This is a genomic window from Acinetobacter gerneri DSM 14967 = CIP 107464 = MTCC 9824 (assembly GCF_000368565.1).
Lineage (GTDB): Bacteria > Pseudomonadota > Gammaproteobacteria > Pseudomonadales > Moraxellaceae > Acinetobacter > Acinetobacter gerneri.
Window position 1 is genome coordinate 60,052 of sequence record NZ_KB849539.1, and the last position, 55,310, is coordinate 115,361.

At 37.2% G+C, this 55,310-nt stretch carries 71 protein-coding genes and 1 tRNA gene (2 of these 72 only partly in view); 24 read left to right on the plus strand and 48 right to left on the minus strand.

Annotated elements, in window-relative coordinates:
* The 4 genes from F960_RS04575 to F960_RS04590 form a co-directional block, all read left to right on the plus strand.
* Positions 1–331, plus strand: the 3' portion of a protein-coding gene (locus F960_RS04575; protein WP_004859018.1) for a DUF3465 domain-containing protein. The gene continues 170 nt to the left of window position 1, outside the view; 331 of the gene's 501 nt are visible here — the last part of the coding sequence; the start codon falls outside the window, past its left edge; it ends in the stop codon at positions 329–331.
* 78 nt (positions 332–409) lie between these two features.
* On the plus strand, positions 410–1,240 hold the full coding sequence (locus tag F960_RS04580; protein ID WP_004859022.1) for an AraC family transcriptional regulator: 831 nt from the start codon (positions 410–412) through the stop codon (positions 1,238–1,240).
* Between the two features lie 97 nt (positions 1,241–1,337).
* Complete coding sequence (locus tag F960_RS04585) at positions 1,338–2,057, plus strand: AzlC family ABC transporter permease (protein ID WP_004859025.1); 720 nt, start codon at positions 1,338–1,340, stop codon at positions 2,055–2,057.
* Positions 2,054–2,365 carry an AzlD domain-containing protein gene (locus tag F960_RS04590; protein WP_004859027.1) on the plus strand — a complete coding sequence of 104 codons (312 nt, stop codon included), beginning with the start codon at positions 2,054–2,056 and terminating at the stop codon, positions 2,363–2,365. The genes F960_RS04585 and F960_RS04590 overlap by 4 nt, the downstream gene beginning before the upstream one ends.
* A gap of 66 nt (positions 2,366–2,431) precedes the next feature.
* Here F960_RS04590 and F960_RS04595 read toward each other — a convergent pair whose 3' ends face one another.
* The 11 genes from F960_RS04595 to F960_RS04645 all read right to left on the minus strand — a co-directional run bounded on the left by F960_RS04595 (position 2,432) and on the right by F960_RS04645 (position 14,118).
* The gene (locus tag F960_RS04595; RefSeq protein ID WP_004859028.1) at positions 2,432–2,884 is read right to left on the minus strand and encodes an Mpo1 family 2-hydroxy fatty acid dioxygenase; all 453 of its coding nucleotides are present in this window, start codon (positions 2,882–2,884) and stop codon (positions 2,432–2,434) included.
* 154 nt (positions 2,885–3,038) lie between these two features.
* Positions 3,039–3,824 carry a DUF4850 domain-containing protein gene (locus F960_RS04600; RefSeq protein WP_004859033.1) on the minus strand — a complete coding sequence of 262 codons (786 nt, stop codon included), beginning with the start codon at positions 3,822–3,824 and terminating at the stop codon, positions 3,039–3,041.
* 25 nt (positions 3,825–3,849) lie between these two features.
* Entirely contained in the window at positions 3,850–5,634 is a 1,785-nt protein-coding gene (locus F960_RS04605; RefSeq protein ID WP_004859036.1) for an amidohydrolase, read from the minus strand.
* An 86-nt stretch (positions 5,635–5,720) separates the two neighbouring features.
* Positions 5,721–6,905, minus strand: coding sequence for an MFS transporter (locus tag F960_RS04610; protein ID WP_004859038.1), 1,185 nt, complete (start codon positions 6,903–6,905; stop codon positions 5,721–5,723).
* Positions 6,906–7,092: 187 nt separating this feature from the next.
* Positions 7,093–7,704, minus strand: a complete 612-nt coding sequence (locus tag F960_RS04615; protein WP_004859042.1) for a septal ring lytic transglycosylase RlpA family protein — start codon at positions 7,702–7,704, stop codon at positions 7,093–7,095.
* 298 nt (positions 7,705–8,002) lie between these two features.
* Positions 8,003–9,004 (minus strand): lytic murein transglycosylase B, encoded by a 1,002-nt coding sequence (mltB, locus tag F960_RS04620; RefSeq protein WP_004859045.1) that lies wholly within the window; start codon positions 9,002–9,004, stop codon positions 8,003–8,005.
* A gap of 21 nt (positions 9,005–9,025) precedes the next feature.
* Positions 9,026–10,168 (minus strand): rod shape-determining protein RodA, encoded by a 1,143-nt coding sequence (rodA, locus tag F960_RS04625; RefSeq protein WP_004859046.1) that lies wholly within the window; start codon positions 10,166–10,168, stop codon positions 9,026–9,028.
* Positions 10,169–10,925: 757 nt separating this feature from the next.
* On the minus strand, positions 10,926–11,576 hold the full coding sequence (locus F960_RS04630; RefSeq protein WP_004859050.1) for a hypothetical protein: 651 nt from the start codon (positions 11,574–11,576) through the stop codon (positions 10,926–10,928).
* 24 nt (positions 11,577–11,600) lie between these two features.
* Positions 11,601–12,413, minus strand: a complete 813-nt coding sequence (gene queF / locus F960_RS04635) for an NADPH-dependent 7-cyano-7-deazaguanine reductase QueF (protein ID WP_004859051.1) — start codon at positions 12,411–12,413, stop codon at positions 11,601–11,603.
* Positions 12,413–13,186 carry an ABC transporter permease gene (locus F960_RS04640; RefSeq protein ID WP_004859052.1) on the minus strand — a complete coding sequence of 258 codons (774 nt, stop codon included), beginning with the start codon at positions 13,184–13,186 and terminating at the stop codon, positions 12,413–12,415. The genes queF and F960_RS04640 overlap by 1 nt, the downstream gene beginning before the upstream one ends.
* Positions 13,183–14,118 carry an ABC transporter ATP-binding protein gene (locus tag F960_RS04645; RefSeq protein WP_004859058.1) on the minus strand — a complete coding sequence of 312 codons (936 nt, stop codon included), beginning with the start codon at positions 14,116–14,118 and terminating at the stop codon, positions 13,183–13,185. The genes F960_RS04640 and F960_RS04645 overlap by 4 nt, the downstream gene beginning before the upstream one ends.
* Positions 14,119–14,301: 183 nt before the next feature.
* Between F960_RS04645 and F960_RS04650 the strand changes: the two genes are divergently transcribed.
* A tRNA-Arg gene (locus F960_RS04650) sits at positions 14,302–14,377 on the plus strand.
* A 545-nt stretch (positions 14,378–14,922) separates the two neighbouring features.
* On the opposite strand, the gene F960_RS22230 is transcribed toward F960_RS04650, so the two are convergent.
* A complete protein-coding gene (locus F960_RS22230) occupies positions 14,923–15,060 on the minus strand; it encodes a hypothetical protein (protein WP_020846982.1) in 138 nt (45 codons plus the stop codon).
* An 824-nt stretch (positions 15,061–15,884) separates the two neighbouring features.
* Here F960_RS22230 and F960_RS04655 point away from each other — a divergent pair.
* From F960_RS04655 to F960_RS04670, 4 genes are all read left to right on the plus strand, one after another.
* Positions 15,885–16,538, plus strand: a complete 654-nt coding sequence (locus F960_RS04655) for a TonB family protein (RefSeq protein WP_004859060.1) — start codon at positions 15,885–15,887, stop codon at positions 16,536–16,538.
* Positions 16,532–17,035 (plus strand): hypothetical protein, encoded by a 504-nt coding sequence (locus F960_RS04660; protein ID WP_004859061.1) that lies wholly within the window; start codon positions 16,532–16,534, stop codon positions 17,033–17,035. The genes F960_RS04655 and F960_RS04660 overlap by 7 nt, the downstream gene beginning before the upstream one ends.
* Before the next feature lie 169 nt (positions 17,036–17,204).
* Positions 17,205–17,903 carry a hypothetical protein gene (locus F960_RS04665; protein WP_004859063.1) on the plus strand — a complete coding sequence of 233 codons (699 nt, stop codon included), beginning with the start codon at positions 17,205–17,207 and terminating at the stop codon, positions 17,901–17,903.
* 198 nt (positions 17,904–18,101) lie between these two features.
* The gene (locus F960_RS04670) at positions 18,102–19,142 is read left to right on the plus strand and encodes an IS481 family transposase (RefSeq protein ID WP_004857494.1); all 1,041 of its coding nucleotides are present in this window, start codon (positions 18,102–18,104) and stop codon (positions 19,140–19,142) included.
* Between the two features lie 102 nt (positions 19,143–19,244).
* Here F960_RS04670 and F960_RS04675 read toward each other — a convergent pair whose 3' ends face one another.
* A complete protein-coding gene (locus F960_RS04675; protein ID WP_169333004.1) occupies positions 19,245–20,354 on the minus strand; it encodes an SEL1-like repeat protein in 1,110 nt (369 codons plus the stop codon).
* A 327-nt stretch (positions 20,355–20,681) separates the two neighbouring features.
* Positions 20,682–21,734, minus strand: a complete 1,053-nt coding sequence (locus tag F960_RS04680) for an aromatic ring-hydroxylating dioxygenase subunit alpha (protein ID WP_004859068.1) — start codon at positions 21,732–21,734, stop codon at positions 20,682–20,684.
* A 177-nt stretch (positions 21,735–21,911) separates the two neighbouring features.
* On the opposite strand from F960_RS04680, the gene F960_RS04685 reads away from it, so the two are divergent.
* The 4 genes from F960_RS04685 to F960_RS04700 all read left to right on the plus strand — a co-directional run bounded on the left by F960_RS04685 (position 21,912) and on the right by F960_RS04700 (position 24,438).
* Complete coding sequence (locus tag F960_RS04685) at positions 21,912–22,427, plus strand: MarR family winged helix-turn-helix transcriptional regulator (protein WP_004859071.1); 516 nt, start codon at positions 21,912–21,914, stop codon at positions 22,425–22,427.
* Positions 22,428–22,683: 256 nt separating this feature from the next.
* The gene (locus tag F960_RS04690) at positions 22,684–22,908 is read left to right on the plus strand and encodes a hypothetical protein (RefSeq protein WP_004859073.1); all 225 of its coding nucleotides are present in this window, start codon (positions 22,684–22,686) and stop codon (positions 22,906–22,908) included.
* 573 nt (positions 22,909–23,481) lie between these two features.
* Complete coding sequence (locus tag F960_RS04695; RefSeq protein ID WP_004859076.1) at positions 23,482–23,718, plus strand: hypothetical protein; 237 nt, start codon at positions 23,482–23,484, stop codon at positions 23,716–23,718.
* Between the two features lie 537 nt (positions 23,719–24,255).
* Positions 24,256–24,438, plus strand: coding sequence for a hypothetical protein (locus F960_RS04700; RefSeq protein ID WP_020846454.1), 183 nt, complete (start codon positions 24,256–24,258; stop codon positions 24,436–24,438).
* 9 nt (positions 24,439–24,447) lie between these two features.
* On the opposite strand, the gene F960_RS21430 is transcribed toward F960_RS04700, so the two are convergent.
* On the minus strand, positions 24,448–24,804 hold the full coding sequence (locus tag F960_RS21430) for a hypothetical protein (RefSeq protein ID WP_004859078.1): 357 nt from the start codon (positions 24,802–24,804) through the stop codon (positions 24,448–24,450).
* A gap of 494 nt (positions 24,805–25,298) precedes the next feature.
* On the minus strand, positions 25,299–26,000 hold the full coding sequence (locus tag F960_RS04710; protein WP_004859080.1) for an exonuclease domain-containing protein: 702 nt from the start codon (positions 25,998–26,000) through the stop codon (positions 25,299–25,301).
* A 376-nt stretch (positions 26,001–26,376) separates the two neighbouring features.
* Between F960_RS04710 and F960_RS21435 the strand changes: the two genes are divergently transcribed.
* The 4 genes from F960_RS21435 to rnk all read left to right on the plus strand — a co-directional run bounded on the left by F960_RS21435 (position 26,377) and on the right by rnk (position 30,144).
* A complete protein-coding gene (locus tag F960_RS21435; RefSeq protein ID WP_004859084.1) occupies positions 26,377–26,718 on the plus strand; it encodes an EF-hand domain-containing protein in 342 nt (113 codons plus the stop codon).
* Positions 26,719–26,879: 161 nt separating this feature from the next.
* A complete protein-coding gene (locus tag F960_RS04720) occupies positions 26,880–28,109 on the plus strand; it encodes an alpha/beta hydrolase (RefSeq protein WP_004859087.1) in 1,230 nt (409 codons plus the stop codon).
* 161 nt (positions 28,110–28,270) lie between these two features.
* A complete protein-coding gene (glyA, locus tag F960_RS04725; protein ID WP_004859090.1) occupies positions 28,271–29,524 on the plus strand; it encodes a serine hydroxymethyltransferase in 1,254 nt (417 codons plus the stop codon).
* A 215-nt stretch (positions 29,525–29,739) separates the two neighbouring features.
* Complete coding sequence (gene rnk / locus F960_RS04730; protein ID WP_004859092.1) at positions 29,740–30,144, plus strand: nucleoside diphosphate kinase regulator; 405 nt, start codon at positions 29,740–29,742, stop codon at positions 30,142–30,144.
* A gap of 69 nt (positions 30,145–30,213) precedes the next feature.
* Here rnk and F960_RS04735 read toward each other — a convergent pair whose 3' ends face one another.
* The 6 genes from F960_RS04735 to F960_RS04760 all read right to left on the minus strand — a co-directional run bounded on the left by F960_RS04735 (position 30,214) and on the right by F960_RS04760 (position 35,203).
* The gene (locus F960_RS04735) at positions 30,214–31,758 is read right to left on the minus strand and encodes a DUF4139 domain-containing protein (protein WP_004859095.1); all 1,545 of its coding nucleotides are present in this window, start codon (positions 31,756–31,758) and stop codon (positions 30,214–30,216) included.
* Positions 31,759–31,873: 115 nt separating this feature from the next.
* Positions 31,874–32,287 (minus strand): DUF3106 domain-containing protein, encoded by a 414-nt coding sequence (locus tag F960_RS04740; RefSeq protein WP_004859099.1) that lies wholly within the window; start codon positions 32,285–32,287, stop codon positions 31,874–31,876.
* Positions 32,277–32,600, minus strand: coding sequence for a hypothetical protein (locus tag F960_RS04745; RefSeq protein WP_085945813.1), 324 nt, complete (start codon positions 32,598–32,600; stop codon positions 32,277–32,279). The genes F960_RS04740 and F960_RS04745 overlap by 11 nt, the downstream gene beginning before the upstream one ends.
* On the minus strand, positions 32,590–33,207 hold the full coding sequence (locus tag F960_RS04750) for an RNA polymerase sigma factor (RefSeq protein ID WP_020846457.1): 618 nt from the start codon (positions 33,205–33,207) through the stop codon (positions 32,590–32,592). Before F960_RS04750 ends, F960_RS04745 begins: the two co-directional genes overlap by 11 nt.
* 188 nt (positions 33,208–33,395) lie before the next feature.
* Positions 33,396–34,172, minus strand: a complete 777-nt coding sequence (locus tag F960_RS04755; RefSeq protein WP_004859107.1) for a TrmH family RNA methyltransferase — start codon at positions 34,170–34,172, stop codon at positions 33,396–33,398.
* A gap of 56 nt (positions 34,173–34,228) precedes the next feature.
* Positions 34,229–35,203, minus strand: a complete 975-nt coding sequence (locus F960_RS04760; protein ID WP_004859110.1) for a class 1 fructose-bisphosphatase — start codon at positions 35,201–35,203, stop codon at positions 34,229–34,231.
* A 178-nt stretch (positions 35,204–35,381) separates the two neighbouring features.
* Here F960_RS04760 and F960_RS04765 point away from each other — a divergent pair, with 178 nt between their 5' ends.
* Positions 35,382–35,576, plus strand: a complete 195-nt coding sequence (locus F960_RS04765; RefSeq protein WP_004859115.1) for an NF038105 family protein — start codon at positions 35,382–35,384, stop codon at positions 35,574–35,576.
* Between the two features lie 430 nt (positions 35,577–36,006).
* Here the strand turns inward: F960_RS04765 and pal are convergent, their stop codons facing one another.
* From pal to F960_RS04880, 22 genes are all read right to left on the minus strand, one after another.
* Positions 36,007–36,570 carry a peptidoglycan-associated lipoprotein Pal gene (gene pal / locus F960_RS04770; protein WP_004859117.1) on the minus strand — a complete coding sequence of 188 codons (564 nt, stop codon included), beginning with the start codon at positions 36,568–36,570 and terminating at the stop codon, positions 36,007–36,009.
* Between the two features lie 34 nt (positions 36,571–36,604).
* Positions 36,605–37,888, minus strand: coding sequence for a Tol-Pal system beta propeller repeat protein TolB (tolB, locus tag F960_RS04775; protein WP_004859119.1), 1,284 nt, complete (start codon positions 37,886–37,888; stop codon positions 36,605–36,607).
* Between the two features lie 141 nt (positions 37,889–38,029).
* Complete coding sequence (locus F960_RS04780) at positions 38,030–38,560, minus strand: cell envelope integrity TolA family protein (RefSeq protein WP_004859122.1); 531 nt, start codon at positions 38,558–38,560, stop codon at positions 38,030–38,032.
* Positions 38,561–38,684: 124 nt separating this feature from the next.
* Positions 38,685–39,149: a TonB C-terminal domain-containing protein gene (locus tag F960_RS04785; RefSeq protein ID WP_004859125.1), complete on the minus strand. Its 465-nt coding sequence runs from the start codon at positions 39,147–39,149 to the stop codon at positions 38,685–38,687.
* A gap of 95 nt (positions 39,150–39,244) precedes the next feature.
* Positions 39,245–40,648 (minus strand): cell envelope integrity protein TolA, encoded by a 1,404-nt coding sequence (tolA, locus tag F960_RS04790; RefSeq protein WP_004859127.1) that lies wholly within the window; start codon positions 40,646–40,648, stop codon positions 39,245–39,247.
* A 3-nt stretch (positions 40,649–40,651) separates the two neighbouring features.
* A complete protein-coding gene (gene tolR, locus F960_RS04795) occupies positions 40,652–41,101 on the minus strand; it encodes a protein TolR (RefSeq protein WP_004859130.1) in 450 nt (149 codons plus the stop codon).
* Positions 41,101–41,799 carry a protein TolQ gene (gene tolQ, locus F960_RS04800; protein ID WP_004859133.1) on the minus strand — a complete coding sequence of 233 codons (699 nt, stop codon included), beginning with the start codon at positions 41,797–41,799 and terminating at the stop codon, positions 41,101–41,103. Before tolQ ends, tolR begins: the two co-directional genes overlap by 1 nt.
* A 21-nt stretch (positions 41,800–41,820) precedes the next feature.
* Complete coding sequence (ybgC, locus tag F960_RS04805; RefSeq protein ID WP_004859135.1) at positions 41,821–42,228, minus strand: tol-pal system-associated acyl-CoA thioesterase; 408 nt, start codon at positions 42,226–42,228, stop codon at positions 41,821–41,823.
* Positions 42,229–42,506: 278 nt separating this feature from the next.
* Positions 42,507–43,055 carry a GTP cyclohydrolase I FolE gene (folE, locus tag F960_RS04810; RefSeq protein ID WP_004859139.1) on the minus strand — a complete coding sequence of 183 codons (549 nt, stop codon included), beginning with the start codon at positions 43,053–43,055 and terminating at the stop codon, positions 42,507–42,509.
* Positions 43,056–43,158: 103 nt separating this feature from the next.
* Entirely contained in the window at positions 43,159–43,848 is a 690-nt protein-coding gene (locus F960_RS04815; RefSeq protein WP_004859142.1) for a Smr/MutS family protein, read from the minus strand.
* A gap of 145 nt (positions 43,849–43,993) precedes the next feature.
* Positions 43,994–44,800 carry an indole-3-glycerol phosphate synthase TrpC gene (gene trpC, locus F960_RS04820; RefSeq protein WP_004859145.1) on the minus strand — a complete coding sequence of 269 codons (807 nt, stop codon included), beginning with the start codon at positions 44,798–44,800 and terminating at the stop codon, positions 43,994–43,996.
* Between the two features lie 21 nt (positions 44,801–44,821).
* On the minus strand, positions 44,822–45,871 hold the full coding sequence (gene trpD, locus F960_RS04825; protein ID WP_004859147.1) for an anthranilate phosphoribosyltransferase: 1,050 nt from the start codon (positions 45,869–45,871) through the stop codon (positions 44,822–44,824).
* A gap of 18 nt (positions 45,872–45,889) precedes the next feature.
* On the minus strand, positions 45,890–46,474 hold the full coding sequence (locus F960_RS04830) for an anthranilate synthase component II (protein WP_004859149.1): 585 nt from the start codon (positions 46,472–46,474) through the stop codon (positions 45,890–45,892).
* A 113-nt stretch (positions 46,475–46,587) separates the two neighbouring features.
* On the minus strand, positions 46,588–46,854 hold the full coding sequence (locus F960_RS04835; protein WP_004859151.1) for a hypothetical protein: 267 nt from the start codon (positions 46,852–46,854) through the stop codon (positions 46,588–46,590).
* Positions 46,854–47,408, minus strand: coding sequence for a DUF262 domain-containing protein (locus tag F960_RS04840; protein WP_004859155.1), 555 nt, complete (start codon positions 47,406–47,408; stop codon positions 46,854–46,856). The genes F960_RS04835 and F960_RS04840 overlap by 1 nt, the downstream gene beginning before the upstream one ends.
* The gene (locus F960_RS04845) at positions 47,395–47,580 is read right to left on the minus strand and encodes a hypothetical protein (protein WP_004859157.1); all 186 of its coding nucleotides are present in this window, start codon (positions 47,578–47,580) and stop codon (positions 47,395–47,397) included. The genes F960_RS04840 and F960_RS04845 overlap by 14 nt, the downstream gene beginning before the upstream one ends.
* Complete coding sequence (locus F960_RS22890) at positions 47,573–47,929, minus strand: hypothetical protein (protein ID WP_004859159.1); 357 nt, start codon at positions 47,927–47,929, stop codon at positions 47,573–47,575. The genes F960_RS04845 and F960_RS22890 overlap by 8 nt, the downstream gene beginning before the upstream one ends.
* Entirely contained in the window at positions 47,929–48,246 is a 318-nt protein-coding gene (locus tag F960_RS04860) for a hypothetical protein (protein ID WP_004859161.1), read from the minus strand. Before F960_RS04860 ends, F960_RS22890 begins: the two co-directional genes overlap by 1 nt.
* Positions 48,246–49,160 carry a hypothetical protein gene (locus F960_RS04865; RefSeq protein WP_004859166.1) on the minus strand — a complete coding sequence of 305 codons (915 nt, stop codon included), beginning with the start codon at positions 49,158–49,160 and terminating at the stop codon, positions 48,246–48,248. The genes F960_RS04860 and F960_RS04865 overlap by 1 nt, the downstream gene beginning before the upstream one ends.
* Before the next feature lie 4 nt (positions 49,161–49,164).
* Positions 49,165–49,842, minus strand: a complete 678-nt coding sequence (locus F960_RS04870) for a putative quorum-sensing-regulated virulence factor (RefSeq protein WP_004859169.1) — start codon at positions 49,840–49,842, stop codon at positions 49,165–49,167.
* A complete protein-coding gene (locus F960_RS04875) occupies positions 49,839–51,002 on the minus strand; it encodes an ATP-binding protein (RefSeq protein ID WP_004859172.1) in 1,164 nt (387 codons plus the stop codon). The genes F960_RS04870 and F960_RS04875 overlap by 4 nt, the downstream gene beginning before the upstream one ends.
* The gene (locus tag F960_RS04880) at positions 51,002–51,445 is read right to left on the minus strand and encodes a hypothetical protein (protein ID WP_004859176.1); all 444 of its coding nucleotides are present in this window, start codon (positions 51,443–51,445) and stop codon (positions 51,002–51,004) included. Before F960_RS04880 ends, F960_RS04875 begins: the two co-directional genes overlap by 1 nt.
* Positions 51,446–51,653: 208 nt before the next feature.
* On the opposite strand from F960_RS04880, the gene F960_RS04885 reads away from it, so the two are divergent.
* Positions 51,654–51,863 (plus strand): hypothetical protein, encoded by a 210-nt coding sequence (locus F960_RS04885; RefSeq protein WP_020846863.1) that lies wholly within the window; start codon positions 51,654–51,656, stop codon positions 51,861–51,863.
* On the opposite strand, the gene F960_RS04890 is transcribed toward F960_RS04885, so the two are convergent.
* The 4 genes from F960_RS04890 to F960_RS04910 all read right to left on the minus strand — a co-directional run bounded on the left by F960_RS04890 (position 51,860) and on the right by F960_RS04910 (position 53,724).
* Positions 51,860–52,063 carry a hypothetical protein gene (locus F960_RS04890; protein ID WP_004859181.1) on the minus strand — a complete coding sequence of 68 codons (204 nt, stop codon included), beginning with the start codon at positions 52,061–52,063 and terminating at the stop codon, positions 51,860–51,862. The two genes, F960_RS04885 and F960_RS04890, sit on opposite strands and share 4 nt — an antisense overlap.
* A gap of 226 nt (positions 52,064–52,289) precedes the next feature.
* On the minus strand, positions 52,290–52,589 hold the full coding sequence (locus F960_RS04900; RefSeq protein WP_020846862.1) for a hypothetical protein: 300 nt from the start codon (positions 52,587–52,589) through the stop codon (positions 52,290–52,292).
* 79 nt (positions 52,590–52,668) lie between these two features.
* Positions 52,669–52,968: a hypothetical protein gene (locus tag F960_RS04905; RefSeq protein ID WP_004859187.1), complete on the minus strand. Its 300-nt coding sequence runs from the start codon at positions 52,966–52,968 to the stop codon at positions 52,669–52,671.
* A 54-nt stretch (positions 52,969–53,022) separates the two neighbouring features.
* The gene (locus tag F960_RS04910) at positions 53,023–53,724 is read right to left on the minus strand and encodes an XRE family transcriptional regulator (protein ID WP_154650726.1); all 702 of its coding nucleotides are present in this window, start codon (positions 53,722–53,724) and stop codon (positions 53,023–53,025) included.
* Positions 53,725–53,856: 132 nt separating this feature from the next.
* On the opposite strand from F960_RS04910, the gene F960_RS04915 reads away from it, so the two are divergent.
* The 5 genes in view from F960_RS04915 to F960_RS04935 are tightly spaced (at most 41 nt apart) and all read left to right on the plus strand, a layout consistent with a single transcriptional unit that may run on beyond the window.
* The gene (locus F960_RS04915; protein WP_004859194.1) at positions 53,857–54,099 is read left to right on the plus strand and encodes a hypothetical protein; all 243 of its coding nucleotides are present in this window, start codon (positions 53,857–53,859) and stop codon (positions 54,097–54,099) included.
* On the plus strand, positions 54,096–54,359 hold the full coding sequence (locus F960_RS04920; RefSeq protein WP_004859197.1) for a hypothetical protein: 264 nt from the start codon (positions 54,096–54,098) through the stop codon (positions 54,357–54,359). Before F960_RS04915 ends, F960_RS04920 begins: the two co-directional genes overlap by 4 nt.
* A 41-nt stretch (positions 54,360–54,400) precedes the next feature.
* Entirely contained in the window at positions 54,401–54,739 is a 339-nt protein-coding gene (locus F960_RS04925; RefSeq protein WP_004859200.1) for a hypothetical protein, read from the plus strand.
* Positions 54,736–55,047: a hypothetical protein gene (locus tag F960_RS04930; protein WP_004859203.1), complete on the plus strand. Its 312-nt coding sequence runs from the start codon at positions 54,736–54,738 to the stop codon at positions 55,045–55,047. Before F960_RS04925 ends, F960_RS04930 begins: the two co-directional genes overlap by 4 nt.
* On the plus strand, positions 55,040–55,310 hold the start of the coding sequence (locus tag F960_RS04935; protein ID WP_004859206.1) for a replication protein. The gene runs 863 nt beyond the window's last position; 271 of the gene's 1,134 nt are visible here — the first part of the coding sequence; the start codon lies at positions 55,040–55,042; the stop codon falls past the right edge of the window. Before F960_RS04930 ends, F960_RS04935 begins: the two co-directional genes overlap by 8 nt.

Below are 55,310 nucleotides of genomic sequence, written 5' to 3' on the forward strand. Positions count from 1 at the left end.
GCTGGAACGTATCCAGCAAGCCTATGAAAAGCAGCAAAGAGATGTTCCTGTTCAGGCTGAGGGTATCGTAAAAGCAGTATTGAAAGATGATAATGAAGGTTCGAGACATCAAAAATTTATTTTAAAACTAGAGAGTGGCTTGACGGTCTTGGTTGCGCATAATATCGATCTTGCGCCAAAAATCGAAAATTTACATAAAGGTGATCAAGTTCAATTTAAAGGGGATTATGAATATAGCAATCAAGGTGGGGTGATACACTGGACACATCGTGATCCTAGAGGACATCATGCTGATGGTTGGTTAAAACATGATGGTAAAACTTATCAATAAATTTTACACAAGCGCAATTTTATTCTATAAAAATCGCTGAGTTTTGCTATGGTAATTGATTGTATTGAGAGTTAAGTCATGCAAAATAGCAATGAACAGGTAGATTTTTTACATTTAAAGGAATTTGGTGGTTTAGAACTGCTTAAAGCGAAATATTTGCAAACCCAATTTTCCAAACATGTGCATGAGGGTTATTGCATAGGTGTGATCGAAGAGGGCGCACAGTGCTTTTATCGCACTGATCGTCTGCATGTTGCGCCTAAAGGTGAGATCATTTTGGTCAATGCCGATGAGATTCATACAGGTTCATCGGCAGTAGAAACAGGGTGGGGCTATCGTGCGATTTATCCTACTCCTGAAATGTTGGCTGATATAAGCTTAGATTTTTTTAAACAAAAAAATGCCGCACCGTGGTTTCCAGATGCAGTGGTTAATGATCAAGGATTGGCGGCTCAGCTTTGCTTACTCTTTGATTTATTAGCACAAAAAAATAACTCTTTATTGAAAGAGAGTATGTATATTTCGACGCTTGCACATTTGATGCATCGGCATGCCAAGGCTAAATATACACCGCTAGAACTGAGTGATGCACAAAAAAAAGTGCAAATGATTCATGATTTGATTCTGAACTGCCCTGAAAATGATTATTCCTTGACTGAACTTGCAGAAATGGCAGGTCTCAGTTCTTGGCATTTGTTAAGACAATTTAAAAAGACTTTCGGTTTGCCACCACATGCATGGCTGATACAAACACGTTTGATTAAAGCAAAAAAATTGATGAAAAATGGTGAGTCTATTGCCAGTACCGCTTTGGGGCTTGGTTTTTCTGATCAAAGTCATTTCAATCGACATTTCAAAAAAGCAATGGGATTGACACCAGCACAGTACATTTCAGCTTTAAAAAGTTAATCGATATAAAACAGAATAAAGCGCAATTTCATTCTATTTCTCGTTTACGATTCACGTTAAAAATATATCATTAAAAGCCAAATTAGGTTTATTGATTGTGAATCTCAGTTCTTTCACTCGGCAGTCCGATGCAAGCCGTTCCTTTTATCAAGGTGCTCTTGATATTTTACCTTTGTCTATTGCAGTTTTGCCATGGGGGATTTTGGCAGGCTCGATGGCAGTCAATGCGGGTTTATCCATTTGGCAATCTATCGCAATGTCTGCTGTGGTTTTTGCAGGAGCAGCACAGTTGGTCAGTTTGGGACTGGTCATGGCGGGTGCTTCAATATTCACGATTATTATCACGGTATTTTTCATTACCAGTCAGCATTTTATTTATGCACTAAAATTTCGACCAGAAGTGATGCATTATCCATTTTTCAAACGCTTGCTAATCGGTTTTTTACTTACAGATGAGCTTTTTGCCGTTGCTGTGACACGTCAAAACAAACTGACTTTTGCCTATATATTTGGTGCAGGGCTGTGCTTTTATCTTGCATGGTGTATTTTTAGTTTGCTTGGGATTGTATTGGCGCATTCCATCAGCGACCTGCAAAAGCTACACCTCGATTTCTCTATCGTCGCAGTTTTTATTTTGTTGATTATTCCCATGATAAAAAACCGAGCATGTTTGTTTGGTGCATTGGTTTCCATGTGTTCAGCATTGATTTTTAAATATTTTCATATCGAAGCAGGTACAGTGCTTTCAGGTGTTTTAGGCATGTTTTGTGCTGTTTTATTTGCTACTCAAACTTCAAGACAGGAGCAAAAAGCATGACTTGGTTGCTATTATTGAGTTTAGCTCTGATCGTCTTTTGTAACCGTTATTTGTTTCTTGAGCCAAATATCAAATTGCGTTTACCTGTTTTGATTGAAAAAATGTTGAATTATTCAGCACCATGTTTGTTAACAGCTATTTGCGCACCGATTGTCTTTTTTGATGGTTCGAGTTTACGTTCAATTCCACTTGATCCGTATTTCATTGCAGCGATATTTTGCGTGATATTTGCATTAATTTTTAAGAATTTATTGTTGAATTTAGCATTGAGCTTAGCGGTATTTTACATCTTGATTTTTATGTTTTAAACCAAAAATGGGATGAAGATTTACTCATCCCATTTAAATCTGAATGATTTTAAGTTTTTTAAACTTTTAAGCCAAATATGCTGTATTTTGGCGGCTTTTCCAGTTAGGCAAAACTTTTGCTAGATAAGCATCCATACACCAGACAGGTCCTATGAGTAAAAACTGTAGATCTTTAAAGAATGAAGGTTTTTTCCCTTCAACTTTATGTCCATAAAATTGTCCAATCCAAGCGACCACAAATATTCCGATATACAGTCCTTTGCTTGCAGGCAAGATATAGATGAGCCAGCCCATCACAAAAATCAACGCTGCCATAGCTATGGCAAGGACGATATCCAGTCGTGCATAAAAAACCAGTGTTAATACAATGACTAATGCAGTGAGTAAGGCACTGAAATGCGCAAGAATACCAATGATTGAAAATAAGATCGCAGGTACACAGACCCAATGGATCGCTTTATTGGTTTTGTTTTGATGGCTTTCACTATACTCGTTTAACCATTCAGAAATTGATTTCATTATGCACCCCTTGTGGCACTTCATTATTTTGTTTATCACCTAAAATATATACGAGAACTAAAATTGGGTCAAAAAAGATTCAGACTGACCGTTCATTTTTAGTGAAGTTTCATGTTCTATTTGGTTTTATATCAACTTTAAATGTGTTCTCGTTTTAGGGATCTAAATGCGTCGCTTGATAAAAATTTAAAATATAGCGTGCCCATGTTTGATGCTCAGGTTTCAGGCTGACTTGGATTTCTTGAAAATTGAAATCACCATCAGAATAGAACGCAAGCCCATGTGTTTTGTTTGGATAGTTTGGAATTTGATAACTAAAATAAGCAACATTATTTTTAGGATGAACGATATTTATATATTTATGTGGATCAGAAATATAACCATATTCATTTTTGATGCTTTCTTTTATGAGTTTCGGAAAATACAAAGTCGCAGGGCGCATACCACAGCCGATACAGGCTGAAGAATTATAAATCGTGATGACTTCATCTTGTTTAGGACTCATGATCATTGCAGAAGCAACACCAGAAGGTCCCATGTCAGCCTGTTTGATGATCCATTCTTTAGGCATTAAAACTGAGCCGATCCCCGGTAAAAAAGCGATTTTAAATTGTGATCTTAAAGATTCATTGAGTTCAAATTTGATCGTGCATGCTTTTGATTTACAATCTTGATAGTCGCGATATAAATCCCCATCATCGGAAAATGGGCTATCAATAGCAACTCCAATGGCTGAGATTTTGCCCTGATTTAATTGTACATTTCCGATATTTTCTACAAGCATTTTATAGTGAATATTGGGTGATGGATTGTATTTTGGAAATACAGGCTTAAATTCATCATTTGAGCCTGCATGTACACAAAGCGCTACGCTCAATGTGTACAAGCCAGCCAAGATGCGCTTTGAAAATCCTTGAGTCCTTGACCTATTAAATCGCATCTTGGTTTTTCCTTTTTTAAATGTTTTATTGGGCATTTTCAGTTTGAGTTGAATAGACTTTTTGACCCTCTTTATAGGTCGCCAAGATTTTAATATTTTTAATATCAGTACTTGGAACCGTCAAAGGATTTTTGTCTAAGATCACAAAATCAGCAAGTTTGCCAGACTCGAGTGTACCTTTGTCTTTCTCTTCAAAGTATTGATAAGCTGCCCAATCTGTTACTGATTTTAAGGCAATATAAGGACTGACTCGCTGATCAGCACCTAAAACATCGCCTGAACGAGTTATACGATTTACGGTTGTATCGATGGTCATCATGCTTTTTGGTGGGATGACTGGAGCATCGTGATGTTCTGTAAATAAAATTCCTTTCCGCAGCGCAGAAGCAGTCGGTGAGATGCGATTGGAACGTTCAGGTCCGAGCGTTTCATGTTTATGCCAATCACCCCAGTAATAGGTGTGTAGTGAGAAAAATGACGGAATCAATCCCAATTTTTTTGCACGATCTAGTTGATCTTCTCGCATGGTTTGCGCATGAATAATGACATTTCGTCGATCGGCTTGACCAAATTTATTGTTGGCTGAACTAATCGCATCCAAATATTGATCAATGGCAGCATCGCCATTGGCATGTGCCAAAATTTGCCAATGATGTTGATAAGCCAGATCAATCGCATCTTGAACAGTTTTGGTGTCAGGGTAGGCTGGATAACCGCGATAATCTTTTGGCTTGCCCTCTGGTGGAATCAGATAAGGTTGGCTGAGCCAAGCCGTTTTACCTTGTGGTGAACCATCTAAACTGATTTTGACCCCACCAATTCGAAAATGGTTTTGATAATTCAACTGTGTACCATTTTTCAGCATATAGGCTTTTTCATTCATAATGTCAGGATAGACCACAACATCGATCGGCAGTTGACGAATATCAGCAAAGCTTCGCCACATTTCAGATGTACCTGCATCAGCTCGTCCTTCTTGGACAGTGGTATAGCCATTTTCCATATAGGTTTTTAATGCGGTTTTTGCCATATTTTGCATGATTTCAGGTGGAACTTTACTAAAGGCAAATCCCATTGCTGAAAATACGGCAGACTCTTCAAGTACACCATCTGGCTCATTGCTATTTTTTTTACGACGAATAATGCCGCCTGAAGGATTGGCAGTATTTTTATCTATTTTTAATAATTCGAGGGCTTTGTGGTTTACGGAAGCAAGGTGCCCTGATTGATGCAAAATGATAATCGGTTGAGTCGTGGAGATTTTATCCAAATCATCGGCAGTCGGATGACGCTTTTCATTGATTTGAGCATCATCGTAGCCATTTCCAATGATCCAGCCCGATGCTGCTTTGATAAATGCAGGGTTTTTTGCCTGCCAATCTTTCATTGCTTGTATCAGTGAAGCGATGTCCGTCACTGTGCCATCAGGTGGTGGATAAAGATTTGCAACGGTTTGTTGTAAACCGACGCTATTTAAATGACTATGTGCATCAATAAAACCCGGGAGTAGGGTGTGATTATTTAAATTGATTATCTGCGTGTTGTTATTTTTATATTGCTCAGCCTGTTTTAGCGTTCCTGCATATTGTATGCGGCCATTGTCGACAACCAAGGCTTGAACATACTGTGGTGACATGCCTTGCATAGTCAATATTGGACCGCCATGAATCAGTAATTTTGCATTTGAGTTTTGATGATCAGCATCTGTGAGCTTATTTGTTTGATTGGGTTGAATGCTACTACAAGCACTCAGTCCTGCTAAAAAAATAGAAAATAAAGCGAATGTCGAGCTTTGAGATATTATTTTCATATACGCACCATTAGAAAATTCACTTTAAAAATACTGTTTTATTCAAACTAACAAACTGATTTAGAAATGTATAGTCTATAATTTATTCAAAACTTTTCCAGCAGAGCCTCATTTGCTTTGGAAAATTTATTTCTAAAGATCAGTACCACTAATAGCGCAATAGCTAAAGTATAAAATGCGGGTCCATAGCCAATGGGTCCTGACAAAAGTCCAATGACGACAGCACCAAAGACCGCTCCGCCATAATTGAAAATATTGACTCTCGCGATAATTTCATCACGGCGATTTGGGTCTAAACGTCCAGCTGCTGAGAACGTTAAAGGAACTAATGCACCTACAGCAACACCTGCCAGTAAAAAACCGAAAATCACTGCGCCGAAACCTAAGCCTAAACCCACAACAAAACATCCGAGCGCACCGATGACAGTACAGATTCCTGCAAGCCATGCGGCACTTTTGTATTTTACTAAAGGATCAGTGATCAAACGTGTGATGAGGATACCCACTTGATAAGCAGCATAGCCTAGCGGTGCAATGCTGGCTGAAGACTTAAGGACATCTTTGAGATAAATTGAACTCCAAGTGCTGACAGCAGAGTCGACCGTAAATGCGATTAAAATGATCAAACCGTAAATAAGTAGATTTTTATGCGGTAAAGGTGTTTTGGCTGATTTTTTAAGTGCAGCTCGTTCTCGTCCTGCACTTAACCATCGATAACCAAGTTGCGCAGTAAATAACGCCAATATTGCTGCTACACACAAAGCGCCTGTTGCGCCGAGCACGGTGGATACAGCGGCAGACATAATCATGGCACCCAAAAATGCCGCTGCGGTATAACATGCAAAAAAGCCACCAAGCATACTTTTTGCGGTCTTTTGCTCCAAGATCACGGCTTGCATGTTTAAGGCTGCATCGATACAGCCTAGGCCTATACCGTAAAGTATAAAGCTGATGGTCATGAGCGTAGTCGTACTGCTTAACGCCGCAAAAATAACACCACAGGCTTCAAGTAAAAAACCAATAATAATGGCGAAACGAGAACCGATTTTGACGGCTAAACGGTCTGCTAAAATTGATCCTAATGCGGCTGCGATACATACAGCTAAGATGATAATTGATAATTCGTCGTCATTTAGCGTAAAACGGCTTTTAAGCGAAGGCAGGGAGGTCATCACAGTCGCATAGCCTAAACCCTGTGTAGCGAAGCCTAAGGCGATTGTCCAGCGTGTTTTATTTTGCAGTTGTTGACTTAACTTTTCGGTTACATCCATTTTAAGCGCCCGATTTGAATTTTTGTTTTTATAAAACGTCCTGTTTTCTTGATTTTTACAGTAAATAAAATCCACTGTCGATGAGTTTTTTATTATTTTTAATTTCGCATGAGATTTACATTTAAACCAAAATAAAAAAAGCCACAAAGTGGCTTTTTTCCGTTAAATGCAGTTTTGTCGATAGAGATTAGGAATTAGGTCCATCAACGCGCTCGATGTTCACACGAGCCGTACCTGAGTTTGTAATACCTAGACGCTTAGCAGCACCATAAGATAAATCAAGTACACGGTTACCATGGAAAGGACCACGGTCATTTACTTTTACAACTACGCTTTTACCGTTGTCTTTATTGGTCACACGAATGTAACAGTTTAACGGCAAGCTGCGATGAGCTGCGGTAAGTTCATTCATATCGAATGTATCGCCACTTGCAGTTCTCTTGCCATGGAATTGACGACCATACCAAGAAGCTACACCAGTTTGGCTAAACTTACGCACTGTGTTTGAAGCCACAGCGTTTAATTTGTCAATCACAGAAGGTTCATCTTCTGGGACATTCATTTTAGCAGCGATTGTTTGGCGACGGATTTTATCACCAGAACGCTCTGTGATTGTCAAACTATTGAGATTAGAGAAATGAGAATTATAGTTTGTTGAATCTTTGCTAAGTACACGAGCAGCAAGATTCGAATTGTCCGAGTCATTGTTTAAGTATGAAGACTGAACCAGTTCGGCTTTGGTCTGCACTGCACTTAAACCCATACTCAGGGCGATAATATATTTCAGTGAAGAATGCATCGTTTAACTCCTATCGACCTCTTTTAAACCAGTAGAAATAGCCAAAACTACGAACTGATCTTTCAATGCAAAGGTCTGTAAATTCACTTTTGCAACCACATTTAACGAGATGGATAATATTCATGCTAACGGATGGGTGTCTAGCACTTATTGAAAAAAAATTACAAAAAGGTGAAATTTTGACATATAACTGATCAATAAATGATCAATAATGTAACAAGATATTAAAAAAGTGTATTTTATGATCTATTTCACAAAAATAATTGTTGACTTTTATTTCTTATGGAAATTGTTAGCCTTATTGGCTAACAATTTCCATGCCTAATTGCCATACAGCAGTCGCGTACATACGGCTTTTATTATAGGTTGTGATGACTTGAAAATTCGGGAAAGTTATATAATAAGAAGGACCATAATCTTCCTGTAATTGAATGACATTGACCATATCTAGGTTGTCAATTTTTACAATTGGATTGAGTGGAGAAATCCCCAAATCTTTAAGCGCACCAAATGGTGTTGGCTGAGTTAAATCTTTGGCAATGACACTGTCAGGATTATTACCTGCATAACGAGCAGGGAAGGCAATCGGTTGATCTCGTTGCCAACCATTTTTAGCCAAATAGTTCGCAATTGAGCCGATCGCATCGGCAGGCGAGTTGCGAAGATCAATGTGCCCATTTCCATCAAAATCGACCGCAAGTTTTTCAATATTGCTTGGCATAAATTGTGGGTAGCCAATCGCACCTGCATAAGAGCCAACGATACTATTGATCGGGTAGCCTTCCTTATAGGTCCAATCAATCAAAGCACCTAATTCATTTTGGAAATATTCAGCGCGGCGAGGGTAGCCAAAAGCCAATGTTGCAAGTGCATTTCGGGTATTGATATTGCCTTTGTTTGCACCATAACCTGTTTCGACACCTAAAATGCCCAAAATAGCGATTTGTGAAACGCCATATTGTTGCTCAGCACGATTGAGCACATCTTGGTATTGATTGCGAAATTGTACGCCACGATTGATGAGGCTTTGCGCGCGAAAATTCGTTTTATATTCGTACCAAGGTTTGCTTTCACCCGGACGATTCATAATATTTATAATGTTTGGTAAATTTTTGGCATCACTCATGGCCATATCAATCTGCTGACTAGTCAATCCATAAGTCTGCATAGTCTTGATTTTAAAATTATTATAATTTGGATCATTGATAAAATCATTGGCTTGACTAAAGCTCGATAAAAAAAATGCTGAAGTCGCCAATCCGATATTTCTTAACTTATATATAACTGTATTTTTTAACATTGGGTAAAAAGTTCCTACTAACTAGCGATGAGTATGAATCGACATGACCAAACCAAATGTTGCCATCAAAGTGATGATCGCAGTACCGCCATAACTCATAAACGGTAAAGGCACACCTACTACAGGTAAAATACCACTAACCATCCCTGCATTTACAAATACATAGACAAAAAACGACAAACCTAAAGCACCAGCGACCAAACGTCCATAATTATGGAAACTTTGTAAGCCAATTTGGAAGGTTCTGAAAATAATTGCAAAATAAATAATGACTAAGATTGAAACCCCAATCAGTCCAAATTCTTCTGAAAATGCCGCAATAATAAAGTCGGTATGACCTTCGGGCAAAAAGTGTAAATGTGATTGAGTTCCTTCGAGATAACCTTTACCTACAAAACCACCAGAACCAATGGCTGTTTTAGATTGGATAATGTTCCAACCTGTTCCTAAAGCATCTGCTTCTGGGTTGAGTAATGTTAGGACACGTTGTCGTTGATAATCATGTAGCAAAAATTCCCAAGCAATTGGAATCACTACAGCAGCAGCAACACCCGCAGCAGCAATCATTTTCCAAGAAAGACCACTCAGGAACAGGACGAAAATACCACTAGCCAAAATGAGCACAGAAGTCCCCAAATCGGGTTGTTCTGCGATAAGTAGAAATGGTACGCCGATCAAAACCAAAGAAATGAGGGTGTTTTTAAAGCTTGGCGGTAGCGGATTGCGTGATAAAAACCATGCAATCATCATTGGCATACCAATTTTCATAAATTCACTGGGTTGAACACTCCCAAAGCCAGGGATATCAATCCAGCGCTGAGCCCCCATACGAATTTCACCGAAAACCATGACTGCAAGCAAACACACCACACCAAAGGCATAAAAATAAGGTGAAAATGCTTGATAAACTTTAGGTGGTATCTGTGCAAGGCTAAACATCACGACAAAACCAATACCAAAACTCATGGCTTGTTTTGTGACTAAGCCCACATCTTGAGCTGAAGCACTATAGAGTACTGTTAGGCCGAGCAGTGCGTTTAAAATGAGAAAAAGCGTGAGCCAAGGATCAATGTGCAATCTTTGCCACTTTGATGGTTGCATTGCGGTGCTTAATCCATCACGTGGTGCTTGGCGTAAAAATTTGTATTGTGAACTAGGTGCCATGGATATATTTATATGCTTTGGGAATCGCTTTGCGAATGCTATCACAAACAGCCATGAAGACAACGGATAACAATATTTAGCAATAAAAAATCTTGTAATTCTTTAAATAAAAGATGATGAAATACAGTTTTGAAAATTTAATTTTAGGTTGAGTGATGGTAGAAATGATTGCGCATAGTTTTAATGTGGATATTTGCGCTTATCTTGTGAAAATATCGATATTGATTTTGCATGAAAATACATGTGAATAAACTGAAAATAATGAAAAAAAGACAAGGTTGGATTCATGTGAATTTAACAACTATATATAGTCAAACAATAGAGTTCTTGCAAAAGTCATTTATTGCTCAAATTTATAATCTCATCATTTTGCTTCAAAGCGTAATAAAATTTGCAATTTAGGCAGGATGCCGTTGGTCGAACAAGGGCTACAGGGATGTACGCCCATTTGTTCGACAAATGGTTTCCTTGCGAAATATATTTCTCATTTGTCCGAAAACAAAGTAAGAAAGATTGTCTATACAAAGCAAATTAAAGTACTCACGTCAAATGTGACCGTATGATACTTTTACCCAAAAATCTGATCATTTTTGAATTTATGAAAGAAGTTTAATCTCAATCATAAATTTAACTATATAGGTAAACTTTTTCAGCTAGATAAAAAATTGCCCAATAGAATGGGCAATTTTCAAAATCTTCATTATTTATCCACATCAATTTGAGATGATTCAAATCAGCGGTAAATTTCACCTAATCCTTAGGGATAAAACAACGTGTCATGGTATTCAGCCACAGCCATTAACTCGTCTTTGGTGAAATGGGGAATCAATTTCCCTATCGCAATATGCACAGCTTTAATCACTGCAGCAGAACCAATATCTGCGGCTTTACGCTTGATCATGCCTAAATCTAAAGTTTTATTAAAATCATTCATGAAATGACGCACTGTTGCTTCAGCAAATTGTTTATACAATTCACTTAAAACATCACGATTGATTTCATTTCCTGCTTTAATTTCAGCAAAACAATTTTTTAGATTGGTGACTAAACTCGCATCAAGCGGTTCACCAACACGGTATTGACCTGTTGGATCCTTAAATAAGCTTTTTTCTGAAAACTCAATCGATTGGCGGACCACATCATTTGGAGCTTTGCTTAATAGCTGTTTAAGTAGAACCGCAACTGTTGATTTGATATAACCTGCAAGTTTTTCAGCTGTTTCACGTTTGTCACTTGCTGGAAAACGACGCACCAATTCAGTCAATATCGCATCAATGATTTCGTCATTGATCAATAGCGCTGTTTGATCACGTAATGGGTAAAGTGGTTCGTTAGAATTTTTTTTCTCAATACCAGTCTGAATATTTTTGAGCAAAGCTTCAGACGGTACAAAACCAAAAAAAGGCATGATGAAGACCTCTATTTTCCTTGTTTATTGCCGAGCTAACCGAATAGGCTCTGGCATCCATGATTCATCAGATACACGGCAGGGATTGATATCCAAACCACCACGACGTGTATAAGTTGCATAAACCATCAGTTTTTCAGGTTGTAAATTTTGCCAAATATCAGCAAAGATTTGTTCCACGCATTGTTCATGGAAACCATTATGCTGACGATATGAAATAATATAAGCTAAAATACTGCGATAACAAGGTTTTTTGCCTTGATAGCGTATAAATACAGTACCCCAATCAGGCTGACCTGTAACAGGGCAATTACTTCTGAGTAAATGAGAATACAATTGTACTTCAACATTTTCAGCGTGTTCATCCAAACTCAAAAGTGTTGCATCGGGATGATTTTCTAAACGAGTGGGTTCCAAATCATCTATACACAAGCCCTGAGGTTGGCTGATCGCAAGATCATCTACCTTATATAGCGTTAAACTAACATCGGCTTGAGCAGCTTTTGATAAATCTTGTTCGACAGTTTTGATAAAATCTTGCTGATTTTCGAACTGAGTAAAATTTAAACTATTGAAATAAAGTTTAAGTGATTTTGACTCAATTAAATGTGTAGAAGATGCTGGAAGGCAAATCCGTCCAATCGCGACTTGCGGTACACCATGTTGGTTTAACCACGAAATCTCAAAAACGTGCCACCAATCCTTTCCTTTATATATACCTTTTACATTTTTGTATTTTTCACGTGCTTCACCACGTGAAATTGGAAATAAAATATCAGGTTGATATTGAGTAGGGTAATTGGTGTCTTTGCCCAATAGAGAATGTTCAACAGCCATTATTCACGCATTCCTGAACCACGAGCCAATAAATAGTATGCAATGGCATAAAGCAGGCCACAACATAAAGTAACGATGATCAAAGATAATGAAACGTTGACATCACTATGCCCCAAAATGCCATAACGGAACGCATTGACCATATAGACAATCGGGTTGATCAACGAAAGATTTTGCCAAAAAGGGCTGAGCGAGCTGATCGCATAGAATACTCCACCAAGATAGGTAAGCGGGGTCAATACGAAGGTCGGAATAATTGAAATATCATCGAAAGATTTTGCATAGACTGCGTTGATCAAACCGCCTAATGAAAATAATAATGATGTAATAATTACGGTATAAATAGTAATAAAAATATTGTGGATCGAAAGTTGAGTAAAGAACATACTCATCGCTGTTACGATTGTACCGACTAAAATACCTCGACAAACACCGCCAATTACATATCCCCAAATAATTAAATGTAGAGGAATTGGACTCACGATTAATTCTTCAATACTTCTTTGAAATTTGACGCTAAAAAAACTTGAAGAAACGTTGGCATAACTATTGGTAATCACAGCCATCATGATCAAACCGGGAACGATGAATTGCATATAGCTAAATCCACCCATTTGCCCAACACGTGAACCGACCAAATTACCAAAAATCACGAAGTACAAACTCATGGTGATGGCAGGTGGTAGCAAGGTTTGAGGCCAAATTCGCATAAAACGGCGAATTTCTTTACGAACCAAGGTAAATAATGCAATGCGGAGCTGAGTGAAATTCATGCTTTCGCTCCTTCAAGGTTTTTTTCAACCATTTTCACAAACAATTCTTCGAGTCGGTTGCTCTTATTACGCATACTTCGTACACGAATATTTTGAGCTTCTAAAAGTTGGAAAAGATCATTTAAGCTATGCGCTTTATCCATCGTTACTTCTAAAGTGACTGGGTCAATTAAGTTAAATTTCACACCAATAATCTCGATATGAAGCGGCTCAATTGGTTCTGCCAAATCGAAAATGAATGATTCTTCATTGAGTTGTCCCAAGAAAGATTTCATTGTTGTATCTTCTTTAATGGTTCCACGGTCGATGATGGCAATTTTTCGACAGAGCATTTCTGCTTCTTCGAGATAATGCGTCGTCAAAATAATCGAAGTACCTTGACCATTCATTTCAATTAAAAAATCCCACATCGAACGACGTAATTCGATGTCTACACCAGCTGTCGGTTCATCTAAAATCAACAATTTTGGTGAATGCATCATGGCACGGGCAATCATCAAGCGACGCTTCATCCCGCCTGAGAGCATACGTGCTTGAGTATTGCGTTTTTCCCATAAACCGAGTTTTTCTAAATAGTGTTCTGCACGCTTTTCTGCTTCTTTTTTTGGAATACCATAATAGCCAGCTTGAGTGACCAAAATATCGAAAGTTTTCTCAAAATGTCCAAAGTTGAACTCTTGAGGAACGACGCCTAAACATTGTTTAGCATGAGAGGGATGAGTATCCAAGTTATGCCCAAAGATTTCTACTGTGCCAGATGTTTTGCGTGTAAGAGAGCTAATAATACTAATAGTTGTTGATTTTCCAGCACCATTTGGTCCTAAAAGTGCATAAAACTCACCCTCAGGCACGGTCAAATCAATGCCTTTGAGAGCTTGAAATCCATTACTATATGTCTTGGATAAATCTCTTAACGTCAATGCATCGGTCATGAAATTCTCACATGGTTAGTCGAGCGCCTATTGTGAGCGATATCAGGTCAGAAACCAAGTCCATCCATGCAATAATGCGTTGCAGTATTAGAACATTGTACAAAGCATAAGCAGCAATTTCATATAAGCGCTTGGATAGGCTTTACCTTCTGTATTTTTTTGTTATGATGTGCGAGCTTAATTGCGCCTATAGCTTAACTGGATAGAGTACAGGTTTCCGAAGCCTGTGGAGTGGGTTCGAGTCCCGCTGGGCGCACCATCTTGATGTTGTGTTAAAAAAGATCATAATTTTAGATATATAATATTGTTTATACTCATATTTTTTCAAATTCTGTCATGATTATTTTTGTATTTTACGGTGCTTTGCAATACTCAATATTTTATAAAAATGCATCATAAAGAGACCTATATCGTTTTGACGATTATTTAATTCTTAAAAGATTAGACTTCTTTCATAAATTAAACAATGATCAGGTATTTGGGTGAAAAGTATTATACAGTCACATTTGCCGTGAGTATTTTAATTTAATTTGCGTAGACAATCTTTCTTACTTTGTTTTCGGACAAAGTAAGCAAAACCATTGTCGAACAAATGGGCATACATCCCTGTAGCCCTTGTTCGACGGACGGCATCCTGCCTTAGTTGCAAATTTTATTATGTTTAGAAGCAACATGATTAGAGTATAAATTTGAGCAAAATATAACTTATACAAGAACTCTATTAATCTAAGCAACAACCCTAGCCTAAAAATATATTGTAAATATAATACTTAGGATATTTAAGTCAGATCATTTGAGTATAGACTAGGGGTGATTAATCATTTTAAATTGTTCTCGCCATTCTCGCCATTCTCGCCATTCTCGCCATTCTCGCCATTCTCGCCATTCTCGCCATTCTCGCCATTCTCGCCTTCTGTGCTTTATTTGCGCAATTTTAGCCAAAAACGCAATTTAGTTGTGGAAGGCGAATAGAATATAAGTTAATAATAAAAATAGCTTTTTTAGAACTACATACATTTAATATTGGCTTTTTTACTTTGATCATGCATTTTAACAAACTCGTTACGAATAGGTTTAATACCTTCATTTGCAGAATTAAATTGCCTATAAGTTATAAAGCAAACCATTAAGTTAAAAAGATCTTTTTCATAAGAGCAATTTGCTATGTTTAATTGTTCAATAGTTTTTGCATTTTGAATTTTATTTATATGATAAGTCTTAACATTTTTTACTGTGATTTGAGCAATTTTTTAAGTTTTTGGTCATTTAGTTCTTCTGGTGGTATGAGGGGGATAACATCAGTGTTTAAAAAAGCACATCTATTTTTCCAAAATAATCCTTAATTTATGCATAGCATAAATGAGATAAAAATAATAAAAAACTTATACATATGATATGTCTATTTAAATTTTTTTGTATAGTCGACTATATTTTTGGTATTGGTTTAATATAACTGTACAGCTAAATTTTAGTATGAAAAAAAAGGAATTATAGCAAAGTAGGGAATTTGATATACCGTTTGTTGTTGTCAAAAGCCCATTTTAGGAGACGAAAATGAAACGATATTTATTTTTGATGGGGTAACAAGTGCTGGATGGATTGTCCAAAACATATAGGCTTAGAAAAAACTAAGAAGAAAATTACAATCGAATCCTGTCTAGTATTATAAAATTGAATTTTCTGTTCTCCATCGCTTGGGTGGTTTTTTAGGTATTTTAAATGCTACATTTAATCAATGAATAAAAGATCAAAATAAGTGATACCTGATGAAAAAATTAAATGTAATCTTGTTTACATTGGCTTTTTGCTTTGGTTCAAATATCCAAGCCCAAGACGTTCAGAATGTTAAAAATGATTTAATTTTAGTTGGTTGGGCTAGAACACCAGACATTATTTTTAAGAATGAAATGCTAAAAGACTATGATCGGGATATTTCAATTAGTTTCCAAACAGATTCTAATGGTAAGGTTACTCAAGCTAAAGTAAGTAAAAGCAGTGGGTTGGATGATTTAGATAATTTAGCTTTACGAGCTGTACTAAAATCACGACTGAAAATGTCGAATGAGCAGGGTATAAAAGTATATCAGCCAATATCATCAGTACAAAAGTTTGACTTTAAAGCTTCTAGAGACCCAAAATTTGCAATTAAACCAATGATTGATGTCAAAAATTCAGATTTGGATGGAGAGTCGCGATCATTAAATATTTATTTAGAAGCAAATGAGAGTGGAAAACTGACCAAGGCTAAAATTACTAAAAGTAGTGGCTTAAGTAAATTGGATGATTATGTTTTAAATCAATTTAAAGAAACTGCAAGTTTTCAACCTTTAATCATTAATGGCAAGCTCCTGCCCATTAAAATGACAAAGGAATATTATTTCCCCTTCAATACTGCTGATGACGAGGATTGTGGATGCTAGAGGAAACAAAATATTCAGAAATGAAAATGATCATCATGAAAAAAATAATATTAGGATTAACAGTTGGGTTATTATCTTTTAGTTCATATTCTAGTGAGCTTAAGTGTTCAGAATCTTACGATATATTTCAGGGAATTATTAAAGGTGTTTTTGATGTTAGAAAAAATGGTAATTTAAAACAAATCAAAGCACATAATGAACGCTATGGCTACACAGCGTTATTTAAAGAGAATCACCCAGGACAATTATATTGGTATGGTTGGAGGGATGAGAGAGAACACGATGCATTACTTCTTCATGCCTCTGATGAGATTAAGATTGGTAAATCTAAAGAGCATAGAACAACGCTTCTCAAACCTAAGGCAGATTTCATTTCAAGTGTTGGTGAGGTATGCATCATTCCCATGTACTTCTCTGTAAATTATGATGGGAAACGCTCTGGAAGCCTAACGGATGTTTTTTTTGTAAGAGATATTCATAGCAAATACTGGAAATGAGTCAGAAGAGGTGATGGATGAGTTTTTCCCAGATCTTCCAAAGCGAATCAAAATGAAACTTTCAAAAATTAAAATGTATAATTAAATTTTGACTCGCCTGCTAAGGTGGTTTTTAATCTAATGATTAACATTATTTGATATTTTAAAAACTTAATAAATGGATGATTTTATGAAAAAAATAATATTGATTATGTTGTTGATGTCTACTCATTCTTTTGCCGAAAACTTAAAGTGCCTAAACTCATATGAAACTTTAAGAAATATTCAAGATGAAGGCATAAATATTTTAGAAAATGGAACTATAAAACAAGTTCTTGATTTTAATGAGCAGTATGATTATGCAAATTTATATAAAAATAAGCATCCAGGAAAAGGGTATTGGATGGATGATTGGGTAGATGATGATATTGCTAAAACCTCTCTTATTGTACTGGCTACTAGCGTTAAAAGCGGCAAGTTTAAAATTATTAACTACACACTAAATAAACCTAAAGCGAATTTTATATCAAGCGTAGGTGAAGTTTGTGTAATACCAGTGCAATCAACTGGCATCTATTATGATGAAGAAGGAACAACGAATGCTGATATTATTTTTGTAAGAGATTTAAAAAGTAATCTGTGGCGAATATATTCATATTATGGAAGCGAAAGAAAAGAATATTTTAATGAATTTTTCCCTGATTTCCCAAAATCTATAAAGCTTTCAGCATCTTCAACCATTTATAAATCTGGACATAAATTAACATCAATTGATGTAGCGCAAAAAATGTTTAAGGATATGGGGGTGGAAATGCCGCCCGAAGTTTTAATTAATTTACAAAAAAGCGAAAAGGAAGCTGAAGCAAGAAAGAAATTGAATGGTTTTTAAAATAGCTAAAAAGTATTTGAAATGTGCAACGAAATAGCGATATTTTACATAGCGTATTGGGTTGCACTGTATTTTAGAGTTATTCAAATAATCATAAGTTGTATTAGTTCCGACTTGATCTGACACAGGTCTTGAAAAAGAGAAAGTTACCCGTTTTGATAAAGGTGTCGAATCTAAACAAAACAAAGGTAACTTTCTATGATGCATACTAGCAATCAAATCATTAAACACAAAGTGGGCTTACTCAATTTAGCTGAAGAACTTCAAAATGTTTCCAGAGCTTGTAAAGTGATGGGCGTATCTAGAGATACATTCTATCGCTATCAAGAACTCACCGAATCAGGTGATATGGATGCATTGATCAATAAATCCAAACGTGTACCTAATTTAAAAAATCGAGTTGATGATCATATCGAAAAAGCCGTTATTGATTATGCCATTCAATACCCTGCATACGGACAACACAGAACAAGTAATGAACTACGTAAACAAGGTGTTTTTGTATCAGGCAGTGGAGTTCGATCTATTTGGCTTCGCCATGATCTAGAGAACTTTAAAAAGCGACTCAAGGCATTAGCAGCTAAAGTTGCTCAAGAAGGTATTCAGCTGAATGATCAGCAAATAGCTGCATTGGAGCGTAAACATGAAGATGATATTGCATGTGGTGAAATTGAAACAGCTCATCCAGGCTATTTAGGTTCACAAGACACTTTCTATGTCGGTAATTTAAAGGGCGTGGGGCGTATCTACCAACAGACATTTATTGATACTTATAGCAAGATCGTACACTGCAAACTTTACACAACAAAGACACCAATTACTTGCGCTGATTTATTAAATGATCGTGTCCTGCCTTTTTATCAGTCACAAGGTTTACCAATGCTTCGAATTCTGACAGATAGAGGAACGGAATATTGCGGAAAGATAGAACATCATGATTATGAATTATATTTAGCAGTCAATGATATAGACCATACAAAGACGAAAGCTGCATCCCCACAAACCAATGGTATATGTGAACGCTTCCATAAAACAATTTTACAGGAGTTTTATCAAATCACCTTCAGGAAGAAACTTTATAGTTCGCTGGAAGATTTACAAATAGACCTAGACGAATGGTTAAAGTTTTATAATACTGAACGAACCCATCAGGGCAAAATGTGCAATGGTCGAACACCATTTGAAACATTGCTTGATGGAAAACGAATTTGGGCTGAGAAGAATTTAGCTCAAATTTAAACTGACAGTCACTATTAAAAATGGGTAACTGTCAGATCAGGTCTGAGCTAGTACACATAAGTAAAATAATCAAGTAAGAATCATTATTCTTGATTTAATTGCTCATTCACTGAGTAAAGTACTCCAATATTCTGCTTTTTTCGGATCTTTTGGGATACCGATACCTTCATCATAAATTCTGACCAGATGTTGTTGTGCTTCGCGACTACCATTCTCAGCAGCCAATTTGTAATATTTGAATGCTAAAAAATTATTAGATTTAGTTTCTATTCCCTCTGAATAAAGTTTGGCTAACTCAAGTTGGCTCGAAATATTCTCTAAATCGCTACCTTTTTTAAACCATTCAATGGCTTTTTTTACATCTTTAGATCGCCCTTCGCCATATAGAAATAAATTACCTAGATTGTAATGTGCAGCAGGATTTTTGAGTGCAGCGCTTTTGGACAGCCATTCATAGGCTTTTTGATAATCAATATTTTCATCTGTGTCGCCTGTGGAATAGAACACGCCTAAATCATTCATGGCATCATCATGACCTTGTTCGGCAGCTTGTAGTAAATACTTCTGAGCCAAGACATCATTGACTTGAATTTCATTAAAACCATAGAGATAGAAATCGCCTAGTCGAAACTGTGCTTCACTACTATTTTGCTCAGCTGCTTTTTTATACCAATATTCCGATTTTTTTGCATTTTGATCAAAGCCGTCATAGCAACCTGTACGGAAATAATCAGCTAAAGTTAATTGCGCTTCCAAATAACCATTATTGGCAGATTTTTCAAACCATTTTAATGCTTGTTTGGGATCATAGCCTTTATAGCTATCTTCATGATAAATCACCGCTACGTTATTCTGTGCTAAAGGTAGCCCTAGATCGGCTGCCTTACGAAACCATTTCATTGCGATATCATTGTCTTCTTTAACACCTAGTCCATGATCATAAAGATATCCAATACTATTCATACCGTAGAGATCACCCGCATTGGCTGCTTTTATCGCCCATTGCATGGCCAGTTGATTATCAAAAAAATGGCTGTCTTCATTCATATATATGCGTGCAAGTTGACCTTGTGATGCGGCATCACCTGCATTGGCTTGGGCAGATAAAATCTTAAAAGCATGATCAAGCTGTTGAGGATCATTTTTGGCAATTCCCACTTGATAGACATGAAGTGGATCCTCATAAGCAAAAGTTGCGGTATTTGCTGTCAATAATACACAACTTAAAATTGAGCTTATTAAAATATTTTTTATCATAATCATCATGTTAAAATTATAAAAATGTATGGGAAGTATAGCAAAGAAGATTAAACCATCATAAATGTAGTTTTAAGTTTTTGTAATAAATAATGGTGTTCAAGGTACAAATATGCTTTAACGCGATAAAGTATTTGCAGAGGGCATGATAAATTAAATATTAAATGCAACGAAAAATAGCATAAGCAGTACTAGGTTAAACAACATAGTACTGTGTTTTTAATGCTCATCTAAGCACGATAAAATGCCATTTTCCTGTCGAAAACTTATTAATTTAAATATCTAAATTAATTGCTCAACCATTCTCCGAGCACGAACCAAACCTACATCAATATGAATTCCGACCATTTCAGAATTTTCAAATTGTTTTAAATTTTTATACTGATTTTCAATGACGACTTTATCTTCATCAAAAGTTAAACGTGTTTGTTCAATCACGACATTGGCGATATTTTCTCTGTCTATTTGAGGGTTTGTAGACATAGTCCAAAAATAATGGCAAGTGTCTTCAGTCTCAGGGGTGATTGCATGAAAGCCCCGCATATTAAATCCATCACGATCAGGATTATCTAGGCTATCAGTACCGGCATTGATTGCACCTGTCCAAATCCGAATATGTGATACACGGAAATCAATTTCTTGCCAGCGATCAATCTTCCCTGTAAATGGATAAGCCATACTATAAGTCGGAGGTGGTTCAGAATTTATCATGTGACGTTTCACGACCACTTGATCGTCATTTTGCGTGACTTTCATTTCAGCATTCATGTGAATTTTGGCATTACCACCAATTGTTTTTAAGTGCACATAAGCGAGGTGACTTAAATCCATGAGATTATCATGGATTAATTGATAGGGTGCTTGATAATGATATACATCACCGTCGTATAAATAATCAGGATGATCGTGATATGGATAATCAGGTGGTTCAATATCCGCAATCTCTTGTCCAAAACTATACCAAAGCCATACCAAACCTTGTTTTTCAACAACGGTATACGCTTTAACTTTTGCCTTACTCGGTATTTTATCTTGACCGGGAACTTCTACACATTGTCCTGTGCCATCATAAAGTAAACCGTGGTAGCCACAACGAACTCGACCATTTTCAAGTGTTCCACAGGAAAGCGGCATGCCACGATGGCAGCAACGATCTTCTAATGCTTGTACTTGACCATGTTCATCACGAAAGATAATCAGTGGAATATTGAGAACTTTCCTAGCAATCATGTTTTGCTTAAGTTCTTTTGATAGTGCAATCACATACCATTGATTTTTAGGGAAAATACTCGGGTTGTTCTCTACTTTGATTTTCCGTTCTAGCGTATTCGTCATTTTCATATCCTTATATTTATCAATAAACTGTAGCGCTTTGTGATCTACAATTCATATCCATCCATCTATTTTAGTTTTGACTTCAACTGTTGTTGCTTAGCTCAAAAATAAGACAAAATAGTTGTTAAGTCAACTATAATAGTTGCTAAATCAACTTATGATATTTTTAAATATGCTATGATTTTAAAAATTTCAATTTCTTATATTTCAATGAACAATAATCCAAGATTAGAACTTGATCGTTATATTCCTGCGTTAATTACTTTTTTTGCTAACAAAATGTCTGTTGGCGCATCGCAAATTTATGCACAGCTTTTTCAAATCAATGTGATTGAATGGCGCATCATATCGATGTTAGCGGTTGAGCCAAATATTTCGGCGAGTCGTATCAGTCAAATTATTGGTTTAGACAAAGGGGCAGTAAGCCGAGCTATCGCAAAGCTGAGTGCGGAAAACTATGTCAAAATTACCCCAGATCAAAAGGATGCACGTGCGACACGTATTTCTTTAACAGAAGAGGGGCTGAAATTACATGATCGTGTGTATAAGGTCGCGATGGATCGTGAACAGGCGATATTTAATGTGCTTGCTGAAGAGGACCAAGAACATTTAATTCGTATCTTAAATATTTTAAATGCCAATATTGTAGAAACAAATGAATTGCTCAACGAGAAATATTTAAATAAAGGTTAATGTATACAGTATCTCAATGATCTTTTTAGGATTGCGAGCTGTTTAGATAAACTTATAACGTGAGACCAAACGCATTGTGATTTATGGCTTATTTCAAATGATAAATTGACTAATTTAATCGTAAAGTTGTGTCTAAATCGTTAAGTAATTTATCTTTTAATGATGCTTATGACTTAGGCAGATTTTTGCTGTAACTTAATTGTCATGATGAGTTGTTAGGGTAAAACTTATTACGAATCACAATTGGCAAATCATTATGGATACGAATTTAAAAGAACTAAATAAACTTATTGAAGAATTTGAAAAAGATGGGCAAGAGCCAAAAAAGTTGATTATTGGCTATAAAACCTATGCATCGTTGATGAGTGATAACAAGTTTGCAGATAAAGTCACGAAAGATAGCAAAGATACGATGGTGAGATATTACAAAGGTATAAAAATAAAAATGGTGACTGAAAAGCATTATTTAGAAATCAAGTAGAGGGCAGTCTAGGATTATTTAAAAACAATCATTTCTAATACAAATAAGCTGCTAAAGTTTAATTTTAGATCTTTTGTGATGGGTAGAAATTTTTTTATCCATTTTTAGCGGATAAATTATAATAATTTTAATTGAAATTTTAACGATAAATTAAGGTTTGTATTTTTAGTAAAATACATAAAGATATTAAATGCCAATCAAGAATTTTAAACATTTTGTTTATATAAATTTAATAGTAATTTTAATATAATTAAATTATAAATAAATCATTATTATGTAATTGAATTTATTGATATTTAATATGGTTTGACATATAAAATAAGTGATGGGTAAAAATTGGGCATGGAATCATGACCACGATCGAAATTCTTGTTACATCCACTTTGTTTTTTATATTAATGTTTATAATTCATGAGTTTGCTAAGTTAAGAGCATTAACATTTTACTAAATTACTCCTAAAATGGTTATTCCTGAGTGAATTGCTTGGTTTTTTATTGTGGCAGATTTTGTTATTACTATTTAATTTACATAATGATAATTTAAATATTAACTTTACAATTATTAAAACGTTTATGAAACACACAACTAAGCCAAAGAAAGTTTGGTTAGCTCGCGTTCATAGAGGTGACTTAGTGATCAAAAGCTTTACAGAGTTTACTTTAAGTGCTTCAGGAATAATTGAAGGAGATGTTTTTGTACAAAAAAGTGCACGATTTCATATGAAAGGTATCATGAACGGAACGATTTATAATGAAGGAATCGTTGAAATATCCGGTTTATTTCTTGGTTGCATTAAAGAAAATAGATAATTAAATGAAAGCGCTGACTTAATTTATAATGTGTTGAATTCGTCTATATAATGTGCAACTTTATATGTTTTTGCAATATTTGAGTCTGGTGCTGAAATCGAAAACAGACCATTAGTTTTCGCTGACATATAATATGTCTACTCACATCTAAGATCTAAATCTTAGTTCTCAAATTGCATTTCAAATATAGTCTTTTATCTGTATTTAAATAGAGCTTGCAAGAGTTTTAAAAAAACTACAGATTGTTGGAATTATGTGCGTATCTATTGTTATATTATTGATTTTTAGAGTGTCGCTATTTAGTTCATGATCCAATTGGAGGCTCTTGGGGGGCAATAAGTGAATTGCATACACAGCATCATATATTTGATGAAATTTTATGTGAAATTTACATTAAAATATAAATAAAATTGGATTTGAGATTTAGCTGTATAAAATTGCAACAAATGAACTGAATTTTGCTCGAATCGTACTTGGAGGAAATATAAAGCTTGGTTATATTTAGCTTTGCAGGAAGCAAAATAAATTTGGTCTTATATGAAAAAATTAAAACAAACCTATTTAAGAAAGGGTGAACATCCGATGGTGCTGATGAGCATTTTCAGCTGTGCAGCAAAAAAACAGAGCTGGACCAGTGATGAGATTAAAACCGTCATGATCGAAGCACGGAAAGCTGATTATTCTCACATGTTGAAAACGCTACAATCTTATTGTGAATAATAATGTAAATTATTGAATATAAAGCTTTATGTTAACATCATATTTTCTAAAATTTTCAATTATTTTATCCAGTAATTTTAGCTGTTGAATATGTCCAATTTCAGTTTGGTTAGTGCTCTGCATTGCCTCTTTTTGATATTGAATTTGAGTAATTTTCCATAAATGTTCATTTAAATGTTGGATGGATAGTTGTCTGATTTGTATGCCTTGATCATGTTGTAACGGCATAACATCCGTCATCTTTAATTCAGTTGTTTGAGGATTTGCAGGATTTTCTGAAAATGTAATCACCCATTGACCGACTTTACCGAGCTGGGCAGGGTGATCCATTTCATCAAATTCTAATAAATATGTTTGTGTATTCATGATGATTTCCCCGTCATTCACAAGCATAATTTAGTAGAAATTGTATGTGTTTACAGCTAAGCAAATCGTCTTAAAGACATTGCTGAATGGTGAATAATATTTCTTTAAATACTTAATGGTTTGAAAGTTATCATTTTATTTTAAGGATTTAGATAAAAAAGCATTGAGCTTATGCAAAATAACTCTAATCAGGAGAAATGAGCTCATTCATTTCTCCTGATTGTTTAGGGTCAGTTGACATTTCAAATTGGTTGCGACGACGAGTGTTTTTTAGATGATATGAGGCGTAGATTGAGAAATTTAGTGATCTAAATGATCAAGCTACAACGAAATAACATCAAAAAATACTCTCGTCCCACAGGGTTGTAGCTAAAATTATCTCAGGCTTCGTTACGAAATTTGAAAATGGCCTCGCCATTCTCTGCATTTCGTGCCTTGCCTGCTCAATTTTAGCCAACAACGCAATTCAGTTGTGAAATGTCAACAGGCCCTATTTAAAGTGTTTGAATATTGGCATTTTCAAGTGCTTTACGTAGATAAGGATCAAGATCTTCTTGGCGAAGCAACCACTGCACATAGTCTGGTGGTAGGTCCGAAATTGCCGTACCGCGATGCTTACCAAAAGTAATACTACGTGGAATACGCGCATCTTCAGACGCTTCAAAAAGTTCTTCTATTGTTTGAATTTTCAATTGATAAATAATGTGCATCAAAATATTTGCAGTCAAAATAATATCTGCATCAGCTCGATGCGCACCACGTAACATTTCACGTGCTTTTTCACTTCCTTTACTGATCATATAAATCAATGCAGAAAGATTATGTGCTTCGACGTTTGGCCAAACCACACGAGCAAGTGCCAAAGTACAAATCGCTTTGATATTTTGAGTATTTACACCGCATTGTTCGATCGCTCGAATATCATAGTCGATGTTATGACCAATGATATATTGAGTTTCATTTGGCAGTTCAAAGCTAGAAAAATTGGGTTTTCCCTCAATGTCTGATTCTAAAATGTGATGGACTGCCATAGACGCATAAGAAATTTTTTCATCGCCAATGCTATAGAGTTGATCGAAAATTTGACTGCGATCAAGACTCAATTTGCCATTTTCGATTTGGATTGGAGCATAGGCAATTTCAATCGGATATCCATTGAGGTTATGGGTTTCCGTATCGAGGATAATTGCTTGCATTGGCTGCTCCAAAAAATTTAAAAATTCATTTAACACGGCTCAATCAAAAAATTCAAACAAAAAATCTTTTTGCAGGTGTCCTGTATTTAGTGGAAGGGTGCATAAGTTGGGTATTTTTAATTTTTTATATGATCAGGATGCGCTGATGATTTATTTTTAATTCTAAATTTTATGTGGAATAATTAAGAATAAAAAACGATATTGGATTGGTTTTTATGGTTGATTATTTGGGTTTATTTACTATAAATATAGTTATATTATCAAAATACGATATTAGGTTTTATTTATATATTTGTTTTAAGTCTTAATAAAATTTATTTTCTATCAATAAAAAGTGTAATATTGATCACATGAAAATTCAAATATAGAGAGCGCAATGAAAATAAAATTAGCATTTGTTCTAATGATGAGTTTGGCTTCTTTTTCTGCTTTTGCACAAGATCAAGTGGCGGCAGATTGGGCTGGGTTTTGGCAAAAATATGACATAAATCATGACCAAAAACTGAGTCAAGATGAGTTTGAAAAGGTAGAAGATTTCGCTCCATTTTCTTATGCAAATACATTTCAAGGACACGAGCAACATCACAAAATTTTTAAACAACTTGATCAAAACAAAGATAGCTATATCGATGTAAATGAGTTTGCTCAGATCGAAAGCGTGGTTGAATCACCACTCATGGGTAGGGTTTGGCATTCGGATATTGCAACACATTTTTAATCAATATTTTAGAAGATTAATATCGCTTTGCTAGAGTTAATAATGTTGAAAAATATACAATTTTTTTCTTGCTTTTCAGTTTAATAATCAGTCAAGATCTTCCCTGAGATAAATCTAAATTTATCACATGATGAATATAATAATGTTTAGGGAAGACATCTATGAAAAAAAGTTTAATTGCCATTGTGCTGGCTAGCTCAGGTTTAATGCTGAGTGCTTGTAATGACAGCAATGATGGTGGAAGTGGTTCAACTTCTTCGGCTGATATTAATAATATTCAAAATCCAGTAGTCACAACCACAGCTTATAGTAAGGATGCTGATATTGCTGCTTTGGCAGCAGATAGCCAGTTGATGACATATAAAATGAAAGGCGTGAATGGTGATGAAGTTCAAGCCACAGCTTTGGTTTTCACACCTCGTACAGCTGCACCAGCAGGTGGATGGCCTGTCGTCGTTTGGGCACACGGGACAACCGGTGTTGCTGACCAATGTGCGCCAAGCCAACAAGGCTTACAAGGCACGCAGTATTTGCTCATGAAACTCTTGGCAGCGGGCTATGCTGTTGTTGCGCCTGACTATGAAGGTTTGGGTGAGCCAGGTGGAAAAGAAGCGCATCCATTCTTAAATGTTAAAAGTGAAGCATATTCAATCACTGATGCTGTAGTGGCAGCGCGTGATTATTTAACTAAACAAGGTAAATTGGTTTCAAAACAGTGGATGACTGTGGGGCATTCTCAAGGTGGGCAAGCAGCACTTGGCGCAGCTCAATATGCTGCACGAGCAAATCTTGATTATAAAGGTACTGTTGCTGTTGCACCTGCATCAAATCTGACGATCATTTTAAATGTGGGTGAATCACAAGTCGCAAATGCAGATCTCAATACCAAAATTACGACTTTAGCTGCATTAGATACTTTTACATCGCTGATCACTGCTGGTTTACAAACGTCTAATCCAAGCCTCAAATTTTCAGATATCTTTAAATCACCTACAGATAAAATCGCAGAAACAGCCAATACTGTATGTTATACCCAACTTGGGCAAAGCTTAGGTGGGGCAATGGGTATTTATGCAAGTCAAAATGCAGGTTCATTGGATGGCTATCCACGTACGCAAAGTAACTTTATGGCTTTACCAGCTGTAAGCAAATTTTTGGTTACTGATTCACAGCCATTACAAGTGAAACTGAATCAGCCAGTGATCATTTATCAAGGTGGCGCAGATACGACTGTTCCTAAATCTGCGACTGATTTACTTTTATCGGGTGTACCAGCGAAAGAAAGTCAAATTTCATACCGTACAAATGATGCTTGGGATCATACAACTGCTTATGTATTGAACTTGGATAATATCGTGGCAGATGTACAAAGTTTGATGCCAACAAAATAGTTTTTGGCTTTGATGGAATAAAAAAGCTCATGCAATCTAAATCATGAGCTTTTTTTATTTAAAACTGAGTAAACTTCATTCTGTTTAATTGGAAAGTTCGTGTTACAATGCGCGGTAATCTTAGCACGGCTTAAAAGCCCTAAATTAATAGGACCTCGCTAATGTTCGCCAATATCTCTATTTCTGAATTTGATCCAGAATTAGCCAAAGCAATCGACGCAGAAGGTGAGCGCCAAGAAGCGCACATCGAATTGATCGCATCTGAAAACTATTGTTCTCCAGCTGTAATGGAAGCACAAGGATCAAAACTCACTAACAAATATGCGGAAGGCTACCCAGGCAAACGTTATTATGGCGGTTGTGAATACGTAGACATCATCGAGCAATTAGCCATTGACCGTGCTAAAGAGCTTTTTGGCGCTGATTATGCAAACGTTCAACCACATGCTGGTTCACAAGCAAACTCTGCTGTTTATCTTGCGCTTTTGAATCCTGGTGATACTGTTTTAGGTATGAGCTTGGCACACGGTGGTCACTTGACTCACGGTGCAAAAGTAAGCTTCTCAGGTAAAACATATAACGCAATCCAATACGGTTTAAACCCTGAAACTGGCGAAATCGACTATGAAGAAGTTGAACGCTTAGCTTTAGAACATAAACCACGTATGATCGTTGCTGGTTTCTCTGCTTATAGCCAAATCGTAGATTGGCAACGTTTCCGTGAAATCGCGGATAAAGTAGGCGCATATTTATTTGTAGATATGGCTCACGTTGCAGGTTTGGTTGCTGCTGGTGTTTACCCAAGCCCAGTTCAAATTGCAGACGTAACAACTACGACTACTCATAAAACACTTCGTGGCCCACGTTCTGGTTTGATCCTTGCGAAAGCAAACGAAGAAATCGAGAAAAAACTTCAATCAGCTGTATTCCCTGGTAACCAAGGTGGTCCATTGGTTCATGCTGTTGCTGCTAAAGCAATCTGCTTTAAAGAAGCAATGACCCCAGAATACAAAGAATATCAAAAACAAGTGGTTATTAATGCTAAAGCAATGGCTGAAGTATTGATCGCTCGTGGTTTTGATATCGTTTCTGGTGGTACAGAAAACCATTTATTCTTATTATCTTTGATCAAACAAGATGTAACAGGTAAAGATGCAGATGCTTGGTTAGGTGCTGCCCATATCACTGTGAACAAAAACTCTGTTCCAAATGATCCACGTTCACCATTTGTCACTTCTGGTATCCGTATCGGTACTCCAGCTGTAACAACTCGTGGTTTTGGTGAAGCTGAAGTACGTGATCTTGCAAACTGGATCGCTGATGTACTCGAAAGCAAAGGCGACGAAAAAGTAATTAATGAAGTGAAGGAAAAAGTTGCTGCGGTATGCGCTAAATTCCCTGTTTATGCAAAATAAACAAACACTTTGAAAGAGCCCCTTTCATAGGGGCTTTTTTTATGGCGATGAAAATTTAGGGCAAACAGGTTTGACTGAAAAATCTATTTTTTTCTAGCTCAAACAATGCGATTACGATACAAAATGGATGAATTTCTGATATAACTAAAGTCATCAGTAATTTTTTATTCTATGTTTTTTAAATATCAAAATTATGATGAATAGGAATCGAATAGATGGAAAAACCAAGTATTATTATTTCATCTCAGGATTTACATCGTTTGGAAACGATGCTTGAGCATCAGTCACAATTGACTCCAACGATGATTCATCTTGAAGAAGAACTCGCACGTGCAGATGTGGTTGATCCTCATGATGTGCCAGCAAATGTGGTTAGTATGAATGCAAAGGTGTTGATTACCATTGCACCAGCGACGGAACCGACTGAGATTCATTTGGTGTATCCGCATGATTTTCGTGGTGAAAAAGGGCAGGTGAATATCCTTGCACCTGTGGGGGCTGCGATTTTAGGATTGGCTGAGGGACAAGAAATCGAATGGCCACAACCAGATGGTCATTTGATGAAAGTGAAAATTGAAAAAGTTCTTTATCAAGCTGAAAGAGAAGGTGACTTTCTCTAAGCTGATAAAAATGCCACAAAAGAGTGGCATTTTTTTTGACTAAGATAATTAGAAATTAGAAATTAGAAATTAGAAACCAGAAGTCGAACCTTTACTTGGATATTTAAAATGACGATCTACAGTGAGTTCAAACTTTTGTTTTGCCCCAAGTGAAATATTCCAAGAGTTAATATTGGGTTGATCTTGCCAAGTTGTGGCATTGGGTTGGCGACTATATTGGGTCTGCACCACGAGTTTGTCATTGCGACTTTCAGGTTGGCTATCAAATAAAGTCAGTTGTACAGGGTAGGGGTGCATGTTTTGGATAATATACTGCTGTTTTTGCACAGTTTCAGTTTTGGATGATGAAGTGGCTGAACGCTTGTCTGTCAAATCAATCACTTGGATTTGAATTAATTCATCTTGGCCAAAACTCATTTGCAGATTTTCAGCTGTGGTGTTTTGCAATGTTCTTTGACCAATATAATCCCCATCACGATATAGTTTAATCATGCCAGAGGGCCAATTGCCATCAAGCTTTGGGATTTCAGCATTGACGGTTGCAGTATTACTTTGTCTTGGGATTGCCCAAATAGAGAGTTGGCTATTAAAAGTTTCAGTCCCTAGAGGCAGATAGATTTGTTGTTGGCTGCTTGGAATGGACGTTTGCGCATTTGCACGAAATTCGGAACTAAAATTGAGATCGGTTGCTTGAAAATCTGGAAAACTCGGTCCATTTGCACCACTACGGGACATCTTTTGACTTTGCGCAAGAGGAGCTGGAGCAGGTGCCATTTCGACTACATATCGATCTTGTGTGCTTCGTTGCGGTTGAGGCTCCTCATAATCAACCCACCATTTTGCAGGGCTTACTTGTCTGACATATCCTTGTGGTGAGCTGGTTGATAAAACGAGATTGACATTGTTCCAATCTTCACCCGTCTTTTGTGCAATCATCGCCATACGTGTCAATTTAATTTGTTTGGTTTGGCTGTCCAGTTCAGCTTTATACGTTGGTTGCCAGCGTGCATAAGGCACCATATAACTAAGTTTGATTTGACCGTTGCTTGGTGCTTGTACATAAAATTTAAGACTGCGCTGATTAAAATCGTTGTCTCCGATATTATCTAGATCTTGTTGTAGCTCTTCACTTTTTTTAAGCAGTTTTTCTTTAATGATTTTCGCCTTATCTATTGCGACAAAAGCATCATAAGCATCCTGACGAACTTTGCTACTGGATGAGCCAGAGGTGAGATTACCTAGATATTTATTTTGCAATTCAGCGGATTGGATGATGGCATTTTGTACTGAGATTTCTTTTTCTAGTTGTTCGATCTGTGTTTTAAGTTTGCTGGACTCATTGCCTGAGGGTTTATCAACGGCACTATCACTATGGGAAACAGCATTGACATCGATATTTGATGTTTGAAATTGCATTTGATTTGCATCAAAGTTGGCTGCTAAACCTTCCAATGTCACAATTCTTTCACCTGCTTTGACGGGGATGCTACGTTCAATTTTTGCAGCAGTTGGATACAAGGTGACTTGTTGAATCGGTGCATCAGCTAAACTTAGGGCAAAACATGAGGGGCTACAAAATAAACTTAATAAAGTTATTTTCGTTTTTATATTCATTATGTTGACTCGAACTTAAGCTATAAATTTATTTAATAGTTGCATAAAGATCGAAGAAAATAAAGTGTCGAGTCTATCGCCTATATGGCTTCGTTATAATAAATACAGCCCAAAACTATTGAGCTGTATTGGTTATATTGTTTTGAATATATTTATGAAGGTAAACATTGCGAATTTCTGCACGTTGGTCTGAAGTCGTTGCTTTCGCCATTTTTTGCTTCATTTCATTGCGTTCGTGCGTGCTCATTTGTTGCCAAGCTTCGCGCATTTGCTGTTTTTCTTTGTCAGGAAGCTGGTTAAACCAATCCATGCGTTGCTGCAATGTATCATTTTGATTCGCAGGTAATTCTTTCATTGATTGATATTTTTTAATCAAAACTTTCTGTTCATCATCAGAAAGCGAATCCCAATTTTCATTGACCTGCGATTTCGCATCTTTGGAAAATATCCAAAAACGATCAAATCCTGCAAAACTGGTTTGCAGAAAACCTAGAGCACAGAATGCAAGAACTAATTTCTTAGCTGCCATGTGATGATTTATCCTCACCAAATACAGATAACATTTCCAAATCTTCAACCATTTGTGGAGAGAGTTTTGGGCTCACGACCACTTGTTGTTGATGTTGCTTTTCAGTCATATCGAAAGTGCCGGGTAGCACAGCGATACCTGTAATCGCAGCAGCGAGTGCAAAGCCGCCCATTTTCCAGAAGCTGTAGCGTGAATTTGATTTGTCTTGAATGGTTTCAAGGACATTATTCATCACTGATGCTTTGTCTTTATGGGTACGAGCTAAGCCGTCCAATTTGGATGTAATTTGTTTTGTAAAGTTATCATTCATCAGTTGATCCTCCTGTATAAGGATTCAAATGAGCCAAAGTTGATCGAAGCCCTTGTATTGCTCTATGGTAATGAGTTTTTACACTGCCTTCGGTACAATTCATGATTTGCGCTGTGGTTTGCGTGTCGAAACCTTCCCAAGCACGAAGCATAAACGCTTGCTGTTGTCGAACAGGTAGCTGTTTAATGGCTTCTTGGATCTCTTCTACTGTTACTTCTTGGTCTAAAAATACCGATGGATTAGGTGTGGACTCATCAACGATGTCCAATGCCTCTTCTTCATCCGAATCTAGATCAATTTTTTTGAAAAAAGAAAATGAGCTAGCTCGACGCGCTTCTTTACGACGCCAATCTTGTAATTTGTTATTTAAAATGGTGTAGAACAGGGGATACCATTCTTCGGTACTTTTATCGCTATACGATTTATGCAAAGAAATAAACGCTTCTTGCACTAAATCCATCGCAATACCATGCTGCCCTTTGGTTGCATTTTCCATCATCACTAAGGCACGACCTGTTACATCCTGCATGAAAAACTTCAGGCGTTGCTCAGCCGTACTCTTAAGAGCACTCGAACTTTCTGAGCCAGACTGTTTAGGTGCTAAATCCATAGAGATGGAAAATCCCGTCATTGGGCGCCCACCATTATCATCAAATCATACTTATATAACGTTTGAAGATAATGTTAGGTTGACAACAAAGATAAATATTTTTTAAGAGTTTAATGGATTTTTAGCGTTTTGAGGGAAGTATTAATATAAATTAACGAATATCAAAGCGATGAAGAGGGTGTCAGCACTTATAAGCGCTGACGGACCATTTCAAAGAAACAAACTGAGCCAGCAATTGCCACATTGAGTGATTCTTGACCGCCCGGTTGAGGGATTGAGACTGCTTCTGCATGTTGTAATGCATATTCTGAAACGCCTTGTCCTTCATTTCCCAAAACCCATACACATGCTTTTTTCAAATCTTTTGAATATAAGCTGTTTGAGTTATGTGAACTGGTGACATAGACAGGGATTTGAAAACGTGGCAAGACATCTTCTAGTACGATATTTTCAAAGCATTGCAATGAAAAATGTGCACCCATACCAGCACGTAAAACACGTGGTGACCATAGAGATGCTGAGCCTTTGGTGCAAATGATCTGTTCGATACCTGCAGCCGCCGCAGAGCGTAACAGTGTTCCGACATTGCCTGGATCTTGGATATTTTCCAAAATCAGTGTGTCTGATTTAAAGTCCAATGCTTGGCTAGAACTTGGAATATCGACAATCGCGAGACATGCCAAAGTTGTTCCAAGTGTGCTTAGGTCTTTGTATAAAGATTCGCTGATAACGAAAATCATGCCAGTGTACTGTGCTGTGATTTCATCAAAATCAGTATGTTCTAGTGCATGTTCAGTGGTGAAAATAGAATTGATTTTTCGGTTTTCTTGAAGCCAAGAAAGGCAAAGGTGTGTGCCCTCAAGAACAGTTTGTCCTTGTTTTTTCCGGTAATTATTTTGTTCAATCAAACCACGTAAGTGTTTAATTTTGGGATTATCTTTTGATTCAAGAAAGATCGTTGGCATGGTGTTGATTCATCCATGAAAGTAAGCACAAGATGTACTTACTTTCATTTTTTCAATTAGTTATGGTAGCTAGTAACAAGTTCAACTTCATTTTTAGAACCGATCACAACTGGAATACGCTGGTGTAGCTCAGTCGGTTGAACTTCTAAAATGCGTAAACGACCTGTAGTCGATGCGCCACCTGCTTGTTCCATTAACATACTCATTGGGTTTGCTTCATACATCAAGCGTAAACGACCTGCTTTTTTAGGGTCTTTAGTGTCGTATGGATAAAGGAAAATACCGCCACGGCAAAGGATACGATGAATATCACCCACCATACATGCAACCCAACGCATGTTGAAATCTTTTTCACGAACTGAAGTTTTACCTGCTTGAAGTTCAGCAATATAGCGTTGAACAGGTGCTTCCCAATGACGTTGATTTGAGGCATTGATTGCAAATTCTTTAGTATCTGCATCAACTTTGATGTTTTCTTTGGTCAAAAGGAATTGTTTAGTATCTGGATCAAAAGTGAAGAATACTACGCCTGCACCAATAGTGAGCGCCATCATGGTCGATGGACCATAAAGTACATAGCCTGCTGCAGCTTGTTCAGTACCCGCTTGTAAGAAGTCTTCTGCTTGAGTTACTGCATTTTTTGCAGGAAGAATTGAGAAAATAGTCCCTACACACATATTGATATCAATATTGCTAGAGCCATCCAATGGATCGAAAAGAACTAGATATTTACCGTTTTCTTGAGCAGGGGTAAATTCGTCTAATTCTTCTGAAGCAAGACCGCCGACATTTTTGTTGATTTTTAATGCATCAATTAAATAATCATTTGAAATAACGTCTAATTTCTTTTGCGTTTCACCCTGAACATTTTCATGCTCCGCGCTTCCCAAAACACCCGCAAGTGCACCTTTCTGTAAGGCTAAATCAATAGTTGAACAAGTAGCAGCAATCGTTTCAATAACATTTGCAAGTTCAGGTGTAAGGTTCCCTTGTTGTTGTTCTAAGTATTGGGATAATGTGCGATATGACATATCAGGCTTGCTCCAAATAAAGCGATGGATTTACAGTAAATCAAAGAATCTGCCTATTTTAGATGAGTTCGCTCAAAAATAAAAATCAAACCATGTTATTTGTCGTGATTTTGCACTTGAATCTCTTGTGTAAAGTGTTATGTTGAAGAAACGGATTTATTTAATAAGGAGCACTCATATGACGACGAAGAAATTTGATGCGACTCCAAGCTCAACGGAAAGTATTAGCTTAGATGACATTTCTGTGGATCACATGAAAGAAGCATGGAAAGACTATGAAGCTAAACCAGAATACAAAAAGTTTAATAAACATGATTTGATTGATTCGATGGTTAGTCCCAAGCAAGAAACAATCGAAGAATCTGAAGGTTAAACGAAAGAAAACGCTCAATATGAATTGGGCGTTTTTTATGGAGAAATGTCTGGTGATGCGATCATAAAAAATGATGGCATGGGTAATTCTTGTCGTTTTTAATTATGAAATTTCATTATTGAAGCTTAATGGGCTAATTAAAGATTCTTTAGAATAAAAAATTAAATAGGCACATCACAGTGTCTTGCATTTGAGGTTTTAATAAAAGAATAAGCCTTCCGCTGGACTTACTTTTCTTTTGGGAAAAGTAAGCAAAACCATCTGTTGGACTGATGGGGATATCCATATCCCCCAGTCCAACGACGGCATCCTGCCTTGTCACGATAGTAAGGCTTCGTATTATTAAAATACTGAATATCTTTGGGCTATAAACTTGGTCTTTTTAAACAAAAAATGCCTGAACAAGTCAGGCATTTTCAAAGCTTAATACTTATTTCAATAATGGCGGAACTGCTTCGTAGTTGATTTCTACACGACGGTTCTTTTTCCAAGAAGATTCATCATGACCAGCATCTACAGGCATTTCTTTACCGTAGCTGACAGCTTCTAATTGAGTTGGGTTTACACCGTTAGTGATCAAGAAGCTTTGTACAGCTTTAGCACGACGTTCACCGAGTGCCATGTTGTATTCGCGTGTACCACGCTCATCTGTGTGACCTGTGAGCGCAACTTTAGAATTTGAGTTGGCAATCAAAAATTGAGCGTGTGCAAGCAATGTTTGGTAGTCTTCGTTTGAAAGTTGGCTACTATCATAGTCAAAGTGAACGACACGTTTTGCAAGCTCAGCACGGTTTTGTGCAGTAACGCCTTTTGATGAAGCACCTGCTAAGTTTTGTGCGCTTAACGCTGCATCATCACTTAGACCTTCTGTGCTCACAGAACCACTTGGATTTTGACCCGCTTCAACGTTTGCAGCAGGTTTACGACTTGCACAGCCTGTCATGACAAGGCTAACAGCAAGAAGGGGTAGCGCTAAATATTTAATAGAATTCATCTGATCCTCTTTCATTATCTTTTAAAATAAAAAATTATTTCGGTGCCCAAGCAGGTTCACGAACTTCACCTTGCTCACTTGGCAAATTCATACGGAAACGTCCATCTGTTGACATCACAGAAAGCAATCCTCGATTACCTTCACGTGTTGCATAGACCACCATTTGCCCATTTGGTGAAAAGCTTGGTGATTCATCAAGACTTGTTGGCGTTAAAATACTCACAATACTGGTGTTGAGATCTTGAATGGCAACTTTATAGTTACTGCCTGTCGGGCGATGAACGATAGCGAGTTTTTGACCATCGGCACTGAGTGTACCGCGTGCATTAAACGAGCCTTTGAAAGTCATACGTTTAACTGAGCCATCATTAAAGTTATAGCGATAAATTTGTGGTGAACCACCGCGATCTGAAGTGAAAATAAATGATTTTCCATCAGGCGCATAGCGTGCTTCAGTATCAATCGCAGAGTCATTGGTCATGCGTTCGAGCTGACGAGTCGACAAATTCATTTTATAAATGTCTGGGTTGCCGTCCATAGATGCTGTAAAGATCATGGATTGACCATCTGGTGAGAAACTTGGCGCACCATTTAAGCCTTTAAATTTAGCTAAGACTTCACGTTGACCTGTTGCCAAATCTTGCAGATAAATCGCTGGACGTTTAGTTTCAAATGAAACGTATGCAATTTTTTTAGCATCAGGGGTCCAAGCAGGCGATAAGATTGGATCACGTGAAGTTAAAACAGTTTTAGGTTGCTCACCATCAGTATCCGCGATCTGCAATGTATAACGCTGTTCAGGCGTAGCAGGATTACGCAGTACATAAGCAATACGACCGCTAAAATCACCTTTGATACCTGTAAGCGCTTGATAAATTGCATCACTAATCATGTGACCTGCTGCGCGTAAGCGATTGGCAGGGACATTGAGCAATTCATTGAGCAGATACGTTTGTTTTTCCACGTCATATAGTTGGTAATGAATCTCTAAACCACCACTGGCATTGGCTTTAGACGTACCAACAACCACGTATGGAATCCCCGCATTTTTCCAAGCATCTACATTGATTTGGTCGATTTGAGCAGATGAAGGGAGATTTTTAGAGCTGCTGCTAAAACGACCTGAACGATTTAAATCGCTTTCTACGATCGGATAAATCGTCTGATCACCAGCAAATGGAACAATCGCAATTTTTGGCGCTTGTTCAGGTGCTTTGGCAATTTCTAAATGCAATTGCGCATAAGACATTGAAATAACAGCAGGGGAAAGTGCTGCAATGATTGCTAATCCTAAAAAATGTTTATAAGTCATTTTCATTTGTCGCCATGTACGTGTCGTACCAATTTGTCATTCAAAGAATTTGTAACATAATGACATGATTCTAATCTATATAAAGCATGTAATGATGAATATCATTTAAATATTTAAAAAATAATAAAGCTTAAAAAATTCATACGATTATTTTAGAGAAACATTGAGGTTGAACTGCCTCGCTTCTTGATTTGCTTTAGGGTCTTTAGGCATTGAAAATGGCGCAGATCGTCGGATCGATTGTTCAAGTGAATTTTTTATATTTGCATCATGTGATTGAATTTCAATATTTTTCACCATACCTTTTTCATCTAGGGTCACTTTTGCAACGACAGTTTGATCTATAGAAGAAGGTGGAATTTTCCAGTCATTTAAGATTTTATCTGCAAAAGTTTGCTTTGCTTGAGTTGCCGATGGGGACTCGATAGGTGCGATATTTGTATTGAGATTTGTTGTATTTGTAGTTGTATTTTGCGAAGGGGTGCTGGACGGGTTGCTTTCAGCTAGATTTTTTGAGGGTTTAAAAAGTTGAGTTTGTGCATCTTCTTTAGGAACTTTGGTTTTTAACGTTTGTTCGAGTGCTTTTTCTTTGCTTTTTTGAGAATTGGCAAATGTAGAAGAGTTTGCGAAAACGGTGCAAACGATTAAATTAACGCACAATAAAGTATAGCTTTTCATGGTTTTATACTCAGATTGTAAAATAAAAAATTTTTTAAAATAATATTTTATACTAAATTGTTTATAAAATGAGCATATTGTCTAATGCTGTTTTGTTGGTATTTTTTTATGTACGGAGTGTGTTTTATTTTGCATTAAATGTCGAGGTAAATTTTTTTGACATCTGTTTAAGTGTGTAATCGGTTGGCAAAGGGAATGGTGCCGAATTTTGGATCGCTTGTTTAATACTTTTATTAAAAACTTGATCATTAGAGTCAAAAGTGATGGAGTTAATTGTTCCATCATCATTCAGTACTGTTAAAACTTTTGCAGTTTTCCCAGTAGAACCTTCGGGAACATCCCAGTTTCGAAAAATTCGACGTTCAAAATCTCGTTTTATATCAACAGATTGTTGCTTTCTTTTTTCATAATATTCTATAGTTTTTTTCTTAGCTGCCTCTTGTTGGATAATTTCATTTTCCTTATTAGCAGAACTTTTTGCTTTTGCACGGGATTGAACGATTGGGGTGTTTTCAACAGACCCTACTAATTCTGCATAATTTGATGTTGATGAAATAAACAATATTACAAAGATAAATAGCTTATGCATTTTGTAGTGAAGGAAGTCGTTTATAAAAAGGTAGGTAAAAGTATAAAAATAAACCTCGCATAAAGCGAGGTGTATTTAGAAGATTATTTTACAGGCTATTTTGCTGTAAATGTTGAAATCACTTCTTGAGCTTGTGCACGAGCTTGAGGATCAGAAGGCATTGGGTAAGGTGCGGCTGCTTTAATCGCTGCTCTGATGCTGGCATCGATGTCTGCACCACCTGAAGAAAGGATGGTAATTGATTCCACGCCTCCACTTGCAGAGAGCATGAATCTTACGCGAACCTTTTTCCCAGAACTTCCATCTGGAACATTCCAGCGGCCTTTGATTTTATTTTCAAAATCTCGTTTTGCCGTCGATGCAGTTTTCTTCGCTGCTGCAAGTTTATTCGCCGCAGATTGATTTGATTTTTGAGTAGAAGATTTAACATCATTTAGCTCATCGTCGATATCAGACATACTGCGTTTGTTTCTTTCAGCTTTAGCTTTGTCAGCTGCAGCTTTCTTCTTGGCATCGGCATCAGCTTTAGCTTTTTCAGCAGCGGCTTTCTTCTTGGCATCGGCATCAGCTTTAGCTTTGTCAGCAGCGGCTTTTTTCTTGGCCTCTGCATCAGCATGGGCTTTGTCAGCTGCAGCTTTTTTCTTAGCATCAGCATCTGCACGAGCTTTGTCAGCTACAGCTTTTTTCTTGGCTTCTGCGTCTGCATGAGCTTTATCAGCTGCAGCCTTTTTCTTGGCATCAGCATCAGCTTGAGCTTTGTCAGCCGCCGCTTTTTTACGCGCTTCTGCTGCAGCATCAGCTTTTGCTTGTTTAGCTCTTGCAGCTGCTTCAGCTTTGGCTTTTTCAGCGGCTTGTAACTTCGCCAAACGAGCACGTTCTTGCGCTTCAGCTTTGGCACGAGCTGCGGCAGCTTCTTTGACTTGCTGAGCCTTTTTCTGTGCTTCAGCTTCTGCTTTAGCCTTTGCTGCGGCAGCGGCTTGAGCACGAGCTTCGGCCTCAGCTTTTTGCTTGTCAGCAGCTGATTTTGCTTGGCGCGCTTTTTCTAAAGCCGCTTGACGTGCTTGTTCAGCAGCTTCTGCTTTTTTCTGTGCTTCAAGTGTTTGCTTGGCTTGACGCGCTTTTTCAGCATCAGCAGCCATCATTGCGGCAGCAGCAGCAGCGGCTTCTTTTGCAGCTTCTGCTTGATTCACTTGAGCTTGTTCCGTTGGTGTCGAATCCGTCGGAATATTTGGAGCTTCTACATCTGGTTCAGCGGTTTGCTCAGTCTGGTCACTTTGATGTGTGTCAGTCGTTTCAGCTGAGTCGGTTTGAATCAAAGGTTCTGCCAAAGGCGGAATATCTTCAGGTTTGACCAAAACGGTTTTAATACGTTTAGGTGGTTCTGGTGGTTTACTTAGACCTAGAAAAAGTAAGCCAACAATCGCCACCACATGGACCCCGATGGTAAATCCAAGCGCTATTGCTTTTTCTTTAGATTGTGGCTTGTTTAAATCTTTCATAACTTACTTTATCGGTGCGGTCAGTAATCCAACTTGCGTTAAGCCTGCATCTTGAAGGGCAGACATGAGTTTCATGACTTCACCATAAGGACGCTGTTCACTACCATTAATCAAAACAGTTAAATGTTTTTTATTGGCTTCGGCTTGTTTTTGAGATTCAGTCAAAATGGTTTTTAACTCATCAATGCTGAGATCATGATCAGGTTGATCTTGATATTGCAAAGAAATTTTCCCATCTTGTTTCAATGTTACGATCGCAGGACGATCTTCTGACTGAATCGGGCTGTTACTTGCTTGAGGCAGATCAACTTTAACACCTGTAGTGATCATTGGTGCTGTGACCATGAAAATGACCAATAGCACCAACATGACATCAATGTACGGTACGACATTCATATCACTTTTCAGTGGTTTTTTGATTCGCTCAAAGCGTCCAGAACGTTGGATTGCCATTATTCAGTTTCCTGTGTTGAACCCACAGATTGACGTTGTAATAGCGCCACCATTTCTTCACTGAACAAGGCACGATCAGAATAAACTTCTTCACCTTTAGCAGTGTAGTGGTTAAAGGCCAATACAGCAGGAATTGCTGCAAATAAACCAATCGCAGTGGCAATCAATGCTTCAGCGATACCAGGAGCAACAGTTGCAAGCGTCACTTGATCAACTTTAGCAAGACCGATAAAGGCATTCATAATGCCCCAAACTGTACCAAATAAACCCACATAAGGTGCAACAGAACCAATACTCGCAAGAGTGCCAATACCTTGTTCAAGACGACCTTGATCACGGCTTAAACCGACACGTAAAATACGTTCAGTACCTTCGATGCTGGCATGTGGTTCAGCATGGCGTTTTTTTAATTTTAAAAATTCACCCAAACCTTGATAAAAAATATCTTCTAAACCTTCACGTTTAGAGTTGAGCTGAGCATTATTATAAAGAGTATTGAGCTCAGCTCCTGACCAGAACATTTTCTGGAAATGTTCATCGCCTTTTTGCGCTTTCTTATAGCTCATATGTAACTTGGCAATCAAATACCAACTATATAACGAAGCCAATAACAGCAAAAGCATGACCAGTTGAACAACTGGACTTGCTTGTAAGATTAAATCAGTAATGTGTAGAGAAGATTCTAATTGTGTTGCCATAGTTACATGTGCCAAATTTTTTTAATCTTGGTCTAATTCCTTACGAATTAGATCACGAATTTCATCAGGAAGTCTGCGGGGTTTCATCTCTGCACTAATACATGCGAGTTCAACCTCACCAGAAGCAAGCATGATTTCACCACGATAAATATTTTGTTGCAATACAAAAGATGTCGCTTTACACGAAACTACACTTGCTGTAACAGTAATTAAGTCATCCATGAGTATAGGGCGACTATATTTCAAAGATATTTTATGCACGACAAAATTATAATCTGCTTGATGCCAATAATGATCTACTCCTGATGCACGTAGCCATTCAGTACGTGTGCGCTCCATAAAACGGATATGATTGGCGTGGTAAACGATACCGCCTGCATCAGTATCTTCGATATATACGCGGATCTGGAATTTAAAATTATTCGCCATATTGAATGTCCATTTTTTGCACATGTGTGAATTGAACCGATATTTCAATCAGAAAAATTGAAATGATTTAGGTTCCATAAATCGGTTGGCAGTTTAGCAATATTGAAAATACTGTCCTATGGCACAACATTTCAAAGATTTTGAAAATATGGGAAATGAATTTTAACTTTGAAATCAAGAATGGATCGTCAGATTGAACACGTCATGTTTGAAAAACGTTCTATGAAAATGTGTACCCAATAAAAAACCCTGATGACTCAGGGTTTCATGATATGCCATTAATGGGCTTCAGGGACAGCCAAGAGGAACTCACGTCTGGCATCTTTATCTGTTTTAAAATCACCGATAAATGAAACAGTACGAGTAGTCGATTCTTGTTTGCTGACACCACGCATCATCATACACATATGTGCAGAATCAATAACCACGGCTACGCCACGAGCTTGAGTTACCTCAGCAACCGCTTCAGCAATTTGCTTGGTTAATTGTTCCTGAATCTGTAAGCGACGAGCAAACATTTCAGTGATACGGGCAAATTTAGACAGTCCTAAAACATTGCCTTCTGGTAAATAAGCAATATGCACACGACCATAAAATGGCAATAAGTGATGTTCACAAAGCGAATAGAATTCGATATTTTTCACTAAAACCATTTCATGATTATCGGAAGGGAAGACCGCATTATTGGTCACTTCTTCCAACGTTTTACTATAGCCAGAGGTCAAATACGAAAAAGCTTTAGCAGCACGCATAGGCGTATCTTTAAGGCCAGGACGTTCGAGGTCCTCACCAACGGCGGTTAAAATATTTGCGTAGGATTGCTGCATTGACATAAAACGTGTTCACTTACACTGATTGAACAAGGACGGCATTGTAGCAGAAAACCAACAAAAATCGGAAATTGACTGATCGCCGTCATTGTTAAAAAGATTACTGTTTAAATTTAGGGTTCTTTTCACTGCGTTTTAGGAGTACTAAAACCGCTCCAGTTCCCCCTTGATTTTCGGGTGCACTGACAAATGCCAATACATCGCGATGCTGTCGTAGCCAGCTATTGACGTAAGTTTTTAAAACCGCATCAGGGCCTTTGCCGTGCACGATTTTAATGACATTTTGATTTTCATCTTTTGCGATTTGAATAATTTGTAAAACCGCAGTACGGGCATCTTCTACAGTACAACCATGAAGGTCAACTGCTTCATACCAGCGTAAATTGCCAGCTTTCAATTCTTCAAAAACTTTATGCTGTAAAGTCGCGATACGATAACTGAGGGCAGCCTGACTCGCCACAGGATTGAGCATGGCTTGGGTATCAGAAAGTTCAGCATCATCAGTTTCACGCGGGCCTTCAGCTGCAGCGCGTTTTGCTAATGTTTTTGCATCAGGTTTACGCACACGACTTTTTTCGACTTTGGCGATGTTGCTGCTGTCGAGTTGTTTTACACCTTGTAAGGCTTTTTTAAACAAATCCAATTCATCATCTTGCTCAGTCTTTACCTGAGCTTTTTTTTGCTCATGCTCAGCGGCAATTTTGGCAGAATGAGGATTGGTAATTTGTTTTTTAAACGCTTTCAAAAGATTTTGCTGTTCTTTTGAAAACGAAGAATCTTGATTACTCATAACTCATACAGTTCAATGAAGGTTTTGATAGACAGAATATTTTAAAGGAAATGGGCATAAGGTGAATGGATATTTTAAAATGTTTTGATCGAAAATATCGACATTAAAAAATAAACAAAACCTTATGCCTTACAGCAAAGCAGGATTAGATAGACTCAGGATGTCCAAATAATGCATTAAACGCCTGATCTGGACGAGCTTGTTTCATAAAGCTTTCACCCACCAAGAAGGCATGAATATCATGATCTTGCATGAGACGAACATCTTCAGGTGTTGCAATGCCGCTTTCTGTCACCAATAAACGTGAAGGATCAAGTAATTTTTTCAAACGAATTGAGTTATATAAATCAACTTCAAAAGTTTTTAAATCACGGTTATTGACACCTAAAAGACATTGATCAGACAATTTCAAAGCACGTTCAAGCTCATCTTCATCATGCACTTCGACCAATACATCGAGATTGTATTCAAAGGCTGTTTTTGACATTTCTTCAAGCTGAGTATCCGAAAGACAAGAAACGATCAATAAAACACAGTCCGCTTCGATGGCACGAGCTTCGATGACATTATATGGATCGACTAAAAAATCTTTGCGGATTGCAGGCAAAGCACAGTGTTTGCGGGCAATAGCAACATTTTCATCTGCACCTTGGAAAAAATCTACATCTGTTAAAACAGATAAACATGCTGCACCCGCTGCTTCATATTGAGCAGCAATTTCAGCAGGATTGAAATTTTCACGAATAATACCTTTGGAAGGAGAGGCTTTTTTGATTTCTGCAATCACGCCCGGGCGTTTCTTTTGCAAAGATTGAGCAAAACCACGTACAGGAGAAGCTGCTTTGGCAAGTTCTTCTACATCTTTTAAGCTGCGTTGTTTTAAACGTAGCTCTAATTCTTCGTATTTACGATCAACAATTTTGCCTAAAATTGTATTTGTGATATCGACCATGATGATGATTCCTGTATAGCTTTACGCTTCGCCATATTCTTTCAAAGTTTTGGTAAATTCAGACAAAATACTCATTTTCTCTAAAGCTTGACCACCGTAAATAATGTCATGCGCCAAAGCGACACCTTGTTTATAGTCTTTGGTTAGACCTGAAACATAGATGCCTGCACCTGCATTTAATGCAATCATGCCGGCAGCTTTTTCACCTTTTGCAGATTTCTTTTTGCCTAAAGCATCTTTGATCAAAGCAAGACTTTCTTCAGAACTATCTACCGAAAGTCCTGTCAAGGTTTGTGACTCAATGTCGACATCTTCTGGATTGATCATCCATTCACTAATTTCGCCATTTTTTAGCTCAGCGACATAAGTTGCAGATGCAAGACTGATTTCATCTAAACCATCTTTAGAATGAACCACCATGACGTGTTCGGCACCAAGCTGTTTTAGTACTTCAGCCATTGGGCGACAAAGTTCACTTGAAAATACACCAATCACAAAACGTTTTACCCCAGCCGGATTCGTAAGCGGGCCGAGGAGATTGAAAATACTACGGAAGCCTAATTCTTTACGTGGAGCTGCCGCATATTTCATTGCTTTATGGTGATTTGGCGCAAATAAGAAACCAACGCCCATTTCACGGATACAGCGTTCAGTTTGATGCATAGACAGGTCAAGATTGATGCCTGCTTTTTCAAGTAAATCAGATGATCCAGATTTACTCGAAACACCACGGTTACCATGTTTTGCAATGGTTGCACCTGCTGCGGCGATCACGAAACTTGAAGCGGTAGAGACATTAAATAGGTTTTGACCATCTCCGCCAGTACCTACGATATCGATGAGATATGGAATGTCACTCACATCAATTTTAGTGGCAAATTCACGCATGACACGAGCAGCCGCTGTCATTTCATCGATACTTTCACCTTTAAGACGTAAGCCCATCATCAATGCACCAATTTGTGCATCGGTAGCTTCACCACTCATGATGGTACGCATGACATCTTCCATTTGAGCTTGGGTCAAATGAATGTTTTTTGTAATATTGCTAAGCGCTTGTATAATATCCATTATTTCGATTCACTTAAATTATGCATAGATTTCTAAAAAGTTTTTAAAGATTTGGTGGCCGTGCTGGCTCAAAATTGATTCTGGATGGAACTGCACGCCTTCGATTGGCAATGTCTTATGTTTTACACCCATGATCTCTTCGATTGAGCCATCTGCCTGATTGGTCCAGCAAGTTACTTCTAAGCATTCAGGAATCGTTGCTTGATCAATCACTAGAGAGTGATAACGAGTCGCTGAAAAAGGAGAAGGAAGATTGCTAAAAATACCTTTGTCACTGTGATACATATCCGACAAACGACCATGCATGACCGTTTTTGCGCGAACAATATCTCCACCAAAGGCTTGCCCAATAGATTGATGACCTAAACAGACACCAAGTAATGGGATTTTTCCTGCAAAATGCTGAATGGCAGGAATAGAGATTCCAGCTTCAGAAGGAGAGCAGGGACCAGGACCAATCACCAAATATTTCGGTTGCCATCGCTCAATGTCTTCCAATGTAACGGCATCATTACGGACTACTTTTACTTCTTGGTTTAACTCGCCAAAATATTGGACGATGTTATAAGTAAATGAGTCGTAGTTGTCGATCATAAGAAGCATGATTAATGTAACCCTTTGTATTTTAAAAACAATTAAAATCGAGTGGTAAATCGTACTCAATTCTGTACTCAATATGCCTAAAGTAACCTAAAATAATTAAATAAAAAGCCACCTCATTCGGTGGCTATATTAGCACTGTTTGTCGTGTCTTTTACAATGGTTTGAACATAACTTGAGAACCAATAACTTTTACGGCCATCTTTGAATGGCCGAGTAATAAGACCATCTCTAATTTTACGATCCAAAGTTTCAGGTTCAATATTTAGTAGGTGTGCAAATTCAGCACGACCAATGCGACGCTCATCTTTTTGACTAACCAATTTTTCAATTAAGCTGGTTAAATGTTTTAATGAATCTGATTCAATTTTCAATACACCCATCAACCTTCCTCCTTTTCTTTCATCAAAGCTCGCACTCGATTTAACTCAACTTCAGTGTGAGCAGTACCACCACTATTTATATCTAGATAAAATTGCAGTAAATCCTTTTTATTTTGAAAATCGTACATCTGGATAACGATTCGTAAATCTCGCAAAATCACACGCATCGGCAGATCATTATGCTTGATTCCAAATACTGTTAATTCGCCCTTAATAAATTTACGAATAGCTGTGAGTCGCTGCAATCCATCAACACAAACTGTTTGATCTGGCAGATCACCAGTCAAATCAGTCTCACGCCAAGCGGGATTATTGAAGCAAATAGTTAAGCCGCGTTCATCTACAATTCTGCGAAGTACATTCTCTAAAAAATACACCTGTTGTTGTTCTGTCCAAACATGACCTCTTTGAAAGTCGGGAGTAAAATCAATACCATCTGCACAATATTCACTTTCACCCTGAATCCAAGTTTCAAGATAGTTAAAACCACAGTGGAAATTACGAATAGGGCGCTCAATCGGTTTGATAAGAGCATTAAATTCACTTATTTTCATGCCCTTGCTCCAAACAGTACTGAACGGCTTGTTCTTGTGATGCAAAAAGTTCTTCGATTGAATTAGAAAGATAACAACCAATTGCAAAATTCATAGATTCAAGATCTAACCAGATATCTTTTCCATGTAGAACCACATAATCATCTTCAAAGACCACTTCAGCTCTAATCATGCCCTTGCTCCTGTGCTTCGATCATCATTCGATAAATAGGCGCAAAGTAATCCCTTGTGCTTTCACCCCAGTGGTATGAGCTATTTTCAAGACGGTCAACAACGCAGTCTGGGATTTCTTTTTCTACCAAAACAAACCCTTCGGGAATAGCATGTTCTTTTATCTTTTCCAAACCCTCATAAGCCAAATCAATTAACTTTTCCAATTTAAATTCTGGACTTTCATATCCTTCGCTTTCAAACCCAACTTTGAATTTCACAGATGAAATATCAACATTTTCATTTTCAAGAAGCTTTACAAGAGACTGAATAACCATTGTTGCTGTAATAGCTGTATTTTTAATATCCATCACGCCACCTGCAAATATTTGAATTGTTCATTTAAGAAAACAAGCTCGTACTGCTGAGTAGCTTGAGCATTTAGTGCATCAATAAATCCTCTACCATTGTTTAAATACTGCTTCAGAAACATAGCAAAACGATCGCTACAGTGGTCATTCATTAAATAGCTTTCAGCAGTTTTGCCATCACAATGAATTTTTGCAACATTCTTACTTTTATGAAGCACCACACAATTTTTTTTAATTTCAGAAATATAACCGCCGTTAAACATCCAAAACATAAACGGCGTACACAAGTTGTGAGGGAGGTGTTTAGTTTTTGACATTATTCATCATCCCATGGCATACGATCATCCGCAGCAAGACTGATTTCAGTGCGTCGCTGATTAACATAGCTCATCAATCGATCTTGAATAACAGGATCACATTGCTGTACTTCAATAACTTTTGAGTCTAATTCTTCAAGAGTCTGACAATTATTTATGCGACACATCAGGCTTGATTCTGATTTTTCAGGTGGGTTGAGTTCGGCTAATCGCTTATGAATAGCATCAATTAAAGGCTTACGCTGTTCTTCGGTCCACGATGTTGTATATCTATATAGTTTATTTGCTTCATCGGGTGTGTTGGCTTTTGCAGCACAATCTAACAATTCAGTAAGTTGCTTTTGATACTGATCCTCCTGGTCTTTTTCGATCAAAGATCCAGTTATTAAATTATCTTCAACTACATCAATAGAACTTTGTTCTTCAATGATACTGGCTTGCACCTCAGTTTTTTTACGAGAAGCACGTTTTTTAGGTTTGTCATTAAAACCATCCTTAACTTCGATCTCGGTAATCATATTGCCGAATGTTTTTCCAAAAGCTTGCAGTTGTAGCTTCGCATTTTCTTCATCAAGCTGAGCAAAGCCATTGGCAACACTTAAGCAAATATCGCCGTGCTCACTGTCATATTGAGTACGCAAAATACACGTAGGCATGACAATATAAATTACTTGGCCACTTTTTAAATCGTGTGGTTCTGCAGGTTTTGTAAATTGAATTCCTGCAAGCTCAGTCATTTCAATTTTTATGCAAAATTCATAATGAGGTGTAAAAAAGACTGTAGCAGGGACCTGATCTAGTGTACTGAAATCTGGATCGGCATGAAGTGATCCATCACCCGCATATCTACACAAAACCGTTTTACCCGCTTGAACTGCTGAGATTGCTTCTTGTGCTGAAATCATATTATTCATATTCTTATCCTTTTAATGCTTTAACTAAATATGGATCCAAGTCAGGTTGTTTTAACAGCCACTCAATATACGAATCTGGAAGCTCATCAATGAGTTCACCTTTATGCTTTCCAAAAGTCATTCTTTTAGGAATACGTGCTATCTCAGACATTTGATAAAGCGAATTCATGTCTTTGATGCCAAGCTTTTCAACTAATGCTTGTAAAATTACACCAGTGAAATAAATATCAGCCTTTGCGTTGTGTGCGTGTCTCAAATGTTTACGTGCAACTTCTTTGTTTTCCATAACGTAGTAATAACAAGCTGATAGTGCATGAGAGTCCAATTTATCCCATGCCATTCGTGCTAATGCCAAGGTACAAATACCTTTGACATTTACGTCGTGGTCACATCGTTGAACGGCGCGAATGTCGTAATCAATGTTGTGGCCAATTAAAACCTGAGTATCAGCAGGCAGGCGGAATGTGTCATAACTTGGTTTATCTGCAATGTCGTTTTCAAGAATATGATGTGTAGCCATTGCGCCATATTTAATCGGTTCAGGACTTGAAAAATATTCATCAAACACCTGATCTTGCATGATCACTAATACACCTTGCTCGAATGAGCAGGGTGTGTAAGCGATTTCAATCGGAAAGCCTTCTAAATCGTGAGTTTCTGTATCTAAGATAATTGCGTTCATGCTGTAGCCATCTCCGATTTAGCTAAGATTTCAAGTTCATTTTTTACTTCTTGCAAATTTGCAGATTCAATTTGGGTGAGGGCATCTATGCCAAGATGTTCACAAACTGTCTTTACATCCAAGCCACGTTCATCAATGAATGCTTGGAGTTCGTCGCGTTGAGTGTCTGTGATTCCCTTGAACTGAGGCGGGTTAAACCAGCGTTTTTTCTCTTTATCAAAAGTGCATTTCATTTCATGTGCTTGTAATTGAATTGCATGCCACATTTCTCTGCTGTATTTGTGTTCACGATCTAAAGACTCAGTTAATTGGTTTAAATCACCAGCATGATTCGCTTCTTTACAAGACTGTTTTAAGTTACTTAAATCTGCTTGAGCTTTAATTTCTGCAGCTTGAGCAGGTGTTAATGTATTGATGTGATCCTTGGCTTGTTTCAATAGATCAGCTAGAAAAGTAGGCGAGTTCGTCATGTCTGGTACGGCGACCTGACCATTGCAAATTTCTGCACCGCTATCAGTTTTATATGTATAACCAAGGCGACCTGAATTTTTAGCATGATGTGTTGTGGATGGATTAAACAAAATAGTACGGATCGTATCGCCGTTTTGATCAGTTGTTGAGTGTAAATAACCCATTACATCAGCCATGCGATAAAGTAGATTTCTATTTTTCCCTGCAAGGTCTGGACGATAAACTTTTAATTTTTCTTTACCTGCTTCTTCCTCTACCGCATGTGCAATAAATACAACATCTTTGCCTAAGGATTGCCATTTACGAACCATATTCATAAATTTAGTACCTGCTAAACCTTGAGCTTTTAAAGTCAAAGTCTTATCTCGTTGCAGATTGTCCCTATTTTTAGAAAGCTGATCTTTAATTGCATCAAGCATTGCACCAACAGTATCCGCAACTATCGTATTGTAATTGTTATAAAAATCATCCTTAAGATTTTCAAGATCAAACCAACTATCAATACGAACAATGGTTCCACGTCTAAGTTCTGCAGAAACACGATGTTGCCCTTTATCAAAGTCAAAAATAACTGGCTTACTCGCAGTGTGAGCAATCGAACTTTTACCTAGCCCTGGGTCTGTGTAGAGGTAACAAATAACGCTTTCAACGAGTAACGTTTTTTCAGGTGTAAATATTTGAATAGACATCACACAGCCTCCACTTCAACAAGTTGATTTTTCTCGATGTAGCCACGAATTAGCTCTTTGATCTGAACAACATCGTTGTAAACAGTGAAATCACGGTACTGATTACCATTGATGTCTGTAGTGTTTTCAATCGTAAGCTGATTAATATCAACAGCTGTAAATTCAGAACCTGGTACGCCGTAGCTGTCTTTATGCGCTGAATAATCAAATGAAACCTGAACTCTAAAATCATCAAGCTTGATCACAGCAATACCAGTGGATTTAGAAGTAATTTCAATAGACTGAACACCAACAACATATTGATCAGCAGGAGATGATTTGGTAGTTGGCGTATATTCCGTTGTAGCAAACGGCTTAAAGCTCATTGCTAAAACACTAAGAGTTACAGCAGTAACACCAAGTGTTAGCTTTGCGCTATTGATTGGATTTAGTTTTGCGTTCATAATTCACCTGTAGTTTTGAAAAAGCACATTTGATTTAGCGGTCGGTGTGCTTTTTTGTTGTCTTCATGAAAAATATTAAACCAAAGATTTAACTTTTGCGCAATAGTTTTTTAAACCAAAGATTGAATTATTTTAAATTTAAGATTTAATATGCTATAACAGACAAAAGAAAACCCGACAGAGGGTTGGGTTGGCGGGGTTTATTGAGATGAAAATCATTCAAAATCGCAAAGAATGGCGCTATGAAGCAACTTTAAAACTTATTGAAGCAGGACGATTAAATGTAATTGATGCGATTAGTGAAACCAAAGAGTTGGAAAAATATGTATTTCAAGATGATTTTATTGTAGAAATCAAGAATAAAGATCAGCGAGATGCCCTTGAAAATCTGATCAAGAGCATGGATCAATCTGATTAATCAAAAATTGTTGATTTATTAGATTTTTTAATTTCTTCGAGCTCTACAGCCTCTTGGGATATATTTTTTAGGGATTCGTCGTATATGACCACCCATAATGCTGGGTCGGTAATATCAAAAGAACTCTCATGCTTTGATCGCTCATTAATAATTGCTTTGGTAAGCTCTAACGCTAGGGCTTCTATAATTTCAGGTTTCATATTTTCTCCGATATTTATGTAATTAAGATCAATGTTGGCACAATGTCTTAAATGCATAATATCAGGGAACATATGGTTTAAAAAAGAAAACCCACACAAGGCGGGTTATATGGAGTTTGTTAAGATGAGTAAAGGTCAGGAAAAGTTATTAAAAATATTTGTTTGGTCTACAGTCATATTAAATGCAGCTACATTGATCTGTATATCTATAATTGCTAAACGCTTATCATCTTAGCGAAATATAAATTGAAATAATAGCAGCGATAGCTGCAATACAAGCAACAATAAAAGTAGGGATAATAGTCCAGTGTGGTTTGCTGGACTTTTTTATTTGTCTTGAAGTTAACTCATAACTTATAGCTTGTAGAAGTGGTGCTGGGATGATTCCGCTTTGGCCTTCACCGCTTAACAGCATCATTAACTCGTCATCTGAAAGCTGTTTGATTTCTTTTAGCGTTAATTTAACTTTGGGAGGTCTATATTCTTTAGCGGAATCAGGAATAACTACTTTAGGTATCTTATACATATATTCTCTACCGATCAATTCTAAAGTCCTGTGCCGGGTTCGCAGTTTTAATTTTTTAATTCCGGCGAATTCGCCATAATTAAACAGAATACTTCTCTAAAAACTCATCCAACCATCCCTGTGCCAGATCAAGATTAGTTATATCAGTCAGCTTTAAATTAGTACCCTCGGCTTCGTTAAAGCCCTCAATAATGGCTTCAAAGATATTCACCTCGCTGATGACTTCACGCGCTATATCTGCTGCGTCATAGCTTTGCTTAGCCTTTTTGAGTGATGCTATTTGCTTTTCAATACCTTCACCGATTTTAGCTAACGCCAATTTAAATTCTTGGCGATTAATTGTTAGCGCCGTTTTAGATTTATTGAGTGTTGCGATCATAATATTCTCATTTATATAATAAATTTTAATTAACAGTTCGCTGGAATTGATGATCTATATCTCACCATCAAATGTGTGAGAAACGTATTTACCGATAATACCAATATGCTCCAACTGATCTGCTTCAACAATCTCGCGCTGATACTGCGGATTATCACTATCAATTATCAAAGCACCATCAAAACGGCGAGAAAGCCTCTTTATTTTCAATTCATTGCCGTAACGAATAGCATAGACTTTTCCAGATTGAACTTGTTCAAGTGTGTTGATGGATTTATCAAGCATCACAACACTGCCACTTTTAATGTTTGGTTCCATGCTGTCCCCATCAATATCAACAGTCATTAGATTTTTTGGGGAAATCTTTTTCTTATGAACCCAACTCAACAAATGGGCAGATCCAATATCCCTTTGACTTGGTTCATAAGCGGCTAAGTGACCATTTCCAGCTGAAAACTTCACCTCAACATGAGGAATAATTACATACTTATCAAGGTCCAAGTCATCAGGAGATTCCCATGTAACAACAGGTGTACCTTCATTTTGTTGAGAATTTTCAGAACCATTACCAGTTAATAGCCACCCAGCATCAACATTTAAGAGATCTGCTAGCTTTTCAACAGTCTCCCTACCAATTTTCCCCTTTTTCCAATTGGAAGCGGCTTGAGCTGATAAGCCGATCTTCAATGCAGCAGCAGACCATTTGATATCTGCTTTATTAAGAGCTAACTGTATACGATCAACTATAGTTTCCATGGGTAACAACATTAATAAACCTTTAGTTTAAAATTTTAATTGAATTAAATAAAAATAGAAGCAATCGTGAATTGAATTTAAATTAAACCTATGATTTAATTTAGTGGTGTTAAATAATTAGAGAGATTTAATTTGAATCCTATTAAACATGCCTTTGATGCAGTAGGTGGGCGAACTAAAGCTGCATTATTACTAGGTCGCTCGTATATGGCGATGAGTAAGATGGAAAAACGTGGATTATTACCCAGAACCGAGTACACAGGTGAAACCACGTATGCCCAGATTCTGGCAAGCAATAGTGATGGAGCTTTTACAGCGCAATGGCTATTAGAGAAAGCCAAGCCAGATACATCCGTCAGCAAGGAACAACCATGAGTCTCGAAAAAGAAGATCTTCGTATGAAGATGCTCCCAGACATGATGGAGCGTTTGCGTTTGATTGCAGATGTTTACGGGAAAGATTATGCACATCAATCAGTCATCCTATTAGAAAAAGCGATCATGGGTGAATTTCATGAAGTTAGCTTAATGCTTGAAAGAGCAAATAAAAATAGGAAGAAAAGGGAAAGTTTGGGATTGGTAGGGCAAGTTAAAGCAAGCGATCAATCTCAAATTTTAGACATTAAAAAAGCCTGATCGCAGAAATCAGGCTTTTAGTAATTCATAACGAGGTAGAAATGAATATGAAATCAAATTTAGCACAACACCCATGCACAAACAAGTGCCCGAATTTTAAAGAAGAGCAGTGTAATACGTGCTTGGTGCCAGAAAACGCACAAAACGCCGTGACTGAAACTGTGAACCAAAAATTTATCAAGGGCGATGTCATCGTATATATAAGCCATATCAAATTCGATGATCTTGAAGTGGTTGAGGATTATCAGCCAAATGACCACTACTGGCTTGAATGTGGTCAATGTGTGCATGAATCATGGATTCGGACTGCAACGGTAGCTGAATTGGATGCCAATCGCCGTTTAACAGATGCAGAACAAGCATTAGCGGAGGTTTCATGACTACAAATCAATACTTCCAAAAAGCTCCAGAGCATAAACAGATCCAGTGGACGCAATCTTGGTATGAACCAGCATTGAAATCATTAAATGGAATTTTAGATGTTCGCCGTACAAATTTACGCAAAATCAAACGTGATGAAAATCAAGCGGCAATCACACGTGACGAGTTTATTGAAATTTTAATAAATGACCATCGCATAACTGTCTATCAAGCTGGTGAAATCATTTCGAGTTTATTGCGTGCTGGCAAAATTTTAATGTTTGGTCGTTTCATTCAAATGAATGAAGAGGTGATATCTCATGAGTAAATTTGTACCTAATTCATTCATGGTCGCCAATGCATTTGTAGATGAGGCTATGAATAAAATTAGTGATGCATCTGTGAAAATCTATTTATTGATCATCCGAAAGACACGTGGCTGGACCAAGGAAAGTGATGCACTTTCTTTACGTCAGTTGGAAAGTTTATCTAAGAAGAGCCGACCTACTGTCATTAAGTGTTTAACAGAACTTGAAGAAGTAGGTTTGATCAAAAAACATCATCAATCAAAATATGGGAATATTTTCTCAC

Excerpts from the sequence above, each read along its gene's own strand:
- F960_RS04580 (WP_004859022.1), top strand. The coding sequence starts at position 410 with ATGCAAAATAGCAATGAACAGGTAGATTTTTTACATTTAAAGGAATTT.
- F960_RS04590 (WP_004859027.1), top strand. The coding sequence starts at position 2,054 with ATGACTTGGTTGCTATTATTGAGTTTAGCTCTGATCGTCTTTTGTAAC.
- F960_RS04595 (WP_004859028.1), bottom strand. The coding sequence starts at position 2,884 with ATGAAATCAATTTCTGAATGGTTAAACGAGTATAGTGAAAGCCATCAA.
- F960_RS04600 (WP_004859033.1), bottom strand. The coding sequence starts at position 3,824 with ATGCGATTTAATAGGTCAAGGACTCAAGGATTTTCAAAGCGCATCTTG.
- F960_RS04605 (WP_004859036.1), bottom strand. The coding sequence starts at position 5,634 with ATGAAAATAATATCTCAAAGCTCGACATTCGCTTTATTTTCTATTTTT.
- F960_RS04610 (WP_004859038.1), bottom strand. The coding sequence starts at position 6,905 with ATGGATGTAACCGAAAAGTTAAGTCAACAACTGCAAAATAAAACACGC.
- F960_RS04615 (WP_004859042.1), bottom strand. The coding sequence starts at position 7,704 with ATGCATTCTTCACTGAAATATATTATCGCCCTGAGTATGGGTTTAAGT.
- mltB (WP_004859045.1), bottom strand. The coding sequence starts at position 9,004 with ATGTTAAAAAATACAGTTATATATAAGTTAAGAAATATCGGATTGGCG.
- rodA (WP_004859046.1), bottom strand. The coding sequence starts at position 10,168 with ATGGCACCTAGTTCACAATACAAATTTTTACGCCAAGCACCACGTGAT.
- F960_RS04630 (WP_004859050.1), bottom strand. The coding sequence starts at position 11,576 with ATGCCTTTTTTTGGTTTTGTACCGTCTGAAGCTTTGCTCAAAAATATT.
- queF (WP_004859051.1), bottom strand. The coding sequence starts at position 12,413 with ATGGCTGTTGAACATTCTCTATTGGGCAAAGACACCAATTACCCTACT.
- F960_RS04640 (WP_004859052.1), bottom strand. The coding sequence starts at position 13,186 with ATGAATTTCACTCAGCTCCGCATTGCATTATTTACCTTGGTTCGTAAA.
- F960_RS04645 (WP_004859058.1), bottom strand. The coding sequence starts at position 14,118 with ATGACCGATGCATTGACGTTAAGAGATTTATCCAAGACATATAGTAAT.
- F960_RS04655 (WP_004859060.1), top strand. The coding sequence starts at position 15,885 with ATGAAAAAATTAAATGTAATCTTGTTTACATTGGCTTTTTGCTTTGGT.
- F960_RS04660 (WP_004859061.1), top strand. The coding sequence starts at position 16,532 with ATGCTAGAGGAAACAAAATATTCAGAAATGAAAATGATCATCATGAAA.
- F960_RS04665 (WP_004859063.1), top strand. The coding sequence starts at position 17,205 with ATGAAAAAAATAATATTGATTATGTTGTTGATGTCTACTCATTCTTTT.
- F960_RS04670 (WP_004857494.1), top strand. The coding sequence starts at position 18,102 with ATGATGCATACTAGCAATCAAATCATTAAACACAAAGTGGGCTTACTC.
- F960_RS04680 (WP_004859068.1), bottom strand. The coding sequence starts at position 21,734 with ATGACGAATACGCTAGAACGGAAAATCAAAGTAGAGAACAACCCGAGT.
- F960_RS04685 (WP_004859071.1), top strand. The coding sequence starts at position 21,912 with ATGATTTTAAAAATTTCAATTTCTTATATTTCAATGAACAATAATCCA.
- F960_RS04690 (WP_004859073.1), top strand. The coding sequence starts at position 22,684 with ATGGATACGAATTTAAAAGAACTAAATAAACTTATTGAAGAATTTGAA.
- F960_RS04695 (WP_004859076.1), top strand. The coding sequence starts at position 23,482 with ATGAAACACACAACTAAGCCAAAGAAAGTTTGGTTAGCTCGCGTTCAT.
- F960_RS04700 (WP_020846454.1), top strand. The coding sequence starts at position 24,256 with ATGAAAAAATTAAAACAAACCTATTTAAGAAAGGGTGAACATCCGATG.
- F960_RS21430 (WP_004859078.1), bottom strand. The coding sequence starts at position 24,804 with ATGAATACACAAACATATTTATTAGAATTTGATGAAATGGATCACCCT.
- F960_RS04710 (WP_004859080.1), bottom strand. The coding sequence starts at position 26,000 with ATGCAAGCAATTATCCTCGATACGGAAACCCATAACCTCAATGGATAT.
- F960_RS21435 (WP_004859084.1), top strand. The coding sequence starts at position 26,377 with ATGAAAATAAAATTAGCATTTGTTCTAATGATGAGTTTGGCTTCTTTT.
- F960_RS04720 (WP_004859087.1), top strand. The coding sequence starts at position 26,880 with ATGAAAAAAAGTTTAATTGCCATTGTGCTGGCTAGCTCAGGTTTAATG.
- glyA (WP_004859090.1), top strand. The coding sequence starts at position 28,271 with ATGTTCGCCAATATCTCTATTTCTGAATTTGATCCAGAATTAGCCAAA.
- rnk (WP_004859092.1), top strand. The coding sequence starts at position 29,740 with ATGGAAAAACCAAGTATTATTATTTCATCTCAGGATTTACATCGTTTG.
- F960_RS04735 (WP_004859095.1), bottom strand. The coding sequence starts at position 31,758 with ATGAATATAAAAACGAAAATAACTTTATTAAGTTTATTTTGTAGCCCC.
- F960_RS04740 (WP_004859099.1), bottom strand. The coding sequence starts at position 32,287 with ATGGCAGCTAAGAAATTAGTTCTTGCATTCTGTGCTCTAGGTTTTCTG.
- F960_RS04750 (WP_020846457.1), bottom strand. The coding sequence starts at position 33,207 with ATGGATTTAGCACCTAAACAGTCTGGCTCAGAAAGTTCGAGTGCTCTT.
- F960_RS04755 (WP_004859107.1), bottom strand. The coding sequence starts at position 34,172 with ATGCCAACGATCTTTCTTGAATCAAAAGATAATCCCAAAATTAAACAC.
- F960_RS04760 (WP_004859110.1), bottom strand. The coding sequence starts at position 35,203 with ATGTCATATCGCACATTATCCCAATACTTAGAACAACAACAAGGGAAC.
- F960_RS04765 (WP_004859115.1), top strand. The coding sequence starts at position 35,382 with ATGACGACGAAGAAATTTGATGCGACTCCAAGCTCAACGGAAAGTATT.
- pal (WP_004859117.1), bottom strand. The coding sequence starts at position 36,570 with ATGAATTCTATTAAATATTTAGCGCTACCCCTTCTTGCTGTTAGCCTT.
- tolB (WP_004859119.1), bottom strand. The coding sequence starts at position 37,888 with ATGAAAATGACTTATAAACATTTTTTAGGATTAGCAATCATTGCAGCA.
- F960_RS04780 (WP_004859122.1), bottom strand. The coding sequence starts at position 38,560 with ATGAAAAGCTATACTTTATTGTGCGTTAATTTAATCGTTTGCACCGTT.
- F960_RS04785 (WP_004859125.1), bottom strand. The coding sequence starts at position 39,149 with ATGCATAAGCTATTTATCTTTGTAATATTGTTTATTTCATCAACATCA.
- tolA (WP_004859127.1), bottom strand. The coding sequence starts at position 40,648 with ATGAAAGATTTAAACAAGCCACAATCTAAAGAAAAAGCAATAGCGCTT.
- tolR (WP_004859130.1), bottom strand. The coding sequence starts at position 41,101 with ATGGCAATCCAACGTTCTGGACGCTTTGAGCGAATCAAAAAACCACTG.
- tolQ (WP_004859133.1), bottom strand. The coding sequence starts at position 41,799 with ATGGCAACACAATTAGAATCTTCTCTACACATTACTGATTTAATCTTA.
- ybgC (WP_004859135.1), bottom strand. The coding sequence starts at position 42,228 with ATGGCGAATAATTTTAAATTCCAGATCCGCGTATATATCGAAGATACT.
- folE (WP_004859139.1), bottom strand. The coding sequence starts at position 43,055 with ATGCAGCAATCCTACGCAAATATTTTAACCGCCGTTGGTGAGGACCTC.
- F960_RS04815 (WP_004859142.1), bottom strand. The coding sequence starts at position 43,848 with ATGAGTAATCAAGATTCTTCGTTTTCAAAAGAACAGCAAAATCTTTTG.
- trpC (WP_004859145.1), bottom strand. The coding sequence starts at position 44,800 with ATGGTCGATATCACAAATACAATTTTAGGCAAAATTGTTGATCGTAAA.
- trpD (WP_004859147.1), bottom strand. The coding sequence starts at position 45,871 with ATGGATATTATACAAGCGCTTAGCAATATTACAAAAAACATTCATTTG.
- F960_RS04830 (WP_004859149.1), bottom strand. The coding sequence starts at position 46,474 with ATGCTTCTTATGATCGACAACTACGACTCATTTACTTATAACATCGTC.
- F960_RS04835 (WP_004859151.1), bottom strand. The coding sequence starts at position 46,854 with ATGGGTGTATTGAAAATTGAATCAGATTCATTAAAACATTTAACCAGC.
- F960_RS04840 (WP_004859155.1), bottom strand. The coding sequence starts at position 47,408 with ATGAAAATAAGTGAATTTAATGCTCTTATCAAACCGATTGAGCGCCCT.
- F960_RS04845 (WP_004859157.1), bottom strand. The coding sequence starts at position 47,580 with ATGATTAGAGCTGAAGTGGTCTTTGAAGATGATTATGTGGTTCTACAT.
- F960_RS22890 (WP_004859159.1), bottom strand. The coding sequence starts at position 47,929 with ATGGATATTAAAAATACAGCTATTACAGCAACAATGGTTATTCAGTCT.
- F960_RS04860 (WP_004859161.1), bottom strand. The coding sequence starts at position 48,246 with ATGTCAAAAACTAAACACCTCCCTCACAACTTGTGTACGCCGTTTATG.
- F960_RS04865 (WP_004859166.1), bottom strand. The coding sequence starts at position 49,160 with ATGAATAATATGATTTCAGCACAAGAAGCAATCTCAGCAGTTCAAGCG.
- F960_RS04870 (WP_004859169.1), bottom strand. The coding sequence starts at position 49,842 with ATGAACGCAATTATCTTAGATACAGAAACTCACGATTTAGAAGGCTTT.
- F960_RS04875 (WP_004859172.1), bottom strand. The coding sequence starts at position 51,002 with ATGTCTATTCAAATATTTACACCTGAAAAAACGTTACTCGTTGAAAGC.
- F960_RS04880 (WP_004859176.1), bottom strand. The coding sequence starts at position 51,445 with ATGAACGCAAAACTAAATCCAATCAATAGCGCAAAGCTAACACTTGGT.
- F960_RS04885 (WP_020846863.1), top strand. The coding sequence starts at position 51,654 with ATGAAAATCATTCAAAATCGCAAAGAATGGCGCTATGAAGCAACTTTA.
- F960_RS04890 (WP_004859181.1), bottom strand. The coding sequence starts at position 52,063 with ATGAAACCTGAAATTATAGAAGCCCTAGCGTTAGAGCTTACCAAAGCA.
- F960_RS04900 (WP_020846862.1), bottom strand. The coding sequence starts at position 52,589 with ATGTATAAGATACCTAAAGTAGTTATTCCTGATTCCGCTAAAGAATAT.
- F960_RS04905 (WP_004859187.1), bottom strand. The coding sequence starts at position 52,968 with ATGATCGCAACACTCAATAAATCTAAAACGGCGCTAACAATTAATCGC.
- F960_RS04910 (WP_154650726.1), bottom strand. The coding sequence starts at position 53,724 with ATGGAAACTATAGTTGATCGTATACAGTTAGCTCTTAATAAAGCAGAT.
- F960_RS04920 (WP_004859197.1), top strand. The coding sequence starts at position 54,096 with ATGAGTCTCGAAAAAGAAGATCTTCGTATGAAGATGCTCCCAGACATG.
- F960_RS04925 (WP_004859200.1), top strand. The coding sequence starts at position 54,401 with ATGAATATGAAATCAAATTTAGCACAACACCCATGCACAAACAAGTGC.
- F960_RS04930 (WP_004859203.1), top strand. The coding sequence starts at position 54,736 with ATGACTACAAATCAATACTTCCAAAAAGCTCCAGAGCATAAACAGATC.